General features: G+C 59.7%; 44 protein-coding genes (1 of these 44 running past the window's edge). 27 read left to right on the forward strand and 17 right to left on the reverse strand.

The window, feature by feature from the left end:
- Complete coding sequence (gene dnaA, locus J8C06_RS00005; RefSeq protein WP_343216858.1) at positions 1 to 1,392, forward strand: chromosomal replication initiator protein DnaA; 1,392 nt, start codon at positions 1 to 3, stop codon at positions 1,390 to 1,392.
- A 285-nt stretch (positions 1,393 to 1,677) separates the two neighbouring features.
- Here the strand turns inward: dnaA and J8C06_RS00010 are convergent, their stop codons facing one another.
- A complete protein-coding gene (locus J8C06_RS00010) occupies positions 1,678 to 3,339 on the reverse strand; it encodes a Ppx/GppA phosphatase family protein (RefSeq protein WP_211428766.1) in 1,662 nt (553 codons plus the stop codon).
- A gap of 234 nt (positions 3,340 to 3,573) precedes the next feature.
- On the opposite strand from J8C06_RS00010, the gene J8C06_RS00015 reads away from it, so the two are divergent.
- The 4 genes from J8C06_RS00015 (at position 3,574) to J8C06_RS15480 (ending at position 6,967) form a co-directional block, all read left to right on the forward strand.
- Positions 3,574 to 4,359 (forward strand): carbonic anhydrase, encoded by a 786-nt coding sequence (locus J8C06_RS00015; protein ID WP_246602041.1) that lies wholly within the window; start codon positions 3,574 to 3,576, stop codon positions 4,357 to 4,359.
- 84 nt (positions 4,360 to 4,443) lie between these two features.
- Positions 4,444 to 5,529, forward strand: coding sequence for a sodium-dependent bicarbonate transport family permease (locus J8C06_RS00020; protein ID WP_211428767.1), 1,086 nt, complete (start codon positions 4,444 to 4,446; stop codon positions 5,527 to 5,529).
- Positions 5,530 to 5,550: 21 nt separating this feature from the next.
- A complete protein-coding gene (locus tag J8C06_RS00025) occupies positions 5,551 to 5,853 on the forward strand; it encodes a P-II family nitrogen regulator (RefSeq protein ID WP_211428768.1) in 303 nt (100 codons plus the stop codon).
- 151 nt (positions 5,854 to 6,004) lie between these two features.
- Entirely contained in the window at positions 6,005 to 6,967 is a 963-nt protein-coding gene (locus tag J8C06_RS15480; RefSeq protein ID WP_455423702.1) for a LabA-like NYN domain-containing protein, read from the forward strand.
- Between the two features lie 47 nt (positions 6,968 to 7,014).
- Here J8C06_RS15480 and J8C06_RS00035 read toward each other — a convergent pair whose 3' ends face one another.
- Genes J8C06_RS00035 through folE form a run of 3 tightly spaced genes read right to left on the reverse strand, consistent with a single transcriptional unit; the run spans position 7,015 to position 9,728 of the window.
- Positions 7,015 to 8,631 (reverse strand): acyl-CoA carboxylase subunit beta, encoded by a 1,617-nt coding sequence (locus J8C06_RS00035; protein ID WP_211428769.1) that lies wholly within the window; start codon positions 8,629 to 8,631, stop codon positions 7,015 to 7,017.
- A gap of 6 nt (positions 8,632 to 8,637) precedes the next feature.
- Entirely contained in the window at positions 8,638 to 9,075 is a 438-nt protein-coding gene (locus tag J8C06_RS00040; protein ID WP_211428770.1) for a hypothetical protein, read from the reverse strand.
- A gap of 38 nt (positions 9,076 to 9,113) precedes the next feature.
- Complete coding sequence (folE, locus tag J8C06_RS00045) at positions 9,114 to 9,728, reverse strand: GTP cyclohydrolase I (RefSeq protein ID WP_211428771.1); 615 nt, start codon at positions 9,726 to 9,728, stop codon at positions 9,114 to 9,116.
- 77 nt (positions 9,729 to 9,805) lie between these two features.
- Here folE and asnS point away from each other — a divergent pair, with 77 nt between their 5' ends.
- Genes asnS through J8C06_RS00060 form a run of 3 tightly spaced genes read left to right on the forward strand, consistent with a single transcriptional unit; the run spans position 9,806 to position 13,248 of the window.
- Positions 9,806 to 11,119: an asparagine--tRNA ligase gene (asnS, locus tag J8C06_RS00050; RefSeq protein ID WP_211428772.1), complete on the forward strand. Its 1,314-nt coding sequence runs from the start codon at positions 9,806 to 9,808 to the stop codon at positions 11,117 to 11,119.
- A 26-nt stretch (positions 11,120 to 11,145) separates the two neighbouring features.
- On the forward strand, positions 11,146 to 12,009 hold the full coding sequence (locus tag J8C06_RS00055) for a hypothetical protein (RefSeq protein WP_211428773.1): 864 nt from the start codon (positions 11,146 to 11,148) through the stop codon (positions 12,007 to 12,009).
- A 36-nt stretch (positions 12,010 to 12,045) separates the two neighbouring features.
- Positions 12,046 to 13,248: a trans-sulfuration enzyme family protein gene (locus J8C06_RS00060; RefSeq protein WP_211428774.1), complete on the forward strand. Its 1,203-nt coding sequence runs from the start codon at positions 12,046 to 12,048 to the stop codon at positions 13,246 to 13,248.
- A gap of 33 nt (positions 13,249 to 13,281) precedes the next feature.
- On the opposite strand, the gene J8C06_RS00065 is transcribed toward J8C06_RS00060, so the two are convergent.
- The 5 genes from J8C06_RS00065 to trxA form a co-directional block, all read right to left on the reverse strand.
- Entirely contained in the window at positions 13,282 to 13,863 is a 582-nt protein-coding gene (locus J8C06_RS00065) for a hypothetical protein (protein WP_211428775.1), read from the reverse strand.
- 27 nt (positions 13,864 to 13,890) lie between these two features.
- Positions 13,891 to 15,285: a D-alanyl-D-alanine carboxypeptidase gene (locus J8C06_RS00070; RefSeq protein ID WP_211428776.1), complete on the reverse strand. Its 1,395-nt coding sequence runs from the start codon at positions 15,283 to 15,285 to the stop codon at positions 13,891 to 13,893.
- An 87-nt stretch (positions 15,286 to 15,372) separates the two neighbouring features.
- Entirely contained in the window at positions 15,373 to 16,815 is a 1,443-nt protein-coding gene (gene tldD / locus J8C06_RS00075; RefSeq protein WP_211428777.1) for a metalloprotease TldD, read from the reverse strand.
- A gap of 28 nt (positions 16,816 to 16,843) precedes the next feature.
- Positions 16,844 to 19,474 (reverse strand): alanine--tRNA ligase, encoded by a 2,631-nt coding sequence (gene alaS, locus J8C06_RS00080; protein ID WP_211428778.1) that lies wholly within the window; start codon positions 19,472 to 19,474, stop codon positions 16,844 to 16,846.
- Between the two features lie 160 nt (positions 19,475 to 19,634).
- The gene (trxA, locus tag J8C06_RS00085; protein WP_211428779.1) at positions 19,635 to 19,961 is read right to left on the reverse strand and encodes a thioredoxin; all 327 of its coding nucleotides are present in this window, start codon (positions 19,959 to 19,961) and stop codon (positions 19,635 to 19,637) included.
- Between the two features lie 201 nt (positions 19,962 to 20,162).
- Between trxA and J8C06_RS00090 the strand changes: the two genes are divergently transcribed.
- Positions 20,163 to 21,083 (forward strand): GntR family transcriptional regulator, encoded by a 921-nt coding sequence (locus tag J8C06_RS00090; RefSeq protein WP_211428780.1) that lies wholly within the window; start codon positions 20,163 to 20,165, stop codon positions 21,081 to 21,083.
- Here J8C06_RS00090 and J8C06_RS00095 read toward each other — a convergent pair.
- Both J8C06_RS00095 and J8C06_RS00100 read right to left on the reverse strand, forming a co-directional pair.
- On the reverse strand, positions 21,047 to 22,042 hold the full coding sequence (locus J8C06_RS00095) for a glycosyltransferase family 2 protein (RefSeq protein WP_246602042.1): 996 nt from the start codon (positions 22,040 to 22,042) through the stop codon (positions 21,047 to 21,049). The two genes, J8C06_RS00090 and J8C06_RS00095, sit on opposite strands and share 37 nt — an antisense overlap.
- On the reverse strand, positions 22,039 to 23,835 hold the full coding sequence (locus J8C06_RS00100; RefSeq protein ID WP_211428781.1) for a tetratricopeptide repeat protein: 1,797 nt from the start codon (positions 23,833 to 23,835) through the stop codon (positions 22,039 to 22,041). The genes J8C06_RS00095 and J8C06_RS00100 overlap by 4 nt, the downstream gene beginning before the upstream one ends.
- A 185-nt stretch (positions 23,836 to 24,020) precedes the next feature.
- On the opposite strand from J8C06_RS00100, the gene tig reads away from it, so the two are divergent.
- The 10 genes from tig to J8C06_RS00150 all read left to right on the forward strand — a co-directional run bounded on the left by tig (position 24,021) and on the right by J8C06_RS00150 (position 36,518).
- The gene (tig, locus tag J8C06_RS00105; protein WP_211428782.1) at positions 24,021 to 25,427 is read left to right on the forward strand and encodes a trigger factor; all 1,407 of its coding nucleotides are present in this window, start codon (positions 24,021 to 24,023) and stop codon (positions 25,425 to 25,427) included.
- A 71-nt stretch (positions 25,428 to 25,498) separates the two neighbouring features.
- Positions 25,499 to 26,098 carry an ATP-dependent Clp endopeptidase proteolytic subunit ClpP gene (clpP, locus tag J8C06_RS00110; protein ID WP_211428783.1) on the forward strand — a complete coding sequence of 200 codons (600 nt, stop codon included), beginning with the start codon at positions 25,499 to 25,501 and terminating at the stop codon, positions 26,096 to 26,098.
- A gap of 98 nt (positions 26,099 to 26,196) precedes the next feature.
- Positions 26,197 to 27,414 carry an ATP-dependent Clp protease ATP-binding subunit ClpX gene (gene clpX / locus J8C06_RS00115; protein ID WP_211428784.1) on the forward strand — a complete coding sequence of 406 codons (1,218 nt, stop codon included), beginning with the start codon at positions 26,197 to 26,199 and terminating at the stop codon, positions 27,412 to 27,414.
- A 72-nt stretch (positions 27,415 to 27,486) separates the two neighbouring features.
- Complete coding sequence (gene lon, locus J8C06_RS00120; protein WP_211428785.1) at positions 27,487 to 29,946, forward strand: endopeptidase La; 2,460 nt, start codon at positions 27,487 to 27,489, stop codon at positions 29,944 to 29,946.
- Positions 29,943 to 30,542, forward strand: a complete 600-nt coding sequence (yihA, locus tag J8C06_RS00125; protein WP_211428786.1) for a ribosome biogenesis GTP-binding protein YihA/YsxC — start codon at positions 29,943 to 29,945, stop codon at positions 30,540 to 30,542. Before lon ends, yihA begins: the two co-directional genes overlap by 4 nt.
- Before the next feature lie 86 nt (positions 30,543 to 30,628).
- Positions 30,629 to 31,948, forward strand: coding sequence for a transcription termination factor Rho (gene rho / locus J8C06_RS00130; RefSeq protein ID WP_211428787.1), 1,320 nt, complete (start codon positions 30,629 to 30,631; stop codon positions 31,946 to 31,948).
- Between the two features lie 35 nt (positions 31,949 to 31,983).
- Positions 31,984 to 33,408, forward strand: coding sequence for a glycogen synthase (locus J8C06_RS00135; RefSeq protein ID WP_211428788.1), 1,425 nt, complete (start codon positions 31,984 to 31,986; stop codon positions 33,406 to 33,408).
- Between the two features lie 59 nt (positions 33,409 to 33,467).
- Positions 33,468 to 34,157 carry an esterase/lipase family protein gene (locus J8C06_RS00140; protein ID WP_211428789.1) on the forward strand — a complete coding sequence of 230 codons (690 nt, stop codon included), beginning with the start codon at positions 33,468 to 33,470 and terminating at the stop codon, positions 34,155 to 34,157.
- Positions 34,158 to 34,200: 43 nt separating this feature from the next.
- Positions 34,201 to 35,661, forward strand: coding sequence for a 2-hydroxymuconic semialdehyde dehydrogenase (locus tag J8C06_RS00145; RefSeq protein ID WP_211428790.1), 1,461 nt, complete (start codon positions 34,201 to 34,203; stop codon positions 35,659 to 35,661).
- Between the two features lie 23 nt (positions 35,662 to 35,684).
- Entirely contained in the window at positions 35,685 to 36,518 is an 834-nt protein-coding gene (locus tag J8C06_RS00150) for a tetratricopeptide repeat protein (protein ID WP_211428791.1), read from the forward strand.
- Positions 36,519 to 36,531: 13 nt separating this feature from the next.
- On the opposite strand, the gene J8C06_RS00155 is transcribed toward J8C06_RS00150, so the two are convergent.
- The gene (locus J8C06_RS00155; protein WP_211428792.1) at positions 36,532 to 38,526 is read right to left on the reverse strand and encodes a sensor histidine kinase; all 1,995 of its coding nucleotides are present in this window, start codon (positions 38,524 to 38,526) and stop codon (positions 36,532 to 36,534) included.
- 331 nt (positions 38,527 to 38,857) lie between these two features.
- Here J8C06_RS00155 and J8C06_RS00160 point away from each other — a divergent pair, with 331 nt between their 5' ends.
- The 3 genes from J8C06_RS00160 to J8C06_RS00170 all read left to right on the forward strand — a co-directional run bounded on the left by J8C06_RS00160 (position 38,858) and on the right by J8C06_RS00170 (position 44,266).
- On the forward strand, positions 38,858 to 41,818 hold the full coding sequence (locus tag J8C06_RS00160) for a hybrid sensor histidine kinase/response regulator (protein ID WP_211428793.1): 2,961 nt from the start codon (positions 38,858 to 38,860) through the stop codon (positions 41,816 to 41,818).
- A gap of 6 nt (positions 41,819 to 41,824) precedes the next feature.
- Positions 41,825 to 43,219, forward strand: a complete 1,395-nt coding sequence (locus J8C06_RS00165; protein ID WP_211428794.1) for a sigma-54-dependent transcriptional regulator — start codon at positions 41,825 to 41,827, stop codon at positions 43,217 to 43,219.
- Positions 43,220 to 43,366: 147 nt separating this feature from the next.
- Positions 43,367 to 44,266: a TIGR01777 family oxidoreductase gene (locus J8C06_RS00170; RefSeq protein WP_211428795.1), complete on the forward strand. Its 900-nt coding sequence runs from the start codon at positions 43,367 to 43,369 to the stop codon at positions 44,264 to 44,266.
- Positions 44,267 to 44,275: 9 nt separating this feature from the next.
- Here J8C06_RS00170 and J8C06_RS00175 read toward each other — a convergent pair whose 3' ends face one another.
- Positions 44,276 to 46,828, reverse strand: coding sequence for a PP2C family protein-serine/threonine phosphatase (locus J8C06_RS00175; RefSeq protein ID WP_211428796.1), 2,553 nt, complete (start codon positions 46,826 to 46,828; stop codon positions 44,276 to 44,278).
- Positions 46,829 to 46,936: 108 nt separating this feature from the next.
- The gene (locus J8C06_RS00180; RefSeq protein WP_211428797.1) at positions 46,937 to 47,506 is read right to left on the reverse strand and encodes a hypothetical protein; all 570 of its coding nucleotides are present in this window, start codon (positions 47,504 to 47,506) and stop codon (positions 46,937 to 46,939) included.
- 281 nt (positions 47,507 to 47,787) lie between these two features.
- Between J8C06_RS00180 and J8C06_RS00185 the strand changes: the two genes are divergently transcribed.
- Both J8C06_RS00185 and J8C06_RS00190 read left to right on the forward strand, forming a co-directional pair.
- Positions 47,788 to 49,230: a sigma-54-dependent transcriptional regulator gene (locus J8C06_RS00185; protein ID WP_211428798.1), complete on the forward strand. Its 1,443-nt coding sequence runs from the start codon at positions 47,788 to 47,790 to the stop codon at positions 49,228 to 49,230.
- A gap of 196 nt (positions 49,231 to 49,426) precedes the next feature.
- Positions 49,427 to 50,812 carry an FAD-dependent oxidoreductase gene (locus J8C06_RS00190; protein WP_211428799.1) on the forward strand — a complete coding sequence of 462 codons (1,386 nt, stop codon included), beginning with the start codon at positions 49,427 to 49,429 and terminating at the stop codon, positions 50,810 to 50,812.
- 81 nt (positions 50,813 to 50,893) lie between these two features.
- Here the strand turns inward: J8C06_RS00190 and recA are convergent, their stop codons facing one another.
- Entirely contained in the window at positions 50,894 to 51,946 is a 1,053-nt protein-coding gene (gene recA / locus J8C06_RS00195) for a recombinase RecA (RefSeq protein ID WP_211428800.1), read from the reverse strand.
- Between the two features lie 225 nt (positions 51,947 to 52,171).
- Between recA and J8C06_RS00200 the strand changes: the two genes are divergently transcribed.
- Positions 52,172 to 53,320, forward strand: coding sequence for a HEAT repeat domain-containing protein (locus tag J8C06_RS00200; protein WP_211428801.1), 1,149 nt, complete (start codon positions 52,172 to 52,174; stop codon positions 53,318 to 53,320).
- Positions 53,321 to 53,331: 11 nt separating this feature from the next.
- Here J8C06_RS00200 and J8C06_RS00205 read toward each other — a convergent pair whose 3' ends face one another.
- Positions 53,332 to 54,297: a hypothetical protein gene (locus J8C06_RS00205; protein ID WP_211428802.1), complete on the reverse strand. Its 966-nt coding sequence runs from the start codon at positions 54,295 to 54,297 to the stop codon at positions 53,332 to 53,334.
- A 57-nt stretch (positions 54,298 to 54,354) separates the two neighbouring features.
- On the opposite strand from J8C06_RS00205, the gene J8C06_RS00210 reads away from it, so the two are divergent.
- Positions 54,355 to 55,386, forward strand: a complete 1,032-nt coding sequence (locus tag J8C06_RS00210; RefSeq protein WP_246602043.1) for an MDR/zinc-dependent alcohol dehydrogenase-like family protein — start codon at positions 54,355 to 54,357, stop codon at positions 55,384 to 55,386.
- 9 nt (positions 55,387 to 55,395) lie between these two features.
- Here J8C06_RS00210 and J8C06_RS15270 read toward each other — a convergent pair whose 3' ends face one another.
- Positions 55,396 to 56,988, reverse strand: a complete 1,593-nt coding sequence (locus tag J8C06_RS15270) for a hypothetical protein (RefSeq protein ID WP_281423828.1) — start codon at positions 56,986 to 56,988, stop codon at positions 55,396 to 55,398.
- A gap of 551 nt (positions 56,989 to 57,539) precedes the next feature.
- On the opposite strand from J8C06_RS15270, the gene J8C06_RS00220 reads away from it, so the two are divergent.
- A protein-coding gene (locus J8C06_RS00220; protein ID WP_211428803.1) for a hypothetical protein crosses the window boundary here: on the forward strand, positions 57,540 to 57,671 show its start. The gene runs 819 nt beyond the window's last position; 132 of the gene's 951 nt are visible here — the first part of the coding sequence; it begins with the start codon at positions 57,540 to 57,542; the stop codon falls past the right edge of the window.

Genomic DNA, 57,671 nt, shown 5'->3' on the forward strand with positions numbered 1-57,671 from the left:
ATGATGGATGACGATAAGTGGATCTCTTTCCTGGGGGAAATCGAAAAACGCATCAACCACGAGAGCTTTAGCACGTGGTTCAAGCCTGCCACACTGCAGGCTTGCCAAGGCGATACTATCTATCTCTGCGTTCCGAATCGAAGCTATGAAGACTGGATTACCGAAACTTACCACGATGTTGTCGAAGAAGCACTGAAAGCTGTTGGATGTGGTCACGCGCGCTTAGCGTTTGTTTACGCCGAGTCAAATGATACTAGGACATCAAATGGGCTGGTGGAAGGCGACACACTCAAAGCTCACGACACGACGACGTATGGGGCGCTTGACCCTGACTTACCAGATGGCCTAGCTGGGGCGCGCATCGTTGACCTCGAACCCCTCGAACTGCCCCTCAACCCCAAGTACACCTTCGAGACTTTCGTTGTTGGCTCCTGCAATCAATTTGCCCGCGCAGCGGCGATGGCGGTGGCCGACACGCCGACTCGCACATACAACCCGTTGTTCATCTATGGTGGCGTCGGACTCGGGAAAACTCACTTGATGCATGCGATTGGCCAATCAATCCGCAGCCGGGACCGACACATGCGGTTGGTTTACATCTCATCGGAAAAGTTCATGAACGAACTCATCAATGCCATTCGCTACGACAAGGCCCAGGCCTTCCGTGAGAAATACCGCAGCATCGACGTACTCCTGATTGACGACATTCAGTTCATTGCCGGCAAGGAGCGCACGCAGGAAGAGTTCTTCCACACGTTCAACGCGCTCTACGACGCTCAAAAGCAGATCGTTATCTCAAGTGACTGCCCACCGCGTGAAATTCCAACCCTGGAGGAGCGACTTCACTCACGCTTCGAGTGGGGACTCATTGCTGACCTCCAGCCACCTGACCTTGAGACCAAGGTCGCCATTTTGAAGCGGAAGGCCGATATTGAAAAAATAGACCTGAGCGACAATGTTGCGCTCTTTATTGCTGGGAAAATCAAGTCAAACATTCGTGAATTGGAAGGCTCCCTCATCCGGCTGGTGGCCTGTGCGTCGTTCCAGCGCCGCCCGATTGATATTGAGCTTTGCAAAGAAGTCCTCAATATCGAGGAAGAAGAACGCCCCATCACCATCGAGATGATTCAGCGAGTGGTCAGTGATCACTATGGACTACGGGTGGCTGACCTCAAGTCAAAGAACAACTCGCGCAATATCGCCGTCCCCCGCCAAGTTGCGATGTATCTCTGCAAGCAACTCACCAATCATAGCTTGCCTGAGATTGGACGGCACTTTGGCAACAAACACCATACGACCGTCTTGCATAGCTGCGAAAAAATCTCACGCCTTTACCAGAAGCAGAGCGATTTCCACAGGCTCATCAACAATCTAATTAGTTCATTTAAATAGATTTACACAAGTTTTCCACAGATCTGTGGAAAACTCCCTGTGGATGACCTGTGGAACCTGTGGAACCGTTTACCTCGCTGTCCCTTTTTTCCACAGGTTCCACAGATGAGGGCTTTTTTTCCACAGGTTCTTCCACAGCCTAATTAGATGATAAAAGCTTAGCCATCAATGGTTTATATTTTTTTTCCACATTTCCACAGGCCCTACTACTACTACTAGGAACCATGACTAAAGGTATTCATGAGTTGTAGTAAAACATAGCCGCGCGAGTTTCCCGTATGAGCCTTAGGCATGCTGAGCAGCTCTAGAAGCTGGCTCGACCTCGACTCGCGGTAGGATGCCAGGGAACGCGCTAGTCCAGATTGGTAAAACTTGCTGGGCGCACCAAAGCTCCAGGTCTATATCCGCCTGTGCGGCTGGGACAGGAATCATCCGCAGGTCGGTTCCTTGCAACTCAATTTTGATGTCCTGAACCTTGCCCGCATGGCGTCGGTCCAAGGCATCGGCAAGTCTGAGAATCGGAATGAGCTTGGTGATGGTTTCCTGGTGGGTGGGTGCCAAACGCATGAAGTCGTCGTGCTTTCGTTTTGGGAGGGAGCCACGGTGATAACGAGCCAAGTTCGCCAGGATGGCAATCTCGTGCCCGTGGAAACCAGGCATCTCAGCGTGACGGATGAGATACATGGCGTGTTTGTGGTGGCTTGTGTGGGCAATGTGGTAACCAATGTCGTGAAGGAGCGCGGCGTAACCCAGCCATTCCCGTTCTAGCTCACCAAGCCCATGAAGCGCGGTGGTTTGATCAAAGATACGTTCAGCGAGCCGGGCTGTGTGGTGGGCGTGGGCGGGTTCATAGGCGTAGCGGTGGGCCACGGCAAGAACACTGCGCTGGCGGATATCCTTGGCGCTCACTGGCGCGTCGCCCAAGTCCCAACCTTGCTCGCGCAGGTAGTTAATCACAACGCCTTCCCGTAATGACCATTCGCACGTCGTAAGCTGGGTAAAGTTGAGTTCTTGAAAGATGGTTTCGAGCAGAATGCCGCCGGCGATGATGATGTCCGCACGGCGACTATCAATGCCTGGCAGCTTCCGGCGTTCCTTGTGCGATAGCCGCTGTAAGCGGCGGTTGAGCGTCTGAAGCGCGGCGTAGGTGAGTTCTGAGGTGAAAGCATCGAAAGGTGGGTAGAATCTCCGTGCGGTGGTGACTTTTTTGGCTATGGGGTACGACGCATCAAATTTCGCGGCTGCAAGCGCCAGAATGGTTCCTGACGTGCCAACGACTCGTTGGAAGCCGCCGGCTTCCTGGATTTCCCGCACTGTGCGCGTTAGCCCACTTCGGATGTGCGTTGTGAGGGCGGTGACATCGGCACGGGTGGGTGGGTCCTGGCGACTCAAAAACTGCTCGTGAAGACGAACCGCGCCGAGTTTGACGGAGGCCAGATAGTGCGGCGCTTGTCCGGTTGTCAGAATAAATTCTGTGCTTCCCCCACCAATGTCCACGATAAGCGCGCGCTCACCTTGAAAATCTGTGACTTCAGCCACAGCCAGCGCAATGAGCCGCGCTTCTTCGATGCCCGAAAGAATCTCGACACGGAGACCAACGTCCTGCTCCACGCGCTGGAGAAAAACTTCCCGATTCCAGGCTTCGCGTATCGCGCTCGTCGCAACCGTGAGTATGGCGGTGACGCCATGCGCCTGCGCCAGATCGGTGAATCGGCGCAAGGTCGCTACTGCCGCTTTGATTTTTTCGTCTGTGAGGTGGTGCGTTTCAGTCAACCCTGCCGCTAGTCGAACGGTGTCTTTTTCGCGCTCGATAACACGCAGTCGCTCACCTGTCCGCGCTTCAGCGACAATGAGGTGAATTGAGTTAGAGCCAATGTCTATCGCGGCGACGCGGTGAATCGCTGGACCCGGCCTGGGTGAATGACTTTGACGGGCAGCCGCAGACAACGCTGAATTCCAAAAACACTAGATAAGGATAACTGTTGCTTCGGGAACGACGAAACCAAGCTACGACAAACGAGTGTGGCGAGGCTAGCAAAAAAAAAGCCGTGACTCAAGCAACTGACGCCGCCCAAAGACGGTGCGAAAGTGGGGCGATTCATCCTACTGACGCCGAACCAATCCGCTTGAACACCCAAGCCGTTTGGCAACCACTTTCGCCTTATGGAGGAATGCTAACCCATGTTTTCCCACCATTACCATTTTGGACAACGACTGGCCAGCGTTTTTTTTGCGCCAGCGCTGGCGCTGGCCTTCGTACAACCGGTCGCCGTTGCCCAGTCCCCAAAGCCGGCGCGTCCATCGCCGATGAAGCCCGCTGGCAACCAACCCGCAGTAAGCGTGCCTGAGCAAGCCACTGAGGAAAAAACCTGGACCAACGAAGAGCTTCAAGCCGATCCTGACATGGCACTCAAGGTTTTGATGGAAGGCAATGGCCGCTTTGCTGCGGGCAAAACTATCCACCCGCGCCAGGATATTGCGCGCATCCGTGAGACGGCCAAAGGGCAAAAGCCATTTGCCATTATTGTGGGCTGCTCTGATTCACGAGTTCCCAACGAGATCGTTTTTGACCAGGGCCTGGGTGACTTGTTTATTGTCCGAACGGCCGGTCAAGTCTCAACCTACTCTTCCTGGGGAAGCATCGAGTTTGCAGAGGAGGTCCTTGGGGCAAAGCTCATTTTCGTGCTGGGACACACCAAGTGCGGTGCCGTGCAGGCAGCCGTTCAGGTTCCCGAAGTCCCTGGGCACATCGTGACGCTCATCAATGACATCAAGCCAGCCGCCCAAAGGGTCAAGGGGCAGCCTGGGGATGAGGTTCAAAATGCCATTCGTGAAAATGTCCGCATGCAAGTCGAAAAGCTCAAAGGGCTTGAGCCGGTGCTGGCCAAGCGGGTTCGGGAAGGCAAGCTCAAGGTCGTCGGTGGCGTTTACGACATTGAGACCGGTCTTGTCACGCTCGTTGAATAGTTAGTCCAGTGGGTTGGCACGGCTGAAGACGATGCCAACCTTACCTCCACTCTTTACCTAGAAAACCAAGCATAGAGGAGTCACATGAACGCTACACAAGCCATGTTTCTGAGCTTGTTATCACCAATGGTGTTGGCTTTCATCCTTGGTGTCATTGCCACCCGTGTCAAAAGCGATCTGAAGTTCCCAGAGGAGTTATACACGGCACTGACAATCTACTTACTTGTCGCCATCGGGTTGAAAGGTGGTTACAAGCTCTCCATCAGCAACCTGGATGATTTTTGGCGGCCAGGGCTAGCTGCGATTGCGCTAGGCGTTGTGATACCAATCGTGGCTTACCACATCCTACGCCAGTTTGGAAAATTCGACATTTGGAATGCGGCTGCGATTGCCGCCCACTATGGTTCGGTTTCAGCCGTGACCTTTGGTGAAGCCATCGCTTTCCACGATACGCTCAAAGAAGAAGCGCTTCGGATGGCCATCGAAGCTGGTACGGTTGCGGCTGGAACTGCCGCGGATGCCCCGGCGGCGCTGGGACTCTACAAGGCTCAGGGGTTGAACTACGAAGGCTTCCTGCCCTCACTTCTGACCATCATGGAGGTTCCGGCCATCTTGGTCGCGATCATTATCGCCCGCTTGCAAGGGAAGGACGCGGCGCTGGCTTCGGATGACAACGCCACGATGGGCGACGTCCTGCGCGAGTTGCTGGCCGGAAAGAGTACCTTACTGCTCGTTGGCTTTCTGGTGATTGGTTACGCATCAGGCAAGCGTGGTTGGGATCAGGTCGCTCCGTGGTTTGATGCCCCATTTCGTGGGATACTGACCCTGTTTTTGCTTGAAGCCGGGCTGGTAACAGGACGCCGGTTAGGTGATTTGAAAAAGGTCGGAATGTTTTTGGTAGGGTTCGGCATCCTGATGCCGATTGCAAGCGCCCTGGCCGGTATCCTGACGGGCAAAGCGGCTGGGTTGACCATGGCTGGGGCGACAGTTCTAGGGGTTTTGGCTGCTAGCGCCTCTTACATTGCCGCACCTGCTGCCTGCCGAGTGGCACTGCCGAAAGCGAGTCCGACGTATTACCTGACCGCCTCGCTGGCGATTACGTTTCCGTTCAACATCATCATTGGGCTACCGCTCTATCACTTCCTTGCCGTCAAAATTTATGGACTCTAGGTCCTCAGGAGGAGCATCACGATGCAGAAGTCTGAGATGAAACTCGTGGTCATTATTGCTGAAGATGAGCTTGAGCCACGGCTGACAAAAGAAATTCTCAACTTGGGCGCGCGGGGGTATAGCGCCAGCCGAGTTCGTGGTGAGGGGTGGCATGGCGCGCGGAAGAGTGAGTGGGAAGGTGAGAACGTTCGGATTGAAACCATCGTCTCTGATCCCGTGGCCGACGCCATCCTGGCGCGGGTCGCCGAACGCTACATGCCTCACTTCGCCGTGGTGGTCTATGTGCAAAGCGTGAACATTCTGCGGGTGGAAAAGTTTACCTAGCGCAAAGCAATCAAGCCACTGTCAACCATCACAGCACGCTTTTCGGCGCACCTTTTGACTTGCTTTCCAACCGAAACTAGAATGATGAAAAGCTGGAAACTAACTAACTTTTCAATCCAATACTATTCTTTGGTTCAGAGAAAGCGATTGCATGGCGTCCAATGATCCCCGGAGTAGTTCCTCCGGGTCGCACATGATTCATGCGCCCTCAAATCGAGGTCGCATTGCCATCTTCATTGACGGCAACAACCTATTCCACGCCGCCCGCTCGGCCGGCGTCGAAATAGACTATGCCAAATTACTGACACACCTCCGGGGTGAGGATCCGCTTCTGAGGGCTTTTTTCTACACTGGTGTTGACCAGCAGGCCGAACGCCAGCAAGGCTTTTTGCTTTGGATGCGCCGGAATGGGTACCGGGTCGTGCAGAAAGAACTCAAGACCTTCCCCGACGGAACGAAGAAAGCTAACCTGGATGTTGAAATTGCTGTGGATATGCTGTCGCTGGCTGACAAGTACGACACGGCTATCCTCGTCAGTGGCGACGAAGATTTTACCTATGCCTTGAATGTCATTGCCTACAAGGGCGTAAGGGTTGAAGTCGCGGGTTTTCGGGCGAATACCTCACCACGGTTGATTGACGTTGCCGACCGCTTTCACGAGCTGGACGGCATCGTTGCCGATATTAGCAAGTCACCAAGCAAGCGCGACTCACAACAAACGGAAGCCCTGCGCCTCAGCGGAGAATGGTCGCTTACCCCAGACTTGCCCAGGGCTGAAACCGGACCTGAGCCCGGCAAGGAAGACGGTGGCTCGCACGATGGACAGGAACTGGACGCTCCGCTTGTCGAGCAACCAGACCAACCTTGTCCAGCGGTTGACGCGCCGGAGTTGCTGGCTAGTCTGCCTCAGTCACCAGCGGGCGACCCGGTGCCGAAACCTGAGTCACCCCTGATCACCGATGACAACGTCATTGTGGCCACGCTGCAATCAGGCGAGCATCCCATGATTCCAGATGAGACTTGGGAAGCTTCCGAGCTGGTAGAACAAGAAAGCGCGCCCGGTGGCAACGTGAGTCCTGACATAGGCGACCTACCCCCGTCGGAGCATCCCTAAAAGCACTCGCCACGGCTCGTTTCACTGTTGCCATCAAATTTCGGCTTTCAGTCTGGCAGTTGGGTTCCTGTAAGCACGAACGGGCCGAGGTGCGGACCGGGCTGGTTGAGGCAGGTTTCGAGCGCCAGTTTGAGCATTGGGCGAACATCTTCCGGCGCAAGAACTGCGTCACAGAAACCACGCGCGGCGGCAAACTTTGCATCGAGCTGGGCCTCATAGGTGGCCCGCACCTTGTCCATTTCGGATTGAAGGGCTGCATCGGGCGATTGTCCCGCTGCCTTGAGCTTTTCTAGTTGCGCTGAAAAAAGCGCCATGACGGCCGACTCACCTTCCATGACACCCATGCGTCCGGTGGGGAGCGAGAAAATAAAGTTTGGATCAAAACCCTGGCCAGCCATGGCGTAGTAGCCTGCGCCAGATGCGTGGTTGACTGTCAGCACCAGTTTCGGCACGGTAGCCGTTGCCATCGCCTCCACGAAGTGCGCACCGGCGCGAATGATCCCTGACTGCTCGGCCTCCACGCCGACCATAAAGCCCGATACGTCCTGCACAAACAGTAGTGGTCGGCGGTGGCGGTTGCACGTCTCGATGAAGTAAGCCGCTTTTTCGGCGCTTTCCCGGTAAACGATACCGCCAAAGCGCGGCGGCGCGGCGCCGGATGATTTGATGAGTCCGCGTCGGTTGGCAAGCAATCCGACTGGAATGCCTTCGATTCGCGCCTGAGCGCAAATCATCTCGCGGGCATGGTCGGGCTGAAACTCGTCAAAGGAATCAGCGTCGAGCAAGGTGTCAAGGAAGGCTTCGGCTTCGTAAGGTAAACGATGGTCAACCGGCAGAAGCTGATAGGCTTCGCGTGGGTCGCGCTGAGGTGGACGGGCTTCGCCAACAGCAACCACGCGCGGCGGGGGGGGTGGGAGTTCAGCCACCAGCCGCCGCAGCCGCGCCAGGCAGGCCCGATCATCCGGCTCACGATAATGGGCAACCCCTGAAACTTCGGTGTGCATCCGCGCTCCGCCCAAAGCCTCTGGATCGGAGCTTTGCCCGGTTGCTCCGCGCACAAGGTTGACGCCGCCCAGTCCCATAAAGCTCGTTCCCTCGACCATCACGATGACATCTGACAACGCCGGAAGATAAGCGCCACCGGCAATGCATTGACCCATGACCGCTGCCAGTTGGGGAATGCGCAAATGTCGTCGCATGAGCGAGTTGTAATAAAACAACCGCGCCGCGCCGTACTGTCCTGGAAAGACGCCACCCTGATAGGGCAAGTTTACCCCGGCAGAGTCCACGAGATAGACAATCGGCGTCCGGCAGCGCATGGCGATTTCCTGCGCCCGTAGCATTTTCGTGATGGTTTCAGGAAACCAGGCTCCGGCCTTGACGGTTGGATCATTGGCCACGACGACGATTTCCCGTCCATGGCAGCGGCCGATGCCGGTGACGACGCCGGCCGCCGGCGCTTGTCCATCGTACTGGTCGTAGGCGACGAGCAAACCGATTTCAAGGAACGGAGAATCGGGATCGAGCAAAGCGGCCACCCGCTCACGCGCTGTCAATCTGCCTTGCGCATGCAGGCGTTCGATTTTGGCTTCGCCGCCACCCAGCCGCAGCCGCGCCTCGAGTTCCCAAAGTTCCGCCGTCAGGGCTTCAAGCGTTTGAGACATGTTAGCTTAGCGGCACTCGCCGGCAATTTCGTGGTAGCGGTCATGGAGCTTGTTGAGCGCCTGCTTGATGGCTTCGTCATCGGCTTGTTGCGCCACGAGTTTTGCCACTTCGGCCGCCTCGCGTTCCAGCTTGGCCAGCAATGGACGCAGCTTGGCTGCTTCATAGCCTTTGGGCGGCTTTGAACGTGACCACAGCCGCGCTTTGCGCGCCATTTCGTCGGCGCGTTTGCGTACGGGGGCAAAGTCGCCATCTTCCATGGGGTGGAAGGTTCCAGCCAGGACGGAATGAAACTCTTCCTGAGCTTTCCAGGGGGCTTTGGGTTTTGGAGCCACGCCGGTTGTAGGTTCTTGCGCGTTGCCGCGCTCGGTCAGCGCCAATCCGGCGCCACCCAGCAGGAGCGTCAGTCCAACGAAGCCCGCCAGAGCGTTATGCATGCGAATCATGGTTCTATGACTCCTTGAGAAAAATATCCCTGACCGGCTTAGTCGGTTGTCTGCCGGGCCAGGTAGTTGAAAAACTGTTCGCGCCAGGCAACTTCCTGAAAGCAGCCACGCAGCACCGTGCTTTCCACGCGGCCGGTGGCGCGCGCGCCGCGCATTTCCATGCACATCTGCCGCGCAATCAGGCAAACCGCGATGCCACGTGGGTGACAGGCTCGCTCCAGCGCCGTGGCAACGTCAGCCGCGAGGCGTTCCTGGAGCTGCGGGCGGCGCGCCGCATAGTCGAGCAGCTTGGCCGGCGCGCCAATGCCAATGCCCAACGCATCAGGGACGTAGGCAATGTGCGCCACGCCAAAAAACGGCGTCAAATGGTGGGCGCACATCGAATGAAAAGATAGCTTACCGACTGCGACGAACTGTCCGGCGAGTTCCTGGGCCGGGAACGTTGAAATTTCCGGACAAGGCTGGTCCGCAATGAAGGGGGCGAAAAACTCCGCCCAGAAGTCCGTAACGTTTTCCGCTGTGTGTTCAAGATGCACGTCACGGTCAGGCGTCAGCCGAAGCGAGTTCAGGAGCTGCCGCATGGCGCGGGCCGCTGTCAGCAAGTCAGGTTCACGGATGATTTCAGGCTTGGTTTGCTCGTCGTCGTTCGGCATGCTATGTCCCACCCAGCGCGGATGGCAACGAACACGCTATCACAACTCTACTTCGTTGCGCTTGAATGATAACCATCATGAATCACGTTCGCATTGCTGATTTGGCAGCTTGTCTTGGACAAGAAATCACGATCAAAGGTTGGCTCTACAACGCACGGTCGAGTGGCAAGCTCTTGTTTCTCGAAGTTCGGGATGGCTCTGGCATCGTCCAGGCGGTGGTGGCTAAAAACGCCGTTTCTGAAGAAGTTTGGAATCAGGCGGCCGCGCTCACTCAGGAGTCTTCCGTGATGGTCACCGGGACGCCGCGTGAACATCCCAAGCGCCCCGGCGTGTATGAACTTGATGTAAGGGAGCTTGACATTGTTCAACTTGCGCACGATTACCCAATCACACCCAAAGAGCATGGCATTGAGTTCCTCATGGATCACCGTCACTTGTGGCTTCGCTCGAAACGGCAACATGCCATTTTGCGCGTTCGGCACGAAGTGATTCGGGCAGTGCGGGATTTCCTCGACAACGACGGGTTCATCTTGGCCGACACACCGGTTTTGACACCTGCGGCTTGTGAGGGGACAACGACGCTTTTTGAGTTGGATTACTTTGACGATGGCAAAGCGTACCTCACGCAATCGGGGCAGCTTTACAACGAAGCTACGGCTGCGGCATTTGGCAAGGTGTATTGCTTCGGGCCGACGTTTCGGGCCGAGAAATCCAAGACGCGCCGCCATCTGACCGAGTTCTGGATGGTTGAGCCAGAGGTTGCCTACGCCACGCTCGACGACATGATGACGCTGGCCGAGCGGTTTCTCAGCTTTATCGTGGCGCGCGTTTTGGAGCGCCGAAAAGAAGAACTCAAGTTGCTGGAGCGCGACGTGACGAAGCTGGAAGCCGTCACCCCGCCATTTCCCCGGCTGGCTTACGACGAAGCCGTAAAGATGCTGCGCGCGGCCCATGCGGAAGGCGCGCTCGATCACGACTTTGAATGGGGCGGCGATTTCGGCGCTCCCGATGAAACCTATTTGGCGCAGCAGTTTGACCGCCCGGTGATCGTCCATCGCTATCCGGCGCAGGTCAAGGCGTTCTACATGGAAGAAGACCCGGAGCGTCCAGAGGTTGCGCTGTGCCTGGATGTCCTTGCGCCTGAAGGTTATGGGGAAATCATCGGCGGCGGGCAGCGCATGCAGTCTTATGACAAGCTCGTGCAACGTATCGCCGACCATAACCTGCCGCGCGAAGCGTTTGAGTGGTATCTCGATTTACGCAAATACGGCTCGGTTCCGCACGCCGGTTTCGGCATGGGGATCGAGCGGTGTGTGGCGTGGTTGTGCGGGCTGGAACACGTCCGCGAGACCATCCCTTTTCCGCGCATGCTGTACCGGCTACGGCCCTAGTCCAACCATCGTCCCGAAACACGACCATGATGAGGCATACGATCACCCTGTGCTGGCTCACGCTTGTCTTCACCGGCTGGTTTACCGGCGCGGCCGTGGCGCAAGCGCCGACCAAAGCAGCAGACGCACCACCGCGGACGCCAACCGAAACCGTCCAGGCTTTTTACAGCTTGCTTCGGGAGCGCCGATTTGCCGAAGCTTTTGAGCTTCACGTATGCGGGCCGGCCGTCGCGAAGTTGACAGCGCAGCAGATGGCCGACCTCGAGCCGGAGTTTCTCAAGCTGAGTGGCGGCATTCCAGAGAAGTTGATGACGAGTGGCGAGACCGTCACCGGCGAGGATGCGACCGTGTTTGTCGTCATTCCTTCGGGTATCGTCGCCAACGGCAAGCCACAGACGACGACGGCTCCAATCGGACTGATTCTGAGCGAAGGGCGCTGGCTGATCGGAGACCGTGAAACCCAGGCGCTGGCCGTGGCGCATGGCGGCAACTTCTTCAAGCTCAGTGAGGAAGGCGTCTTTCTCACCATGGCCCAGAACGAAGACGCAATAGCGCGGTTGGTGACGCAGTTGATCGAAATCGAGCAAGTGTTTGCGCGCAACAACCGCGGGCAATATGGCACGCTGCCAGAACTCATCGCGCAGCGCGGACAGTTTCGAGAAGGCATTGCCAAAATACTGGAACTGTTACAAACCGGGGAAATCGTCGGGCACACGATTGAAATCGTCGTCACGCCAGATCGTCGGGACTATGCCATTTACGTCATTCCGAAACGGCACAACTATGACGGCCGCTATTCGTTCTATGCGGATCGAAACGGCGTGCGTTACCGCAACTACGGCGGCGCGCGCATCGAGAAAGACACGCCCGGCAACAAAACCCTCAACTAACCGACCCCGCGACGAACCCGCGCCAGGAGTCCTCACATGAGCCAGGATGCCCATCACATTGAAACATTGGCCGTTCACGCCGGTCGAACGCCTGATCCGACCACCGGGGCCGTGATGCCACCCATTCACTTGGCAACCAACTACGAGCGCGACGCGACCGGCGCCTGCCCACGCGGATTTGAATACACCCGCGAGGGCAACCCAAACCGGCGCGCGCTGGAAACCAGCCTGGCGCTGCTCGAAGGTGGTGCGGCGGCCGCCTGCTTTGCTTCGGGCAACGCGGCGGCGGCGGCGGTGTTTCAGGCGCTGACGCCCGCGCAGCACGTCGTGATTGCGCAGGATACCTACTACGGCACGGCTGTCCTGCTGAAAGACATCTTTGCGGACTGGTCACTGGAGGCAACCTTTGTGGACGCCACCCAGCCCGAAGCCATAGCCGCCGCCATGCGAACCAACACGGCACTGGTCTGGGTCGAGACGCCCTCGAATCCGCTACTGTCGGTCGTGGATCTTCCGCGCGCAGCCGAGATAGCCCATGCGCAGCAGGCACATCTGTTGGTCGAAAATACGCTGGGGACGCCGATTTTGCAGCGTCCGTTCGACTTCGGGGCCGACCTAGTCGTGCATTCAACGACGAAGTTTCTCGGCGGACACAGCGACCTTCTTGGGGGCGTCGTCATCACGAAGCGCCAAGATGCGTTTTTTGAACGAATTCGGCGGGTGCAAGTTGTGGGCGGAGCTGTTCCATCCCCATTTGACTGCTGGCTGTTGCAGCGCAGTTTGAAAACCCTGCCCTGTCGTGTCCGAACCCAATCGGAAACGGCGCTCAAGGTGGCGCGCTTTCTGGCAACGCATAAGCGCGTCGAGCGGGTGCTGTATCCCGGCTTGCCGGAACATCCGGGTTACTTGACGGCCAAACGGCAGATGAGTGGCTTTGGCGGCGTGCTGTCCTTCACGCTCAAGGAAGGGGATGCCGCCGCGAAGGCGCTACCGGCGCGGACGCGCATCTTTACCCACGCCACGAGCATTGGCGGCGTTGAAAGTCTGATTGAGCATCGGGCATCGGCCGAAGGCCCCGGCACGCGCGCGCCGCAAAACCTGGTTCGGTTGTCCATTGGCTTGGAACACCCGGATGATCTCATCGCCGACCTTGCGCAAGCCTTGGGAGACGTTCCCCACGCCGAGCCGAAGCCGGTATTTCCCGGCGGACGGCTGCTCCGTTCCCCAAAGGAACTGTGAAACCCAGGTGAGGTTGCAGGGGCAGACCACCGGTTACTTGTCCAGCAGCGCGACTTGAAGGCCTAGCTTGAGTTGGTGGGCAATGGCTTCCAGAAGTGTTTTCTTGTCTTTGGTACTACAGTGGGTCATCACGTAGTATCCCCCGCGCGCTCGCTGCGATGATCCATACTTTTTGTCTTTTTCCGTAGCGACAAGGGGAACCTTGCACACCTGAAGCCCAAGCTCTTTCACCTTGTCAGCGCCTATTTTCTCGATTGCTCTGACAAATGACTCGGCTGCTTCGGGGCCGTCAAAGCAGGTTCCATCGGGAAACGTGATGGAGAGTCGGCGATGAGGGGCTTTGGATGGCTTGCCTTGGGCGTGATTTTGACGGGCACGCTGGCGCAGCGCTTGGTCGAAATCTCGAAGCCATTCTTTCTTGAGTTGTTCGACCTTCTTCTGAAACGCTACAAGGGATTTGCAAAGACGGCTAAGTTTTTCGACCTGCTCGAAATTCTTCTGATCCGAGGCCAGCTTGATTTCGCCAGTGAGATCGCCGATGGCGCTATCCACTTCCTCGGACATCAATTCAAAAGCCGCCAAGATGCCTCTTGGCACGTCTGGTTTTTCTGTCATCTTGGATCAGGCAGGTCATGAGAACCATTACCGAGCGGTGCTGGCCGTCCGTGCGGCGGCGCTTTCCGTCACCACGGCGTCTTCGCACAGCGACGGTGACATTTCCGAACCCAGCGCCAACGGCAAAGCCCCGCCGCTATCAGCGGCGACCATCGAGATGATTTCTTCCTGGAGCGTTCGTAGGCTATGCGGCGAACCCCGCTCCAGAATGGCGAAGAACAACAGTCCGCGCTTCTGCGTGTAGAGAATTCCGGCCAGGGCGCTCGTGGATGAAAGCGTTCCGGTTTTGCCGATGACCGTGCCCACCAAGTCAGGACTGGTGAAGCGCCGGTGCAGCGTGCCGGTGTCTATTCCGGCAATGGGCAGCAGTTCGCCCAGTGAAAGCTTTCGCTTTTCGAGCCAGTTCACCGCGTAGCGCATGACTTTGACCGTGGCACGTGGCGTGACGGCGTTTTGGCCAAGCCCGGAGGTGGTTTGCAGATAGACTTCCTGCGGAGCAAGACCGACTTTCTCGATGAGGTACTGCCGCACGCCCGCCGGGCCGCCGACGCGCGCGCCGACAACGTGCGTCATTTCATTGTTGCTGTAGGCATTGATGGACTTGAGAATCTTCAGCAACGGCGAGGAACGATACTCTATCAACGGATAACGTGGCGTCGTGTAGTCATCCACGATGGCGTTGCCGGGCGAGATGGTGATGCCCTGATAGGTCGGCAGGTGGCTGAAGGCCTTGACGCCGCGCACGGCGTTCCAGACGGCCTCGGTTTTGGGTGTCCAGCGTGTCCGGTCGAGCGTGGAAAGAATTTCACGTCCGATCACCACCGGCTGCGACCGCATGTTGAGCAGGACACCGGCGCCAATCCGAATGTTGCCCTGGATGTTGCGGACACCCATTTCACGCAGCCGCTCCCCGATGAGGAACAAGCTTTCCGTGGCAAATGACGGATCGTATTCACCACTGATGACCAGATCGCCCATCAGCGTCCCGGTGTTCCAGTCCATCGTGCCGGTGTAGCCAACTCGGGTTGGATAGCGATAGTTCACGCCCAGGGCTTCGAGCGCCGCCAGTGAGGTCATGACCTTGGTGACCGACGCCGGGTTGTACATCATTCCGTCATTGAGGCTCAGCACCGGCGAGCCATCGAGTGCCTCGAAATAGATGCCGTGCGACTGCACCGAGCGGGAAAAGCTCAGTAACCGTGCCGTCACCATGTCCGGCAACGTCAACGGACCCGGCAATGGTTGAACCTCCTCGACCGGCGCCGCCGGGCCGCTCACCTGACCACGCGCCGCGTGCATGGCTGGGGCTGGCCGCAAGTCATCATTGGAGATGACACGCGGGCGCTGTTGCGCCACCAGGGGGGCGGTGAGTAAGCAGCAGGCGCTCCATACGGCGAGCGTCATCCGAATCGGGTACTTCATGGTGAAGCGCTCCTCTCGAGGCATGAGTTTGAGAGTGATGTGAAGACGGTTGTTCCCTGGGTTGCCGCTTGGCAAGCGCGTTTTATGTTAGCGCTGTGTGCCGCCGACTGTCATCTCCGAAATTTTGATGGTTGGCATCCCAACGCCGACCGGTACGCTTTGGCCGTCTTTGCCACAGGTGCCAACCCCTAAATCAAGTTCCAGGTCGCACCCAACGGCCGTAACCTTGGTCAAGGCTTCCGGTCCGTGACCGATGAGCGTCGCATCCTTGACCGGTGCTGTGATGCGGCCGTCTTCAATCAGGTAGGCTTCGCTGGCCGAGAAAACAAACTTGCCACTGGTGATGTCCACCTGACCACCGCCAAACTGCACCGCGTAAAGCCCACGCTTCACACTGCGCACGATGTCTTCCGGCGCTTCCGTCCCGGCCAGCATGTAGGTGTTCGTCATGCGGGGCATCGGAATATGGCGATAGCTTTCGCGCCGTCCGTTGCCGGTGCGCGGCACGCCCAGGAGCCGGGCGTTGAGGTAATCGTTGATATAGCCGCGCAGGATGCCCTTTTCAATCAGCACGGTGCGGGAAGTCGGATGACCTTCGTCGTCCACGTTGAGCGAGCCACGCCTGCCGGGCAGTGTCCCGTCGTCCACAATCGTACATGCCTCGCTGGCGACACGCTGCCCGATGAGGTCTGAGAAAGCCGACGTTTTCTTGCGGTTGAAGTCGGCTTCCAGCCCGTGGCCGATGGCTTCGTGCAGCAGGATGCCGGGCCAGCCGTGGCCAAGCACGACTTCCATCGGGCCGGCCGGCGCGTCCACGGCGTCGAACTGCAAGATGGCCAGCCGGACGGCTTCGCGTGCCAGAGCCTCCGGCCCTAGCTCTCCTTCGGTGAACATCCCGAAGCCCCGTCTTCCGCCGCCCCCGGCGCGACCGGCGCGCAGGTCGCCGTCCTGGTCGGCAATGCACATCACGCCAATGCGCGCCAGCGGCTGCATATCACCGGTCAGGACGCCGTCGCTGGTGGCGACCATGACGGCTTTCCACTCGTCGGCCAGGCTGACCTGAACTTTTTGAATTCGGCGGTCGGCCGCGTAGCAGCGTTCATCAATGTCTCTCAGCAGCTCGATTTTGCGTTCGATGGAAACCTCGCCGACAGGTTCCACGGGCGGATACAGGTCATGCGCCGCAGCGCGCGCCGTCACGGCAACCGGACTGGCCGACTTCGCCGCGTCACGGGCAATGCACGCTGCCGTCCGCGCCGCCTGGCGGATGCTCTCCCGCGAAATGTCATCCGTGTAAGCGTAGCCGGTCTTTTCACCGACGATGACGCGCACGCCAACCCCCTGCGCGACCGACCGGTTCGCTGCCTTGATCAGGTGTTCTTCAAGATTGAGTGAGTTGGTGCGGCAGTATTCAAAGTACAGATCGGCGTAATCGCCGCCGTCCGCCAGCGCCTCGCCCAGGAGTGTGTTGAGGTCATCAGTCGTCAGTCCATAGCGGTTGAGAAAAAAAGCGATGGCATCCGTGGTCATGCGAAATTTCTCCAGGTTGAGGAAAGCATCAGCCGAGAAACCGTTCGACGATGGTCGGCGCGGCTTGCAGGGCATCGGTTAGCTTGGCGGGGTCTTTCCCCCCGGCCTCGGCAAAGTCAGCGCGTCCGCCACCACCACCGCCGACAATGGTTGCCAACTCCCGGACGATATGCCCAGCCTTGAGCTGGTTGGTGAGCGCATCGGCCACGCGCACGGCGAGAGAAACCTTCTCTCCGCCACGTAACCCAATGACCACCACGCCACGACCAAGCTTGCCCACGAGGTGCTCCGCCAACTGCCGGACGCCAGATTTGTCGAGGTCGGTGGCTTCGAGCGCGAGCACCCGCAGATCGCCGATCGGGCGCGCTTCGGCAAGGGCGCTTTCGGCGCGTTCCTGGGCCAGTTTGAGCTTGAGCGTCTCAATCTCGCGCTCGGCTTGCCGAAGCGTCGTCTGAAGCTTTCCAATCTGCGCCGGAAGCTCACCCACGTCGCCAAGCCGGAAGGTTTCCGCCAGCTCGCCCAAAATGGCTTCATCGGTTTGAAAACGCTCGAACGCCGCTTCTCCGGTCACGGCCACGATGCGCCGGACGCCAGACGCAATCGAACTTTCACTGACAATCTTGAACAAGCCAATGTCGCCGGTTGCCGTGACGTGCGTGCCGCCGCAGAGTTCCATTGAAAAGCCCGGCACTTCAACCACGCGCACCACGTCGCCATACTTTTCACCAAACAATGCCATCGCGCCGGCGGCAACTGCGGCATCGAGCGGCATTTCACGTTTGGCGAGACTGGCATTGCGCCGAATTTGGGCGTTGACCAACCGCTCGATTTCGGCAAGTTCATCGGCCGACAGGGCGGCATAGTGCGTGAAATCAAAGCGCAGCTTATCCGGGGCCACTTCGCTGCCGGCCTGCTTGACGTGCGCCCCAAGCACTTCGCGCAGGGCCGCATGCAGCAGGTGCGTCGCCGAGTGGTTGAGCATCGTCCGGCGGCGGCGCTCGGCATCAACGGTCGCCGTCACGCGGTCGGCCGGACGCACCTCTCCGCGCAAGACCTCGACCCGGTGCGCCGTCAGCCCAGTAACCGGCGTGACGGTATCCGTAACCCGCAGCGTTGTGGCCTCATTTTCGAGCAGCCCGGTGTCGCCCACTTGTCCCCCAGACGCGGCGTAGAACGGCGTTTCATCCAGCACAACCTCACCGACTTCGCCGGCACGCAGGGCGTCAACTATCTCCCCCTGTCGGATGACGGCGCGGACCCGGAGATCGGCCAGGGTCAGGTGGTCATAGCCGCGAAACACGGTCGGCTTGCCATCAAGCGCGGCCTGGTAGGCCGGCGCGACGGCCTTCGCCGCGCCGCCTTTCCAGCTTTCACGGGCGCGGGCGCGCTCTTCGTCCAGCGCCGCTTCAAAGCCAGCCTCATCTACCCGCAGCCCACGCTGCTCGGCAATGTAGGCAATGAGATCCACCGGCAGGCCGTAGGTTTGGTACAGGTCAAAGACATCCGCGCCGGCCACGACCCCATCGGCCGCGTGCTGGAAGGCTTCATCCAGGCGCTTGCGTCCGGCCGCCAGCGTCGAGGAGAACAGTTTTTCCTCGGTCGCCACGACGCGGGCAATGACGTCGGCCTGGGTTTGCAGTTCGGGGAACGCTACCGCCATGTGGTCAATCACGAAGGCGGTAATATCGTGCAGGAAGGGCGTTTCAATCCCCAGCCGCCGGCCGTGCCAGATGGCGCGGCGCATGATTTTGCGCAGCACATAGTTGCGCCCGGTGTTGCCGGGGTAAATCCCATCGGCGATTGAAAACGCCGTGGCGCGGGCGTGGTCGGCAATCACGCGCATCGAAATGCCATCCGGGCTGTCGTAGGTGTACTCACGCCCGGCGCGGGCGGCAATCTGCGCGATGATTGGAAAAATAAGGTCGGTGTCGTAGTTGGTCTTTTTGCCCTGCAAGACCGAGGCCAGACGCTCCAGGCCGGCGCCGGTGTCCACTGATGGCTTGGGGAGCGGCTTGAGCGTTCCATCGGCGCTGCGCTCGAACTGCATGAAGACCAAATTCCAGATTTCAACGGTGGTATCGCCCGGGCCGTTGACGTGCTGGGGAAGGTTGTCCGCTGGGTCGTCGCCTAAAAAGTAGTGAATCTCCGAGCACGGCCCGCAGGGACCCGTATCGCCCATCTGCCAGAAGTTTTCCTTTTTGCCAAAGCGCAGAATGCGGTCTTCGGGCGCGCCAACGCGCTTCCACAACGCAAAGGCCTCGTCATCGTCTTCATAGACGGTGAACCAAAGTCGCTCCAGTGGCAGCTCAAACTCGCGCAGGAGCAGTTCCCAGGCAAAGGCGATGGCTTCTTCCTTGAAGTAGTCGCCAAAGGAAAAATTGCCCAGCATCTCGAAGAACGTATGATGCCGGGCCGTTTTGCCGACTTCGTCCAAGTCATTGTGCTTGCCCCCGGCGCGAATGCATTTCTGGGATGAGGTCGCGCGCGTGTATTCACGGGTTTCCAGGCCCGTGAACACATCCTTGAACTGATTCATCCCGGCATTGGCAAACAGCAGGGTGTCGTCTGGCGGCAGGACCGGCGAGCTTTTCACGATGCGGTGGCCGTGGCGAGCGAAGTATTCAAGAAAGTGGTGGCGGATGTCGTGTCCGGTAAGCATGGTCAGTCCCCTCACTGGGTGGGCGGGAGAGCGATTGGGATGGCGATGTTGAGAAAACGAGAACGCCGCCAAGCCGTTTTCAGCGCACCAACGCGCCTGAAAACCTGGAGACGGCGTTTCGCTGAAACGGGCTGAAACCGGCTTTGGGTTCGCCCGGCAGTCACATGTGCTTGTCGAGCATGCGGGCAATGACATCCTTTGGATGCGCGCCCGTTAGCCGCTCTTGTTCCTCGCCGTTCTTGAACACAATCAGCGTTGGGATGCCGCGAATGCCAAAACGCGCGGACGTCTGGTTATTTTCGTCCACATTGAGCTTCCCGACCCGCGCGCGTCCGGCATAATCATTGGCCAGCGCTTCGACCGTCGGGGCCAGCATCCGGCAGGGAGCGCACCACGCTGCCCAGAAATCTACGAGTACCGGACGCTCGGACTGCAACACCTCACGCTCGAAGTTGCCGTCCGTAATTTCAATGACGTTGCCGCCCATGATAGTTCCTCCACAAGAAATGAGATTCGTCGTCCCTGGCGTTCGTGCCGACACCGGCTGGGAGCGAAGCGGCCACGAACGAACTGGTCGGTGATTACTAGCACACGCCTTTCATCTTGCGCCAATCACCAATGCTCCTGGTAGCGGTGGCGCGTTCTCGAGCCGTAACTTGGATGTTGCCGCGACATACTGGAAAAATATATGCGCCTGTGGGTTGCCAAGCAAAGTGAGGTTTCACCGCGTGAACAGCTTGTGACGCAGTTCGTCTTTGCCATTGCCAGTCAGGAACTCAAGCCTGGCGAGAAGCTTCCCAGCACCCGTGAGTTAGCCCGCCGCCTCGGCCTGCACCCCAACACCATCAGCGCCGTTTTTCAGGAGTTAGCCCGGCGTGGTTGGGTCGAGCAACGTCACGGCAGTGGCGTCTATGTGCGCTCATTGTCTGGTTCCTCGCCCGGCCAGACCGCCGCCAACTTGGATCAGTTGTTTTTGGCATTTTTGGAGCAGGCGTGGCGGTCCGGTCACTCGCTGGCCGCCATTCGGTCGCGCTTGGCGGACTGGCTGGCGACGGAGCCGCCCGATCACTTGCTTGTGCTAGAGCCGGACGAAGAACTGCGGCGGATTCTGGTGCACGAGATTCAACAGGTGGTGCGCTGTCCGGTGCGTGGGATGAGCTTTGACGCGGGCCAATCGCCGGATGCCTATCGCCGGGCAGTTCCCGTTGCGCTTTACACCTGGGCGAATGTACTGACGGAGCAGTTGCCACCGGGGACGGCGTGCCTGTGGCTGCGCACGCGGGCCGTTTGGCGGGAAGTGCCGCTTGATATGCTGCGTGCGCCGGATTGCCTCGTCACGGTGGCGTCGAGTTGGCCGGATTTCCTGCGCCTGGCGCGCGCCATGTGCGCGGCCGCCGGCGGCGATTTGCTGGCTTGTCACTTTCAGGACGCCCGCGCGCCAGACTGGCAAACGCGGCTGGCCGGCAGCGACCTCGTCATCACCGATACCCTGACGGCACGCCAGGCACAAGTCCCGGTAAACCTGCGAACGCTGACCATCCTGGCCGATGAAACCCTGGAAGAGTTGCGGCTTCACACCGAGCGCTTTCTTGCCCCTGAAGCACGCTGATGGTCGTTTCCAAAACCGTGGCGCTCGCGGACGACATAGAGCGGCCGCCGCTTGACTTCCTCGTAAATCTTTCCGACGTACTCGCCGACCAGGCCCACGCTCAAGAGTTGAACGCCACCAATCAGCAGCACGGTGACAAGCGTCGAGGTCCAGCCGGGCACCGTCCAGCGCAGAACGAAAAAGACATAGAGCGCATAGACGATGTAGAGCGCCGCGAAGGCCGCCATCCCAAAACCCAGCAGCATGGCGGCGCGCAGCGGCCAGACGGAGAAGGAAACCAACCCGTCAACGGCAAAGCGGAGCATGCGTGTGAAGGAATACTTGCTTTCGCCAGCAAACCGCGCCGGGGCGTCAAACTCAATCGCCGTGGCGCGGAATCCCAGCCAGCTCACGAGTCCACGGTTGAAGCGGTGTGTTTCGCGCAAGGCGCAGAAGCTGTCCACGGCGACGCGATCCATGAGCCGGAAATCGGCCGCGCCCGGCACGATGGGTGTCACCGATGCCCGATTCATCAACCAGTAGAACAGGCGGCTCGTCAGCCGCTTGCTCAGGGGAACTCCATCCGTCTCCCGGCGAACGGTATAAACGATGTCCGCGCCCTGTTCCCAGGCGCGAATGAGTTCCGGGATGCGTTCCGGTGGGTGCTGCAAGTCGCTGTCGAGCGTGATGACGGCGTCGCCACGGGCGGCGTCCAGGCCGGCCAGCAAAGCGGCCTGGTGCCCAAAGTTGCGTGAGAAGACAAGCGTCTTGACGCGCCGATCCTGCTTCCGAAGGGCGTCCAGCACCTGGGGCGTCGCGTCGGTGGAACCGTCGTCCACGTAGATGATTTCCACGTCATAGGGCAGGTCGGCGATGGCAGCCGACAGCGCGGCATGGAAGGCCATCAACCCGTCGGCTTCGTTGAAGCAGGGGGCGACAATCGAGATTGGGCGGTATTCAGCCATCGGCGTTGGCGTCATGGACACTCCTGGGCGAGTTCGTCCCGCCGCTGGGCAATGTCGGCGCGGTCTGGCGCGTGTCGGGAAGCTTCATCGTAAGCCGCGGCCGCTTCCATACACAGACCCAACGCGCGCCGCGCCTCTGCCAGAATCAACCAAACTTGGGCATCGTCCGGGGCCAAGCGGGCGGCGCGCTCCAGATAAGGACGGGCTTCTGGCGCGCGCCCAACCGCCAGCAAGGCATAGCCGTAGTCGTAGCAAGCGCCGGGGCGGTTGAGGCTTTCCTCGTCGCCGGTCATCCAGGGGGCCAGCGTCTGAATGGCGCGGTCAAAGCGACCGGCCTGACAGTAGGCATTGCTCAGCGCATGGGCTAACCGTCGCTCGTTGGGCGCGCGGGCATAGGCCCGTTCCAGCGCGGCAATGGCTTCATCCAACCGGCCCTGCGCCCGCAAGGTGTCAGACAGGTTGCCCAGGGCAAAGACGTTGTCCGGGTGGAACTGAAGAATGCGGGCGTAGAGGGCCAAATCATTGCGCCAGTATGGAACCTGCCGCGCCGTCAGCCAGCCGTACCCGGCCAAGACGACCGCAATGACGGCCAGTCGGGCCGTTGCCTGCGTTTCAGGCGACACCAAGCAGCTTGTCAGCCGCGCCAGTCCCCAGCCAAACAGCAGCGCGAAGCCGAGCGAGGGGAGAAACAGGTAACGATCATGAAGAAATTCCTGGGGGCGGAAATGGCGCAGGTTGAGCGTCGGAAGCAGCGGCAACCCAATCCAGACGAACCACGTCAGCGCCAGCGGGTGGCGGCGTAGGGCCCAGAGCGCCAGGCTGCCCACGGCTGCCAGGCCCAGCAGCGGCAGCCAAAAGGCCGGCATCATCGGACTGGTCACGTAAGCCAGCTCGTATTCTAGCCGCAAGCCGACCGGCCAGACGAGCAGCCGCAAGTAGTTCCACAGCACAAGTGGCGCGGTGAGCGCCACGGTTGTCCAGGTGAGGTACGGGGTGCCCTCAAAAACGCCCGGCAGGGCCAGCCGCCGCGCTACGATATAGCCGGCCATCACGACCGCATGCAGCCAGAGCGACTGAAGCGCAGCTCGGCCGCGTTGCCCCCAGTTCCCGCTCCGCCCGGCCAGGTGGAGCAAAAAAACCATGGGCCACCAGAAGACAGCGAATTCCTTCGTCAGCAAAGCGCCAGCCAGCGCGGCGGCTGAAAACCAGTTGTGCCGATTGGCGATTGCCCACTGCCAGCCAGACGGAACAGATGCTTCGGCAAATCCCTGACTCGGCATCCAGCCGGCCGCCTGCCCATGCCATCCCACGGCAAGCGTGAACAACACCATCAGGAGAGCGTCGGGGAACGACGCAATCCAGGCGACGGACTCCACATGGACGGGGTGCACGGCAAACACGGCCGTGGCCGCAATGCGCTCAAAGCCGGTGCCGAGGAGCTTCCCAGCTAGCCACCAAACGCCACCGACGGCGGCGAGATACAGCAGTACCGAAGTGGTGTGCCAGCCGCGTGGGTCTTCGCCAAAGAGCGCATAGTTGGCCGTCATCCAAACAAGGTAGAGCGGGCGATAGGAATTAGTCAGCGCGTAACCGGGCTGCCCACTCCAGACGTGGTCGGTGAAAGCGCGCCCAAGAAATCTCCACGAGCGGATGTGAAGATTTTCTTCAATCTGCAAGTGATCATCAAAGACTCGCTCGTAGCTCAGGGTTGGCGCGTAGAGCAGCGCCACCGTGAGCAAGATGATGACCAGCCACCACCACTGACGACGCCCATCCCTTGTGTTGAGCCAAGATTCACGCAGCGGCATAATGACGGCAACCATCACGGCAAACGATCACGACCGAGGAATGGGTTCTGATGGAGTCAAGGTGGATTGCGTAGGGTGGACTGGCAAGACTATACTACGCGCTTATCACTTGTTGCCCTGACTTTCGGTAGTCAAGCGCGACTCCGCCAGCGTGGCGGCAACCTCCCGATCTCTGAGGCATTCTCTTGAAATTCGAAGTCAATCATCTGTCCTCCGTTAAGAAGGAGCTGGTCATCGAGCTTCCGGTGGAGCGCGTGACGCGCAGTTTCAATCGTTTTTCCAACCAGTTTGCTCGCCAGGCGCGGATTCCGGGTTTTCGTCCCGGCAAAGCGCCCGTGTCGCTGGTACGCCAGCGTTTCCAAAAAGACATCTATGAGCGAGTGTTGGCCCAGCTTGGCACGGAGGCGATGGAGGAAGCTGTCCAGGCGTCAAATCTGCAAGTGCTCGGCGAGCCACGGATTCAGGACATCCGCCTCACCGATCAGCTCCCCTTCGTAATCAAGGTCGAAGTGGATGTCTTCCCGGAGTTCAAGGTTGGGTCACTGGAAGGCCTGGAAGGCGTCAAGCGCGTCGTTCCGGTAACGGATGCCGACGTTGACCGCCTGTTGGAGAAATTCCGGGCGTCACTGGCGACGACGGCCCCCATCGAGGATGGTCGTCCAGCCCAGCCGGGCGACATTGTCACCGTGTCGTTGGTGGGCTACCTCCTTGAGGAGGGCGCGACGATGCCTGCCGATGGACAGGCTCCGAGTCTTACCCAGCGCGAGGAGGTGCTGGAACTTGGCAGCAAGCTGATCCGTGAGGAGTTTGACCAAGCGCTCCGGGGGAAAACCGTTGGCGAGCACGTCGTGGTGGATGTCGAGTATCCATCGGGAGCGGCCGGAACGACGCCTGCCTCGGCCCCGATGTCGGCGGGTGGACCTGACCTCGCCGGTAAGCGCGTTCAGTTTCATCTCAAGGTGGAACGGCTTGCCCAGCGGACGTTGCCAGCGCTCGACGACACCTTTGCCCAGCAGTTCGGAGGCTTGACGAGCCTGGAAGAGCTGCGCGCCAGACTGCGCGCGGAAATGGAAGCCGATATGGAGCGGCGCGCCATGGAAGCCTTGGACACGCAACTGCTGGATCAGTTAGTCCAGCGGACTGGCGTCGAAGCGCCGCCATACTTGGTCACAGAACAGGTGAATCGTCGCCTTGGGGACTTCGTCGAGCAGCTTGAGCAACAGGGGATTGACCCCCGCAAAGCCAACTATGACTTCCAAAAAATGGGAGAAGCCCTGCGCCCTGGCGCCGAAGCTGAAATCAAGCGCGTGGTCGTCCTGGAACAAGTCGCCCGCGAAGCCGACCTGCACGTGTCAGAGGAAGAGGTAGCAGACTATCTTGCCAGCCTAGCGGCGCAAGCCAACCTGGCCCCGGAAGTTTTACGCGCCCGCTTGACAAGGGAGAACCGACTCGATAGTGTCCGGGCTACGCTGCGAAACAGAAAAGCCATGGTCATCGTGCGCAGTGCCGCGCGGATTGAGACCCAGACCGTTTTACCGGAAGATGTCCCAGCGCCGGAAGAAACGGTTTCTTTCCCGTCTGAAAACCAATAGATATGCCTGGCTTCCACGCGGCTGGTCCGTGTGGCGCACATCTCGATAGTCCAAGGTATGGTGGCATTGCCATGATTCATCCGACAGCGGCTCTTGTACCAATGGTCGTCGAGCAGACCAGTCGCGGCGAACGCGCCTACGACATCTACTCGCGCCTCCTCAAAGACAACATCATTTTTATTGGCACGCCCATTGACGACACCATTGCCAGCCTCGTCGTGGCGCAACTGCTCTTCCTCGAATCTGAAGACCCGGAGCGGGATATTTCGATTTATATCAACAGTCCGGGTGGTTCGGTGACAGCCGGGATGGCAATTTACGACACCATGCAGTTCGTCAAGCCAGACATCGTGACCTTCTGCATCGGTCAGTGCGCTTCGATGGGGGCGCTGCTCCTGGCAGCCGGCACGAAGGGAAAACGCTATGCCTTGCCGCACTCGCGGATTCTGATTCACCAGCCGTCCGGCGGTGCGCAGGGACAAGCCACGGACATCCTTATCCAGGCCGAAGAAATCAAACGTATTCGAGAGTTGACATCCAACATTTTGGCCAAGCACACCGGGAAGCCATTTGATGTCATTGAAGCTGATGTCGAACGTGACCGGATCATGTCGGCGACACAGGCCATGGAATACGGTATCGTGGACCAGGTGCTAACCAACCGCGTATAGTGACAGTGCCACCTGGTGATAATGGGCCTTCTGTTCACTGACTTCTGATAAATCACTCTGATGTGCCTGTGGAGCCACCCGTGAGAGGACGAGACGACATGCTACGCTGCTCTTTCTGTGGAAAGAGCCAAAACGAAGTCAAAAAACTCATTGCTGGACCGACGGTTTATATTTGCAACGAGTGCATTGACATCTGCAACGAAATCATCAACGACGACGCGCGGCAAGAGGCGGTAACGCAGCGGCCTTATCTGCCGCGCCCCGTCGAAGTCAAAGCTTTTCTCGATGACTATGTCATTGGACAGGATGAGACGAAAAAGAAGCTCGCCGTGGCGGTGTATCAGCACTACAAGCGCATGGACATGCTCCGCAATCGCACCGCTGGCGACGTGGAAATTTCAAAAAGCAACATTTTGCTGATCGGCCCAACCGGCACGGGAAAAACGCTGTTGGCGCAAACGTTGGCGCGTATTCTCAACGTCCCATTCGCTATTGTGGATGCGACAACGCTCACCGAAGCTGGGTACGTCGGAGAGGATGTAGAAAACATCATTCTCAAGTTGCTCCAGGCCGCGAATGGCGAGATTGAGCGCGCCCAGCAAGGCATCATCTATATTGATGAAATTGACAAAATCTGCCGCAAAGACGATAACCCCTCCATCACCCGCGATGTGTCTGGCGAAGGCGTCCAGCAGGCGCTCCTCAAGATTCTGGAAGGCACGGTTGCCAGCGTGCCTCCGCAGGGCGGACGTAAGCACCCACACCAGGAGTTTTACCCGGTGGACACGACCAATGTTTTGTTCATTTGCGGTGGGGCTTTTGGTGGCTTGGAGCGGATCATTGAACGGCGCATCGGTAAGAAGTCACTTGGTTTCAATGCCAAAATTGATCGCCGGCCGGCTGCGAAAGTGGATGGGGTTTTCAGCCAAGTTCAACCAGAAGACCTCATCAAATATGGTCTTATTCCAGAGTTTGTCGGCCGGTTACCCGTTGTGGGAACGCTCCATGAACTGGACGAAGATGCCCTCATTGATATTTTGACCAAGCCCAAGAACGCCATCATCAAGCAGTATCAGCGGCAGTTTGAATGGGATAACGTGCGCTTGCGGTTCACTGACGATGCGCTCCGCGCGATTGCTCACATGGCTCATCAGCGCAAGGTTGGCGCACGTGGGTTGCGGATGATTCTGGAAGAACTGATGCTTGATGCGATGTATTTCCTGCCAAGCCAGAAGCGTATCCGTGAATTCACCGTGACACGCGAAATGGTCGAAGACCGGCGCGTTCACTTACCACTTCCAGAAAAAGCGGCGTGAAGCCTCTTCCCGCTGCGTGGTTGACAGTCCCTGGTTGAGGGGACTGCCTGCTCGATAGCCAACAAACCGCCCATGGACGAGTTCCACGACAGTCTGCCCAGTCATATCGCCTGCTTTCCGACCGTTCCCGTCCGCGACGTGGTGGTGTTTCCGCACACCGCGATTCGTTTCAAGATAGGCCGCAAGCCATCCGTCGTCGCGCTCACCACGGCCCTCCAGCGTGATCGGTTGATTTTTCTCGTCACGCAACATGACCCCACATTGGAGGAACCGACCCCAGAGCAGGTACATCGGGTTGGGACGCTGGCACGCATTACCCACCACCTCCAGTTGGCCGATGGGACGATCAAGGTTCAGTTCGAGGGGCTTGAGCGGGCGCAGGCGATCCGCTTTGAGGATTCTGGCAACTGCTGGATGGCCGTTGTCAAGCGCCTGCCTACCGACCGCGAGCAGAGTCCACGTATTTCGGCCCTGGTTGGAAAACTGACGGGACTGGTTGAGCAGTACGTCCGGCAAAACCCTGACAACCCGGAGAATCTGCACGCTGACCTGCGGATCGAGGAACCGGCCCGCCTGGCTGACAGCGTGGCCAGTCACTTGAAAATTTCGGTTGAGGAAAAGCAAAAAGTTCTCGAAACCGTCTCGCTGGCCGACCGCTTGCTCCGGCTGGTGGATATTTTTGACATCGAGCTTGAAAAGCTCCAGATGGATCGCACCATCCAGGGGCGCGTCAAAAAGCAAATGGAGCGGTCGCATCGGGAGTTTTACCTGAGCGAAAAAATCAAGGCCATTCACAAAGAGCTTGGGCGCAAGGATGAACGGTCAGAGTTTGAGGAACTCAAGCGACGGGTCGAGTCGGCGCGGTTGCCGGCCGAGGCGCACGACAAAGCGATGAGCGAGTTGCGGCGGCTTGAGCAGATGCCGATGATGTCGGCGGAAGCGGCCGTATCGCGCAATTACCTTGAGTGGCTCATCACGGTGCCGTGGCATGAGCGCTCAGAGGAAAACGGCGACTTGCAAGCGGCGCAGCAGATTCTGGATGCCGATCACTACGGCTTGGAAAAGATCAAAGACCGCATCCTGGAGTTTCTTGCCGTTCGCCAGCTTGTCAGGCAGTCACCGAGTTCGATTCTATGCTTTGTCGGCCCGCCAGGCGTTGGGAAGACGAGTTTGGGGAAATCCATTGCCCAGGCAACGGGGCGGAAGTTTGTGCGCCTCAGCTTGGGCGGCGTTCGGGATGATGCCGAAATTCGAGGCCACCGGCGCACCTACATTGGCTCGCTGCCGGGGCAAATCATTCAGATGATGAAGAAGGCCGGCACCATCAACCCCCTTATTCTGCTCGACGAGGTTGACAAGCTCACGTCTGACTACCGGGGCGATCCGGCCGCTGCCCTGTTGGAGGTGCTTGACCCGGAGCAAAATAGCACGTTTCGGGACCACTACCTCGACGTTGAGTATGACCTGTCGCAGGTTATGTTCATCGCTACGGCCAACGTCTTGCACACGATTCCGCCGGCGCTGCGTGACCGGCTGGAAATCATCCGTCTGTCGGGTTACACCGAGCGGGAAAAACTTGAAATCGCGCGGCGGCACTTGATTCCGAAGCAACGGGAAAAGCACGGGCTGTCTGAAACCCAGGTGACGTTCACCGAAGAGGCTTTGGTGGCCATCATTCAGAACTACACACGAGAAGCCGGGATGCGCAACATGGAGCGCGACCTGGCAGCGATTTGTCGCAAAGTCGCGCGGCGACTCTTGCTGACGCCAGAGCCTGACCGCGCGGAATATCGGGAAATCATCACGGCAGAGGTCCTTTCCGAATATCTGGGGCCGGCCCGCTACCAGCCGGCCCGACTCAAGGAACGCAGTGAGGTGGGGATTGCCACGGGCTTGGCCTGGACGGAAGTCGGGGGTGAAACCCTTTTTGTGGAAACCACGTTGATGCCAGGGCGCGGCCAAGTCATCCTGACTGGAAAGCTGGGCGATGTCATGCAGGAGTCGGCCCGGGCCGCGATGACCTATGTGCGCGCGTGCGCGACGGCGCTCGGCATTGCGCCCGATTTTTACCGGCGACAGGACGTGCATATCCACGTGCCGGAAGGCGCGATTCCCAAGGATGGACCTTCGGCGGGGATCACCATGGCGACCGCTCTGGTGTCGGCGCTGACCGGCATCCCCGTCCGGCAAGACGTAGCCATGACGGGCGAGATTACATTGCGTGGTCGAGTTTTGCCGATTGGCGGACTCAAGGAAAAGCTTCTGGCCGCGCTCCGCCTGGGCATCCGAACCGTTCTCGTGCCGCAGGACAACGAAAAAGACATGGCAGACATCCCAGCCGAGATTCGGGAAGCATTGGATATACACTTTGTGGAACAGATGGAGCAGGTTTTTCCCCTGGCCTTGGTTGAGTCGCCAAGTTCCCGACTGGTTGATGACAAAACCCTGCCAAACAAAACCCTGACAGATGACCTGTCTCCGATCTGGAACACAGATGTGACAGATCACCTATCATCGGTGCCGGTTGAATGAAGGTCGTTGCGGCGACATTTGTGAAGAGCGCGACGGAGGCGGCACATTACCCGCCTCCGTCGTTACCGGAAGTAGCTTTTCTGGGACGCTCGAATGTCGGCAAATCGAGCCTCATCAACTCGCTCCTTGGCGTGCATGGGCTGGCCCGGACAAGCAACACACCCGGTCGGACGCAGCTCATCAACTTTTTTGAAATCAACGGCGAGCTTCGCTTCGTGGACTTACCGGGTTATGGTTATGCGCGTGTGCCACAGGCCGTACGCGAGCAGTGGCGACCAATGATCGAGGGTTATCTGCGCCATCGCGCGGCGCTTGCGCTGTGCGTTCTCATCGTGGATGCTCGGCTTGAACCACAATCGCTTGACCTTGTGATGCAGGACTGGCTCACCGCCACGGCGCGCCGGTTTTGTGTCGTGGCCACCAAGTCGGACAAGCTTTCGCGGTCACGCCTGGCGGCTCGCCTGACGGCCTTGCGCCGGGTTTATGGCGACCGCGTTTTACCCTATTCCTCCCTGACCCGTGCTGGCGCGGAGCTGGTCTGGGAAACGATTCGGTCGGCCCTGGTGGACTGGGCCGCGCCCCGCGCCCGCGCCTGACGCTTCACGCTGGATTGCGCAGCCTCGTACCCGACACTTTGGATAAACCTTGACGCTTGGATAAACACTTGGTCACAGAACTTGCCATGGAAGAAACGCTAGACCCGATCGAGCCTGTTGCTGTTGAAAGTGCGGACCCCCCGCCAGCCAATGGCTTTCACGACATTACCGCACTCAAGGACCTCCCGCTGTCGGACCTCATGCGCATTGCGCAGGAGTTGGATGTTCCCGGCGCCGGCAGCCTGCGCAAGCAGGAACTGGTTTTCAAGATTTTGCAAGCGCAAACCGAGCGCTCCGGCCTCATCTTTTCTGAGGGCGTGCTGGAGTGCCTGCCGGATGGGTTTGGCTTCTTGCGCGCCCCGGACTACAACTACCTGCCGGGCCCGGACGACATCTATGTGTCGCCGTCCCAGATTCGCAAGTTTGACCTCCGCACCGGCGACACCATTTCCGGGCAGATTCGGCCACCCAAGGAAGGTGAGCGTTACTTCGCGCTCATCAAGGTCGAAGCCATCAACTTCGAGCCGCCCGACCTGCGCCGGGAGCGTGTGCAGTTCGACAACCTGACGCCGCTTTACCCAAACAAGCGGTTGCGCATGGAAAGCACGCCGGAAAATCTATCTGGGCGCGTCCTCGACTTGGTGACACCCATCGGACGCGGGCAACGCGGGTTGATCGTCGCGCCGCCGCGCACGGGCAAGACGATGCTGCTTCAGTCCATTGCCAACTCGATCACCCGCAATCACCCAGAGGTCATGCTCATTGTTTTGTTGATTGACGAGCGGCCCGAAGAAGTGACCGACATGCAGCGCAGCGTCCAGGGCGAAGTCGTCAGTTCGACCTTTGACGAGCCGCCGACGCGGCACGTTCAAGTGGCCGACATGGTCATCGAAAAGGCCAAGCGGCTGGTCGAACACGGCCGCGATGTGGTGATTTTGCTCGACTCCATCACTCGTCTGGCGCGCGCCCACAACGCCACCGTGCCGCCATCCGGCAAGATTCTCTCCGGCGGGGTAGATGCCAACGCGCTCCAGAAGCCCAAACGTTTCTTCGGGGCCGCGCGCAATCTCGAAGAAGGTGGCAGCCTGACCATCATTGCGACGGCCTTGATCGACACCGGCTCGCGCATGGATGACGTGATCTTCGAGGAGTTCAAAGGCACGGGCAACATGGAAATTCACCTCGACCGCAAGCTCATCGAGAAACGCATCTTCCCGGCGGTGGACATCAACAAGTCCGGCACACGCAAGGAGGAGCTGCTGATTCCGAAGGACGACCTCAATCGAATCTTCGTGCTGCGGCGGGTGCTGAGTCCCCTATCGAGCGTCGAATCCATGGAACTCATGGTCAGCCACTTGGAGCGCTCCAAGACCAATGCCGAGTTTCTGGCTTCCATGAATGCCTAACCAGTTCGAGCTATCCTTTCTGCGCCCGGCGTGCCATGAACATCCTGTTTGCCGTTTCTGAACTTGCGCCACACTCGAAAACCGGAGGCTTGGCCGATGTGGGGGCGGCGCTTCCCAAAGCACTGGCGGCGACGGGGTTGACCGTGCGCGTCGTCACGCCACGGTATGGCTTCATCACGGCCGGCGAGTACGTTGGCCAACTGCGCGTTCCGTTTGGTTTCGGCCTCCAGACGGCCCAGGTGTTTCGAGAAGAACGCCAGGGGGTCGAAATCTTTCTGATTGATGCGCCGGCTTATTTCCATCGCGGCCGCAAGCTCTATGGTGAGCCGGACGATCCAGCCCGCTTTGCTTTCTTCAGCCGGGCCGTGATTGAACTGGCGCGGTGGTTTGGTGAACCACCGGACGTCATTCATGGCAATGACTGGATGACCGGATTGATTCCGGTGTACCTGCGGACGGCGCTGCGCGGCGATCCCTTCTTTGCCCGAACGGCGACGCTTACCAGCATTCACAACCTTGCCTTTCAAGGTTTTTTCAATCTCGACGATCTGGCCTACTTTGGATTGCCGGGCGACTTACGCGCAGGCGCTGATGGCTTGGAGTTCAGTGGTGCCGGCAGCATGCTCAAGGGCGCATTGCTCGCTTCGGACGCCCTGACGACGGTTAGCGAGCGTTATGCCCAGGAAATCCAGACGCCGGAGTACGGTTTCCGCATGGACGGCCTGCTGCGACTGCGACGCAACGATTTGGTTGGCATTCTCAACGGCGTGGACTACGACGAATGGAATCCGGCGACCGATCCGCACCTGGCGGCCCACTACACCCCGGACGACCTGAGCGGCAAGCGCGTTTGCAAAGCCGATCTACTCAAGCGATTTGGTCTGCCGGTGGAGCTTAACCGACCGGCTATTGTCATCGTGTCCCGCCTGAGCGACCAGAAAGGTCTGGACCTAGTGCGCGAGGTTGCTTGGCGGATTTTGCATTCCGGCGCCTATTTCATTTTGCTCGGTTCGGGCGACCCGCGCTACGAAGTCTTTTTTCAGCACTTGCGCGATACCGCTCCCCGGCGCATCGCGGTGTACTTTGGGCTGAACGAACCGCTTGCCCACCAGATGGAAGCCGGAGGCGACCTGTTCCTCATGCCGTCGGCTTATGAGCCATGCGGACTGAACCAGATTTACAGCCTGAAGTACGGGACGGTGCCCATCGTCCGGGCGACCGGCGGCTTGGACGACACCATTCAGGATTTTGACCGCGTGACCGGCAGCGGCAATGGGCTGAAGTTTCGGGCCTATGACGCCAACCGGTTGATGGAAAAAATCTATGAGGGGTTACTGCTGTACCGCCAGCCGCAGGTCTGGCAAACGATTCAGCGCAATGGCATGCGCGCCGATTTTTCGTGGGCGCGGGCCGCGTGGAAATATCGCGCCGTGTATGAGCGGGTGCGCAGCGCCCAGTGACCGGCCTCGGCCGTCGTAGGTGGCCGAGGGCGAAGGTAAGCTCAGCAACGTTGACTGCCGTGGCACTTCGTTATCCGATTGTCATCATTGGCGGTTTCCTCGTGGATTGGACGGCGTACCGGCCGCTGGCGCAGCAGCTCGAAACGATTTGCCGCGCGCCGGTTGCCATTGTGCCGCTGACCCAGGCCAGTTGGCTCTACGCCTCGGGTGTTGGGAGCTACCGCAACTTGCTGGATATGGCGCAGGCGACGGTCGAGAAAACGCGCCAGGCCCATGCCGCGAAACGGGTCAACTTGGTCACCCACAGCGCCGGGGGAATCGTGGCGCGGCTGTACCTGGGAGACGATGCCTATGATGGTGTGGCCTACCGCGGCCATCGCCAGACGGCAACCCTGGTCACGCTCGGTTGCCCACACGCCAGCTTGCTGTCGTGGACGCGCCGGACGATGGACTTCGTCAACAGCCACTACCCCGGCGCATTTTATGCTTCGGTGCGCTATGTCGCCGTCATCGGTTGCGCGATTCGTGGGGCGTTTCCCGGCACGCTAGCCGAGATGGCGGCCTACCAGAGCTACCGCCTGGTGTGTGGCGATGGAACCGTTTGGGGTGATGGCGTCGTGCCGGTTGCCAGCGGACAACTGGAAGGCGCGGTAAACTATGTGTGCGACGGCATCCAGCACGTGCCCAACCGGCCTGGCGCTGACTGGTATGACCGCGCGGTGGAGCAATGGCGTCCGCACCTGCAATAACGCCCGGCCGGGTCCTCGCTGCCATCCGTGCCCTGGAGAGACGATGCTCATTCAGCGGAAATTATTCATTGCCGGAAGATTTCAGAACGCGAGCAACCGCGCGACGTTTCCCGCCTACAATCCGGCCACCGGCGAAGTGAATGCAGCGGTGGCACTGGCCACGCCGGACGACTGCGACGCGGCCGTTGCCGCCGCCAAGGCGGCGTGGCGTGGGTGGAACAAGCTGCCCGTTGCCGAGCGGGCCCAGCGCCTGCGGCAGGTGGCCGATGGCATCGAAGCGCGCTTTGACGACTTTCTCGCCGCCGAAGTCGCCGACACCGGCAAGCCTTACGGCTTGGCGCGCGCCCTGGATATTCCGCGTGCCGCGGCCAACTTTCGTATCTTCGCCGACCTGGCAATTGGACTGGGCACCGAGTGCTTCGAGACCGTGACCGACGATGGCGCCGGAGCGCTCAACTACGGTCTGCGCCGACCGCTGGGCGTCGTCGGCGTGATTTGTCCGTGGAACTTGCCGCTGTTGTTGCTGACCTGGAAAGTCGCTCCAGCGCTGGTGATGGGGAATGCCGTCGTGGTCAAACCGTCCGAGGAAACACCCTCTACGGCAACCCTGCTAGGCGAGGTCATGACAGACGCGGGGATTCTGCCGGGCGTGTACAACGTCGTCCATGGATTTGGCCCAAACAGCACGGGGGAATGGTTGGTGGCGCATCCCGATGTCACCGCCATTACCTTCACCGGTGAAACTCGGACGGGACAGTCTATTATGCGAACGGCGGCCGCGCGGACGAAACGTCTATCATTTGAGCTGGGCGGGAAGAATGCCGCGATTGTGTTCGCCGACGCTGACTTCGACCGCGCCGTGTCGGGGGTGGCCCGCTCCAGTTTTCTCAATGGCGGCCAAGTTTGTTTGTGTTCGGAGCGGGTCTATGTCGAGCGTCCGATCTTTGAACGTTTCGTCACGGCCCTGGCCGACGAGGCGCGCCAGTGGCGTCCGGGTCCGCCGGAAGACGAAACGACCAGGCTGGGTCCACTGATTTCGGCCGCGCACCGGGAGAAAGTTCTGGGCTATTACGCGGCCGCGCGGGCGGCCGGGGCGGAAGTCCACGCCGGTGGCGGATGTCCGGCGCTGGCCGCGCCGTATGACCAGGGGTACTTTGTCGAGCCGACGGTCTGGACCGGTCTGCCTGAGCAGTCTCCCTGTCTGGTGGAAGAAATTTTTGGTCCCGTCTGCCACGTCACGCCCTTTGATGACGAAGAAGAAGTTCTTGCCTTGGCCAACGCCGGGGACTACGGGCTGTGCGCCGCTGTCTGGACGCGCGATGGCGCGCGCGCGCATCGCCTGGCGCACGCCTTGGAAGTCGGCGTGGTCTGGATCAACAGTTGGTTTGTGCGCGATCTGCGGACGCCCTTCGGCGGCATGAAGCTGAGCGGAATCGGGCGCGAAGGCGGCCGCCACTCGCTTGATTTTTACGCTGAGATAAAAAACGTCTGCGTCAAACTCTAAATCGGACGGGAGGCAGTGACACCGTGAGCCAGACTTCAACCGGGGCGGTTTGTCCAGGAGAACTCAAGACGGAAGCCCAACGTGAAGCGTTTGCCCGCACCCAAACAAGCCGCCGCAATACGTGGAGGCGTTTCTGGCAAGCCGGGGTCAAGGCATTTGAAGCCGGCGATTACGAAAAAGCGCAGTTTTGCTTTGCCGACGCCGTGCGTGAAGCTCGGCGATTTGGCGAAACGGACCCGCGTTTTGCCTGCTGCCTCAACAACCTAGCGATGACCTTCGACATGCTGGGTGAAACTGCCCAGGCTGAAGCGGTTTATCGGCGCGCGATTGAGGCTGACGCCAAGGCCCTCGAAATTCAACACGGCGGCTTTGTCACGAGCCTGACGAACCTGGCCCAGATGTTGGCCGATGACGGCCGGATTGCCGAGGCGGTCAAGCTCTACGACCGGGCGGTGGCTTTTCTTGAAGCACTCCACGGTCACGATACGCTGCACATTGCTCCCCTACTGAGTGAAATGGCGCGGATGTGCGACGAGGACGGCGACTACGCCCAGGCCGAGGCAGCGCTGCGGCGGGCGCTGGCGATTCGGGAACAGGCCCATGGACCCGACGACCTCTCGGTTGCAGTGACACTCAACAACCTGGCCGTATCCTGCGACCTGCGCGGCAAGTATGACGAGTCCCAGGCGTTGTTGGAGCGCGCCCTGGATATTTTCGAGCGCCGGTTAGGTGAACACCATCCAAAGGTGGCCGAGACGCTCAAAAACCTTGGGGTTCTCCACGACCGGCAGGGCCGCCGCTTGCAGGCGGAAGCCTGTTTTGCCCGTGCCCGCGCCATTCTCGAAGCGCAGGCGTGACGGGCCGTCCCGGCTAGGCTGACAGCGTGGCATCCATCGGATTGGCGACGCTTTCCGTGTTGTCGGGGATGGGCAAACTCACGGTGAAGCTGGTGCCAACGCCAAGCTGACTATCAACCCGCACATCGCCGCCATGCGCGGCAACAATGCTTTTGACAATCGAAAGCCCCAACCCAACGCCAACGCCCATGCGGTGATTGCGGGATTGGCGATAGAGATCGAAGACATAGGGCAAGTCTTCGGGCGGGATGCCAATGCCGGTGTCGGTCACGCTCACTTCAATGAAGTCGCGTCCGATGTTGACGCCCGCACCATTGGTGACGGTCGCCGTGAGCATGACCGCTCCGTCCTTCGGCGTGAATTTGACCGCGTTTGTCAGCAGGTTGGTGAAGACCCGTAACAGCTTGCCGCGGTCAGCCGACAACCTGACTTGAGGAAGCGTCTCGGATGGCTGATAGCGAAGGATGACTCCTTTTCGCTCGGCTTCCGGGCGGACGCCATCCACGGCTTCCTGCAAGACTTCGGTGACGTCAAGCGGCGCGCGCTCAAGCACGATACCGGTTTCCTCGCTGCGATAGACCTCCTGGACTTCGCTGAGCAAGTTCAGGGCGCGTTCAAGGCTATTGCGCGCCACGCCGACCAAGTGGCGGGTCTCCTCATCGGGCTTCCCGATGGCTTCAAAGAGTTCCAGCGCGCTGTAAACGCATCCCAGGGGCGAGCGTAGATCATGAACGAGCATGGCCGCGAAGCGTGCCTTGAGGCGGTCTATCTCACGCAACTTGGCGTTGGCCTCGGAAATGTCGGCATTGAGCTTTTTGAGCTGGAGCGCAGCGGCCTTGCGTTCTTCGATGTCGCGTAGGCGAAACACGAGTTCGGTGACGGTATCTTCGCCCCAAATCGGCGCGACCCGTCCGGCACACCACCGTTGGTGCCCATCCGCGAACTGAAACTGCGCTTCAAAGGAAACGACCTGACCGGTGCTAACGACCTGCCGCATGGCTTCGCGCAAGCTGTTGGCGTCCACAACACGATCCAGCAGATTGTGGCCCAGGAGGTCTTGTTCCTGATAGCCTAAATCAGGATGGTTGAGGTAGGTCACATCCCCATCCAGGGTCGTGCAGATGAGGATGTCGGGCGCGTTTTCCACCAGCGTCCGAAAACGGGCTTCGCTTTCCGTGAGTTGCCGCCGCAAGCGATTCATGTCGGTCATATCTGTCGCTATGGTGGCAATGCATTGGCGCCCGCCAATCGTCAGCAGATTGGCCGACACCATCAGGTCACAGACACCACCAGCCCGGGTTTTGATTGTCAGGTCAAAACGCTGGGAGCCGGCGCCTTGTCGGAGCGACGCCATCACCAGCCGCGGCAAGGTTTGATCCAACCACAAATCAAGTTTCGCCAGCGAGCGTCCGACTGCCTCGGCTTGTGCGTAGCCGGTCAACTGCTCAAAAGCCACATTGACGGCGATGATCTTTCCCGTGCGTGCCTCAAAGATACACCCTGGCGATGGGGTGAGGTTGAAGAAGCACCGAAACTGTTCTTCGCTCTCGCGCAGCGCTTCCCCGGCGCGTTTATAGGCCGTGATGTCTTTTGCCAACCCAACCAACAGCACCGGCTGCTCCAACCGATCCCGAACCGGAAAGACGCTTTCCCGAACCCAGCGGATTTGCCCATCGGGTCGGCAAATGCGGTATTCAATATCCGAGCCAGCCGGGTTGAGGGCGGCCGCTTCCCAGCGTTCGCGGTCATCTGGATGAATGGCCGCCCGAAGCCGATGCGGTTCGTGGATCGCCACCAGCGGAGAAAATCCCCAGATGGACTCAAACTCCTGGTTGACGAACAATAACCGCTTCTCAGGCAACGTGGCTGCCCAGAAGGCATGGCGGACGTGGTTGACAATTTGTCGCAACAGTGCCGCTTCGCTGATGGAAGGCAGCGCCAGGCGTCCTGTTTCCACCTGATGATCGTCCGTGACCTGTGCTGGCTGTGATTCGGGAACGTGTAACATCGCCGAGTATCCCTTCCTTCCCACACCGGGAAGCCAGTGACCTAGGGGCAACCCCGGACGCTACCGCCGAAACCTGGATGGTTGCGGCCGGCCGGTGAACCTCCCACCTACCTAAGCGAAAAATTCAAGGCAGATGTGCCACGTTTTTGGCGAGAATCAACGTTGTGAGTGGTGACGCACGTCTTCGGCATCTGTTTTCAGCGTCTTGGGGGCGAGTCAACCCAAACCTTCAGCCAGGGCTTTCACCACCCACGGCACTTGGACTAACGTTTCGTCCCACGACAACTGATCGCTTCTCCCCCCGGCACACTGCGCTTGGGACATTCTGGCTATGGAAACACAGGGTCCACTGGTTCATCTTGTGGATGACGATGCCGTAATTCGCCAGCTTCTGGGTATGCTGCTGCGGGAGCAAGGCTTGGAGGTGGTTACCCACAGTGACGGTTTGACGGCGCTTGGCGCGGCGGCGCACCTTGAACCGGATATCGTCTTGCTGGACATCTCGATGCCCGGTATGGACGGCATCACGCTCTGCGGACGCCTGCGGCAGCTAGACGCTTACCGGCTCGTGCCCATCCTGATGCTGACTGGCATCAGCGATGAATCGGCGGTGGAGGCAGCGTTTGCGGCCGGCGCCACGGATTACATCCTCAAGCCGCCTAAACCGGTGGTTTTGAAGCATCGGGTGAGCTATCTGCTCCAGGCCTACCAAGCTGAACGGCAGCTTCAGGAAGCGGCGCGGCACATGCACGCCATCGTGCAGTATGCCAGTGATGCTATCCTGACGCTGGACAATGATTTGCGCATCCTCACGGCAAATCCGATGGCCAGACAGCTCATGGGTTCAGAGTGTATCGGACAGCGCATAACCACGTTGGTTGACAGCCAGTTGCCGCTCTCCGACCTGATCCCACGCCTGGTGAAAACCGGTGAGTCCATGACCGCAGACCTAGTTGGCGGAGACGGCCGCCGCCACCCGGTCGAACTGACTTGTAGTGAGTTCTACAGCCATCGAAAGCGACACCACACCCTGATTGTGCGGAACCTGGCCAATCGCGGACAGGTTGAGCAGGAGCTTGAGGGTGCCAAGCGGTTGCTCAATTCGGTTATCAATACGGTCGGTGAGCCGGTAGCCATCCTGTCCCCGGATGGGACGGTGGTGACGGTCAATACCGCCTGGCGGCGAACCGCCGACACGCAGGGCATGGCGGCCGGCGCCAACTACGGTATCGGAATGAACTATCTAGACCTGTGTGACCAGGCCGACCCTGAACGTTATCCAGAGGCGCATGCGCTGGCGCTGGGGATTCGCCAGGTCGCGCAGGGAGAGAAACGGGAGTTCAGTCTTGATTATCCCTGTCAAAGTCCAGACGCGCAGCGGTGGTTTCGGGCACACGTCCTGGCCGGTCCGTTGTCATCGGTCATGGTCATCCACGAGGACATCACGCCTCGCCACACCTCGGCTGGATTGCCGTTTATCACACCCCAGCGGTGGATGCGTTTTTTGAGTGGGCTGCCGCATGGTCTGGCCATGGTGGACGGTCGCGGTCGGATTATCTTTGCCAACAACTATTTGACGACACTTTTGGGAGAACCGATGCGCAAGCTCTACGGTCAGCGCGGTCGGCGCTACCTGAGTCACCAGGGCTGGTCTCAGTTTAAGACCGCCTGGCGCCAGCTTGGCCTCGGTAAACTGCCGGAGCCGGATACTGACCGCGTCGCGGTGTCAGACAAACAGGAGGTCTGGCTGCGGAAGCCGGACGGTTGTTTAGTGCTGACGCAGATGACCCTGGCCGTGTTCCAGGATGAGCCAGGGTTGGTTCTGCTGATTGAGGACTTGACCCCCCGGCAGACGCTTGACGAGGTGCGTCGCCGCCACAACGAAGAATGGTTGGCGACGGTGGATGCGCTACCCAATCTCATTTTGCTTGAGAGTACGGAAGGCAACATTCGCCGCTGCAACCACGCCGTGGCTGCCTTCCTCGGCCTGCCTTATCCGGCTATCATTCATCAGTCATCGGCAAAACTCTTCTTTGGTCAAGCAAGTGGGTCGCTGCTGAACTGTATTCAGGACGCATCGGCGTTTCAATTTCCGGGTGATAACCGGTGGTTTCAAATCAGTAGCTACTGGATCACACAGGAGCGCGGGATTGGAACGGGCTGGGTTCACGTCATTGACGACATTACTGCACGGCGATTGGTCGAGCAGGATACGGCCCGCTTGATCGCGGCGATTGAGCGGGTTGGGGAAGGCGTCGTAACGTTCAACCGGCGTGGGCGCATTATTTTCTGTAATCCGGCTTTTGAACACCTGACTGGGATTCAGAACTGGGAAGCCATCGGGCGCCGGCTCAGTCGGTTGGGGTTGGGTCCGGTGGAGCGGACGACGCGCCGGGAAATCCTCCGCTGTTTGGCGCGGGGACAGGATTGGCGTGGCCAATACCTCGCGCGGCGCCGGGATGGCAGCACCTACTACGAGGAAGCGACGGTGTCGCCGGTTCACGACGCCTCTGGCGCCATGGGCGATGTCGTCATGGTTTGTCGTGACGTAACCGAACAGCGGCGTTACGAAGCCATTGCCGAGGCGGTCAATGTGACCGAAAACGCCGGTTACATCTTTTCGGCCATTCGCCATGAAATGGGGAATCCGATCAACTCCATCAAAACAGCGCTGACTGTGCTGCGGCGAACTGAGCAGCCTTCCCCAAGCGCGGTGACAACCTGTGTTGACCGCTGTTTATCCGAGATCGGGCGGGTGGAATACCTGCTGCGCACGCTGCGTTCATTTAGTTTGCATGAGACGCCAGAACTCAAGGCGCAGCCGCTCGTTCCATTTTTGGAGCGATTTTGCGCGCTGATTGCCGACGGACTGGCGGCGCGCCAAATTGCTTTGGAGCGGGCTTTCGAGGCCAACCTTGGGCTGGCCTGGTTTGACGAACGGGCACTTCATCAAGCACTGATGAATCTCATTTCAAACGCAATTGACGCTTTGGCTACTACCGCCAGCCCGCGTATCGTCATCACGGCGAAACAGCAGCGGCAACTCGTTGTCCTCACGGTGTATGACAACGGCGTGGGGATTGACACGGAAAAGCAGAAGCACCTGTTCCGTCCCTTCTACACGTCCAAACCACAGGGCACCGGACTCGGCCTGGTGATTACGCAGAGGTTGATCTCAAAGATGAAGGGCACGGTTGAACTTCAGCCACATCCCGCCGGTGGGTGTGAAGCGATTGTCACCCTCGAAGCCGCCGCCGGGAGCAAGCACCCATTTGGATATGTTATCGAGTGAGTCACGATGACGTTAGACCCTCAGATGAGATTGCTCATCGTGGACGATGAGCCGTTGTTTCGTGAGTCTTTGGGGGAGGATTTGGCGCGGGATGGCGCGTCCGTTGTCACGGTCGGCACGGTGGCGGACGCCTGTGCCGCTATCCAGCGCGCTCCGTTTGACATCATCCTGCTCGATCAGCGACTTCCCGACGGGGATGGCCTTGCCATTGTGCCGGTGGCGCTGGACGCCAACGATGCCGTCAAGGTGTTGTTGATGACGGCCTTTCCGAGCTATGACCATGCCGTTCAAGCCCTGCGCGTCGGTGTCCACGATTACTTGTCGAAGCCCGTGGACGTGGCGGAAGTGCGCCATGCGGTCAACCAGCTCTATCACACGGCCAAGCTGGAACGAATTGCGGAAGTGCATCGCCTCACCGTCAGTCATGACGAGGCCACCGCGCTGTTTATCGGTCAGAGTGGGCGCGCCCAGGCAATTCAGGGATTGATCCGCCGCGCCCAGGGAACGATGGCGAACGTCCTGATTACCGGCGAGACCGGATCGGGCAAAACGCTGGTCGCAAAAGCCATCCACTATGGTTCGCCTCTGTCCCAACGGCCCTTCATAAGCGTCAACTGCGCGGCGCTGCCTGAGACGCTGGTCGAAGCAGAACTGTTTGGCGTGGAGAAAGGGGCCTACACGGGCGCGGTGCCGCGCCGTGGGTTGCTGGAGCTGGCGGAAGGCGGAACCCTCTTTCTGGACGAAATCGCCGAAATGCCCGTGGCCATGCAAGCCAAGCTGCTGGCCGTCATCGAGGAGCGAAAAGTCCGGCGCTTGGGCGGTGAGCAGGACCGATTCGTAAACGTGCGGTTTCTGGCCGCAACGAACCTCTTGCTCCAGGATGCTTTGGCGAACGGGAAGTTTCGTCGCGATCTATTTTACCGGCTCAATGTGCTGACAATTGACCTTCCGCCACTGCGCGAGCGGCGGGATGACATTCCACGCCTGTGCGAGCACTTCATCCGGGAACTCGCGCCCGGCCGCCGTGTCCAGGTGGCCGCGGCGGATTTGCCGGCATTGATGCAGTATGATTTTCCGGGGAATGTCCGGGAGCTGCGCAATATCCTGGAGCGGGCGCTCATTCTCGAAGACGGCCCGTGGCTGCATCCCTCTCGGCTGCTTGAAGCCAGCGCTGCGGCAGCTCCGGCCGCCGAGCCGATCCGGGACGCAACCGCTACCCATCTGAACCCACTGGAAACGGTCATGCGCGAGCATATCTTGGCAGCTTACACGCAATGTGGTGAGAATTTGACCCGAACGGCGCAGGCGTTGGGGCTATCGCTTTCTACCTTGCGGCGGAAACTGGTTGCGTATGGGCGGCTCTCACGCAATGCCTCGCTGGGCGCTCCCGGCGGCGACTGAAAACCAAGACTGAAAACCAAGACTGAAAACCAACGCCGAACCTCGCTGTGCCAGCAGGGGAGCCGGTGCTGCGTGGCCAAGGCAACTTTCGGTTTGGGATGCCATATGCTTTGCTGGCGCTACATCCTGCTATGAACTTGTAAGGCCATGAAAAAGATTTTCATTACGGGCGCGAGTGGTTTCGTTGGGCAGCACCTGTTACCCGCGCTCAAGCTCGAAGGTTATGAGATCGTCGCGTTGTCACGGAAAGTCCGTGATACCTCAAGTGGCGTACGCTGGGTGTTGGGTGATCCGTTAGAGGCGGACGACTGGCAACGGGAAGTGGACGGGGCCTACGGAATCGTCCACTTGGCAGGCGAACCAATCGTGGGCAAGCGTTGGACCCCTGAGCAGAAGAAACTCCTTCGCGACAGTCGCGTGGTCACGACCCAAAATCTGGTCAACGCCATTGCTCAGGCCAAGCAAAAACCGGCTGTGCTCGTCTCCGCTTCGGCGATTGGATTGTATCCAAAAAACCAGGAAACCGAGTTGGATGAAACGACCCGCCCGGCAGATGACTTTCTAGGAAAGCTCTGCCAGGAATGGGAAGATGCCGCCAAGGTGGCCGAGGTGCATGGCGTACGGACGGTGCTGCTGCGGATCGGCGTCGTGCTCGGTCGGGATGGCGGCGCGCTGGCGCGCATGCTTCCGATCTTCAAGCTTGGCCTGGGGGGACCGCTCGGCAGCGGTAACCAGTGGTTTTCCTGGATTCATGTGGCGGACGTGGTTGGGTTGATCCGCTGGGCATTGGCGTCGGAGAGCGCGCAGGGGCCGGTCAATGCAGTTGCGCCCAACCCGGTGCGAATGCGCGACTTCGCGGCCACGCTGGGAAAAGTTCTCAACCGCCCGGCGTTTCTTCCGGCGCCATCTTTTGCGCTCAACCTCATGCTTGGCGAGTCAGCCCAGGTCGTGCTGGACGGGCAGCGCGCTCTGCCGCGCGCAGCTCTCCGTCAGGGCTACAGTTTTCGTTTTCCCAACGTGGAAGACGCTTTGCGCGACGTGACCTGACCTGGTGGTTTAGCCGGGAGGTTTAGTGGCGTATGACGCTCGCTCAACTTCCCACTGGGGTTCCGCTTGAGCGGGGCAGCGCTGAAGAATGACAACGGTGATGTCATCGGACTGCTCGGTGTCGCCCATGTGTCGTTTGACATCCGAGATGATGGCTTCGCACAGGGGGTGCGCACCGCGCTTGGCATGGTTGTCAATGACCGAAGCCAGCGCGTCGTAGCCATAGGCATCGCCATGTTCATTCAGGGCTTCAACGACACCGTCGCTGGTGATGACGAGGCACGCCTGGCCTTCAAGGCACAGATTGGCCTGGGACTCATCATAGGTAGTGCGCTGCATGCTACCGAGCGGCAGTCCGCCGATCTCGATAAACGCCACCGAGGACTCGCCGGTGGGGGGCCTGGCTTGCCAGTGAGCCAAGACTGGAAGGCCGGCATTGGCCACGGTGAGGCGGCCGGTCCGTGGATCAAGTTGAGCGTAGGTTGCTGCCACAAACATTCGGACGCGCTTCATGTCTGGATAGAGCAGTTCGTTGAGCCGGTTGAGCATGGCCGCGCAACCAAGCTCATCCTCTTCCGCCTCGCTGCGGAAGGTCGTGGTTGCCACGGCGGTAAAGAGCGCACCGGGCACACTCTTGCCGGAGACATCTCCTACGAAGATGCCCAACTTGCCATCGGGCGCGGTAAAGAAATCGTAGAAATCACCCCCAACTTCACGCGCTGGCAAGCTCTGAACGGCGATGTCCCAACCTTCCAGGTGGGGAATCCTGGTTGGAAGGAACGCGGCCTGAATGCGAGCCGCCAAAACGAGCTGCTGGGCATGCCGCTGTTCTTCCACGACCCGGTCGAGCAGCGTCGGCTGGTTGTCTTGTTTGTTTTCGGGTGGTCGCCGTGTGAAAACGACCGCACCGAAGGGGAGCAGAACCAGTAGCGTTGGAAGCCAGGGGGATAGTCCGAGCGCCGGAAGGGTGGCTGCCGTAACGGCCCAGCTTGTCGTTTGATAGGTCCAGATTGCGCAGAGCGTGGTCCACAGGCCAAAGCGCTCAAACGTCGCAACCAGCACGGCGGTCAGCAACGCATGCCGCCCCAGCAGCCAAGGCGTACTGAGTGAGAGCGGCATAACTTGCGAAAATACATCGCTCCAGCCAATGGTTCCCAGCAGTGCGACTGTCACCAACGCCAACCGCGGGGGGAACCGCAGCCAATCCACGAGCACAACCCACGAGAAACCCACCAGCACCAGGCCCAGGTCAAAGGTATTGCGCACCAGCGTACCAACCAACAGGGTGCTGGGAGACCAAGTGTCAAGCAGCAAATAAAAGCTGTCAGCGGCCTGCTCCATCGCCGCGTTTGGTCTGACCGTGAGCCAGTGAAACAAGCCGGTCAACCCCAGTAACGCCCACCCAATGCCGCCACCCACCAGCCCTCGCTCCAGCGCCGTGGTGTAGGCAACCCGCCGGAAGAGCAGGATTGACCGGAAGACCTCTGCATATGGACGCTTGGTTTCATATTCAATATGGAGAAGCGCCGCGCAGACGGTCCAGGTGACAGCCATCGTGGCGAACAGGGTCAGCACGCTGGATACGGCATAGCCCCCTAGCGCAATCACGAAAAAACCTGGTTCTTGCATCATGGCTAGCCGGAGCGGGTTGCTATCGGCAGCGGGGTTCTCAAACATTGTTTTGCTGACGGCATACGGCAGTGCCGGAATGAGCATCAGCACAGAACCAAGCCCAACGAGCAGGGCGCATACGGCTGGCGCGCGCCAGAGGATGACGTGGCGGCGCGAAACTTTCAGCAAGTACAGGGCCGCCGCCGCCAGGAGCGCCAGCCAAAGTGGCAGTCCGAGAAAGGGTAAGATGACGGACGAAAGGGTAAACGGGCGTGTCCAGCTATCATTGGTTGGCTGGACGCGGTGCTGAAAGTACCAAACCGTTTCCCCGCGCAAGCGAACAGTAACGACGCGCGTTAGTTCTGGCAGTTCTGGCACGGGCTGCTGCCAGCGCACTTCCGTTTCGGGCTGGTTGGGGAGTCGTTCCACCTGGGGTGCTCCCAGCCCGGCTAAGCTAGTCCCACTACTGCTATCGAGAAACGCCCGCGCCACCTGAATTGCTATATCAGGCGGGAGGGCGTTGTCGTCCGCAGGTGGAACCTCCCCATTGAGGTAGCTAATCAGTTCACCCTGGCGCGACAATCCAATTCGCGCTGCCAAGCTACCGTTCGAGCGAAACCAAGCTACATATTCCACCACAACTGGAAGGTGTAACTGGCGGGCCAGCCGCTCAAGATGCACACTGTCGTGATTCTGGCGGATGAGAGCAAATGCCGGTTGATCAAACTGGATAAAGCTGAGCGTCAGCCCGTCGGGTGGCGGCTGTCCGGCTTGACGGGTGAGCACATCCGCGGCCAGGCGTGCGTTTGTTGAACGATCAAGCCCATCCAGGAGTGCCAATGCTGGCAGGGATTGGCTGTTGAGGACAAGACCCAGGACCAGTCCGGTGAGCGCGGCAATCGCAATGGCAACAGCGGACGGAAATGGTAGCCGGCTGGTTGGAACAAGCATCCGCGAGCTACTTTCAACTGTCTGTCAGTAGGAATGCAGCGCGCAGAAGCGACAAGCGATGTGAAGACCTGCCGCTTCCGCAGTGGCTGGTGAGCTGTTCGTGGCTGTTCAGGATGACTTTTTCTTGGTTGACTTCGTGGGTTTCGGCTTCGTCACGGCGACACTGGAGGCCGCGCGTGGCGGCACGGTTTCAGCGGCTGGCTTAGCCGTCACCGATTTCTTGCGAGGCTGCTTCGGCTGAATGGGAGCGCCCGTGGTTGCCGCCTCTGGCAAGGGAGCCACCGCCGTGACCGGCTCTGGCGCGCTATCTTCAGCCACCAGCACGTTGGTATCCAGTTTGGCTTCTGATTTTTTACGCCTGGTAGCCGATTTTTTGGATGAACTTTTTGCCGCGCCCGCCGCCGGTTGTTCGGCAACCGCCGGCAGGGTCACGGCTGGGATAGCCTCCTCCGCCATCGCGCTCTCGCTGATGGCCGCGTTCATTTTCTGGCGGCGTTTGATTTCTTCCTGGATAAGCTTTTCGAGAACCTCATTCTCCGCCCGAAACCAGTCATCTGCCATGTGCTGCGGCGTGCTGTAGCCACGCTCCAGTGAAATCTGGTGCGCCCGGCGGCGAATGGCATCCATAACCGCCCGATCTTGCATCAATGACTGACGGACTTGCTTTGTATCAATCATTTCCGTGCTAGGTTCCTCCGTACGCTTCCTAAATTTGCGCGCCCGGCAGTGAAATCTGAAAACCTGGGCAATAACCGACGCACAGGCGTGGCAAGGAGCGTGAAAGTGAAGGTCGTCCGGGTTCCCAAACGCACAGTCTGGAGATTTGCTTGGACGACGGATGGGAAAGACACTAGCATGCGGTGTGCCTTTTTGAAAACCCTGCACTAGCTTGGCTATGCTCGGCGCAAGCCTTGTTTGGTGAGCACTTTCCATTTGGAACGATTGTGGTTCACAACGTTATGGCTGACCATGTGCCATCCATCCTCATCGTGGACGATGAGTTGAGCATGCGTGAGTTGCTCGACCATGTGTTTCGCCGCGCCGGCTACCGGACGTTTGTTGCCGAAAATGGCGCGCAGGCCCTGGAGGCGTTGCGGGGAGCGGTCTTCGATATCGTGCTTTCGGATGTCAAGATGCCACGCCTTTCGGGCACCGAACTCTTGCACGAATGCCGTCAACTATCGCCGGACACGGTGGTGATTTTGATGACGGCCCACGGGACGGTGGAACAGGCCCGCGAAGCCTTCAAGTTGGGGGCGGACGATTTCATCCAAAAGCCGTTCGATATTGATGAACTCAAGCTCATCGTCAAAAACGCTTTTGAGAAGAGTCTCTTGCGCCGGGAGGTGGCGCTGCTCAAGCGCGAGCTGGGTGACCGGACGCGCTTGGAGAACATCATTGGGCGGAGCCGTCCAATGCAGGAAGTCTTTCAACTCATTCAAACCATTGCCGGCACCAACAGCACGGTGCTGATTACCGGCGAGTCTGGCACCGGAAAAGAACTGGTTGCGCGTGGCATCCATGCCTGTAGCCCGCGCGCCGACCGTCCGTTTGTCTCCATCAATTGCGGCGCGTTCACCGAAACGCTGCTTGAGTCAGAACTGTTTGGTTACATGAAGGGCGCGTTCACCGGGGCGGCGACCAACAAGAAAGGGCTGTTCGAGGCGGCTAGCGGTGGGACGCTCTTTTTGGATGAAATTGGGGAAATGAGCCTCGGCATGCAGGTCAAGCTGTTGCGCGCGCTCCAGGAACGCTCGATTCGCCGTGTCGGCGGCACGGAAGAAATCCCGGTGGATGTCCGGGTCGTGGCGGCAACCAATCGTGATTTGTCCCAAATGGTTGAAGACGGCACATTTCGCAAGGACTTGTACTTTCGGGTCAACGTCATTCCGATTACGGTTCCGCCGCTCCGTGAGCGGCGGGAGGACATCCGCGACCTGGCCTTGTATTTTCTCAAGAAGTACGGGCAGAACCGAGTCCCCCCGATTACAGGCATTGCGGAAGCTGCGCTGAAGCACCTGGAAAACTACTCGTTTCCAGGCAATGTCCGCGAACTGGAAAACCTGATTGAACGGGCCGTTGCACTTGAGCCAACCCATGAAGTCCAACCTGAACGCCTGCCCGAGAGTGTGCTGCGCTACGATCCGGCGCGGGCGGCTTCAGCCTTCGATCTGCCGGAGCAGGGTATTCATCTCGAAAACTTCCTCATGGAGGTTGAGAAGTCCTATATTTTGCAATCGCTGCGCCGAACCCGTGGCAATCAGACCAAGGCGGCGGAACTGCTCAATATGTCGGTCCGAAGCCTGCGCCACCTGCTGGATAAGCACAAGATTCGCCAAACGGCGAGCATGTTTCGTGAGAGCAGCCCGGCCCGTACTGGCGACAGCTCAGAAGCGCCCTAGTCGCCTTTCCGACTGAAGTCCTGAACTACGCCCTACTCCGTCCCGAAGGTGCAAGATGGACTTCGGGAACGGTTGGTCAATCCCGCCCCACGGAGGGCGTGCCGGCGACGTTTCCGGTGGCTTGGCTTTACAGCCCGCTGGCCGGTTTGGGTAGGCTCTAAACAACCATCACCTTACCCCCCAACTTGGCACAAGCATGAAAAAAGTCATCATTGCGGGCGGCGGTCTGGCCGGACTGGCGGCAGCCTATGACTTGACCCAGGCTGGGTGCGCGGTCGAACTCTTTGAAGCGCGCCCGGTTCTCGGCGGGAAGGTATCGGCCTGGAAAGACGCGGACGGAGATTGGATCGAATCCGGGCTGCACGTGTTTTTTGGCTGCTACGAAGAGCTGTTCAAACTGATGCGCGCCGTCGGAGCCGACGCTCACCTGCGCTGGAAAGCTCCGGTTTGTCACTTTACGCTACCGGGTGGTGTGACCTACGACATCGTTTCCTGGCGCGGGTTGCCTTTTCCGCTGCATTTGTTGCCCAACCTAGTGACGGCTAGCCAGTTTTCCTTCAGTGAAAAATTGGCCTATGGAAAAGCCCTGCTGCCGGTGCTGTTCGGAGACAGCCGCTATGCCGATGCGCAGGACGAAATGAGCTACGCCGACTGGCACCGTCAACGGGGCGTTGGCGACAATCTGCTGGGCGGCATGCTCTTGCCGCAAACCTTGGCGCTGAAGTTTCTTCCGCCGGAAGAGCTGTCGGCCCAGGTGGTGCTCAATGTGTTTCGCCTTTTTCTCCGCCGGGACGATGGCTTTCAGGTGGCTTTCCTGGAAGGTTCGCCCGAAGAATGCCTCACGCAACCACTTGTGCGGGCGATTGTGGCGGCTGGCGGGCGCGTTCACACCGGATGCAAGGTCACGCGGATCGAGCTTGACCAAGCCGGACACGTGCGCGGCTTCGTCGTCGGTGAGTCGCTGCGCACGGCGGATGCTTACTTGTGTGCGCTGCCGGTTCACCAGATGAACCGGCTCATCCCTGAAGCGTGGCGGGCGCAGTACCCATACTTCGAGCACTTGCGAGCCTTTGCGGGGGTTCCAGTGATGAACGTCCAGCTTTGGCTCGATGGTCGCCTGACAGAGCGTGACAACCTGTTGTTTGGTGGGGCTGGGATCACGCCCGTGTACGCCGACATGCGCGTGACCACCCCGCGCTATGCGCCAGCCAGCGGCAACACCATGCTCGAAGCCGTGGTTGCGCCGGCGCGCAATCTAATGGGGTTGAGCGACCAGGCCGTGGTGGATACGGTCTGGGAGCGCATGACTTCGTATTACCCAACCATCGCACCCCGGCTCAAGGTTGTGAAGTCTTCGGTGGTACGGATTCCGCAGTCGGTGTATCACCCTAAGCCTGGCCTAGAGCGTTACCGTCCGACACAAGCTTCGCCGGTGCGGAACTTTTTTCTCGCCGGTGGCTTCACCCGTGGCCACCGTTTCTTCGACAGCATGGAGGGCGCGACCGCCAGCGGAAGGCTGGCGGCCAAGGCGATTTTGGAGCGATTCAACCAAACGACATCCCCACCCCCCGGCGCTAACTGAAGCGGAGTGCGCGCCGGGCATCCGCCGGCGATGGGGAGTGCCGGCCTGCACGCCGAGCGACGGGAGGCACGGCCGGGGAACCTATTCCGACGCGCCCTTGGCCTTGGCGCCGGTGTCCGCTGACGGCGTGACACGGTGTGGCATCAAAATCGCGCGCAGTTCCTGCTCGAGCCGCTCGCAGAGGGCCTGGTTCGTCGCCAGGGCTTGCTTGGCGTTTTCGCGGCCTTGTCCCAGGCGCTCGCCCCCTTTGATTGAGAACCAGGCGCCGCTCTTCTCGATGAGCTTGTGCTCCACGCCAAGGTCGAGCAGGTCGCCAATCCGGGAAATCCCCTTCCCATAAATGATGTCAAACTCAACTTCCTTGAAGGGGGGAGCGAGTTTGTTTTTCGCAATCTTGGCTTTGGTTCGACTGCCGATGACCTCTTCGCCATCCTTGATGGAAGCCGTGCGGCGGATGTCGATGCGGACGGAGGCGTAAAATTTGAGCGCCCGCCCGCCAGTCGTCGTTTCGGGCGATCCCCACATGACGCCAATTTTTTCGCGGATTTGATTGATGAAAATCAGGCAGGTGTTGGTGCGGTTGGCCACCGCCGTCAACTTGCGCAGGGCCTGCGACATCAGGCGGGCCTGGAGTCCGGGGAGGGAGTCGCCCATATCGCCGTCAAGCTCTGCCTTGGGGACGAGGGCAGCAACCGAGTCCACCACCACCAAATCGAAAGCCGTCGAACGAACCAAGGCTTCGGCAATTTCAAGCGCCTGCTCGCCGCTATCCGGCTGGGAGACGAAAAGGTTTTCAATATCCACGCCCAGCTTGGCGGCATAGCTGGGGTCAAGCGCATGTTCGGCGTCAATGAAGGCCACCTGTCCGCCGGTGCGCTGCGCTTCGGCAACGACGTGCAGCGCGAGCGTCGTTTTGCCGCCCGACTCCGGCCCGTAAATCTCGACGATGCGACCCCGCGGCATGCCGCCAATGCCAATGGCCGCGTCAAGGCTGAGGCAGGTTGTTGAAATTGCCGGGACTTCAAGGGCCTGGCGCTCCCCAAGGCGCATGATGACGCCCTTGCCAAATTGTTTTTCGAGTCCGGCAATAGCGGCATCAATGGCTTTGTTGCGTTCCTGTCGTTCGTCAGTCATAGGTGATGTTCAGCTCGCGGGAAAACGGACGTGGGGAAGGTAAAGTTTGCCAAATGGCACTGAAAATGGACTTTGAACCTTACCTGCTTGGAACTAGATTGAAAAGAGCGACCCGATACGCGCCGGTGCGAACGTGGTTGGCGTCGGGATCAGGTTCGTTCGGACCTGGTCATTGGACATAAGTTGGACATAAAACGAAGGCTTTTCGGCTTCCCAGGAGGTCACATGGCGGCTCCCACCAACCCGCTTTTATCCGCAATGGTTCGTCCTGAAGCGCAGTCCCGTGGGCTGTGCCCCGCGCTGGCAATGTATTTGTCTTGTGTCAACTGTCCCTTTGTCGCCGCTTGTCCGTACAAAACCCGGCTGGGCGATTTTGGGCAAGAAGCCGCAGCGCACGAGCAGCACGAGCGTGACCGGGCGCGCCAGCTCATGGCGGTCTTGCTTGATGAACAGGCAGGGGATGCCCAGCGTCAAGCCGTTGCAGATGAAGTCGTGGGTTGGCTTGAGTCGGATGTGGGGCTGGCGGCTCAGGTGCGTGGGGAGTTGGCCATCGCCCTCGGCGACTATGGCGACGCGCGCGCCTTTGAGCCACTCGTGGCGACGTTGGGCGACTTACGACTGAGCGAAAATCAATCCACGCTGCGTGAGGACGCCGCCCTCGCGCTGGGCGAGTTGAATGACACACGCGCGCGCCTACCGCTGATTCAGTCGCTTTCAGATTGGCGTCCTGGCGTGCGCTTTGCCTGTGCCGCCGCCCTCGGCAAGCTAGGCGACCCAGAAGCCATCCCGGCTTTGCAGTCCGCGCGTCAGGTGCGCATCGGCGACGACTTTGGACAGCTCAATGAACAAGTTCACGAGATGTGTCTCTATGCCCTGGCGTTGCTGGGTGATGCGGACGCGCGTGAGCCGCTGGAGCGCTTGCTAACGGCCGAGCGGCGGGTGGCGCTGTCTCGCGCCGAGATCGTTTTTGCTTTGGGCGAGCTAGGGAACTGCGCCAGCTTGCCGACCTTGGAGGCCTTATACGCCGACGACATTGGCGAGGGTCTGCGAAGCTATACGGCGGTCGCGCTGGGGCGGCTTGGTCGAGATGTACGGGACACCCTGTTTGCGCTCCTGACGGCGGTTGATGAAGGGCTGGCCTTTGAAGCCGCGCGGGCTTTGGCTGCGCTGGGCGACGAGGCGGCCATTGAGCCACTTGTCTTGCGGGGGCTAACCTCGCGGCAGGGGTATGTGCGTCGCCTATCCGTTGCGGCGCTGCTTCCCTTCGCACACCGGCCGACGGTGCGGGCAGCACTCGAAGCCTACATAGACCATGAACCAGTCGCCACACTGCGTGAGCGAACGGCCCGGATGGCCGCCAAAGCCCTACACTAAAGAGCCCTAAACTAATCGGCTGCGGCTTGCCCCCGGATTGGCGGTTTTTCCCAGTTAGCGAGGACGCCGTTCCACGGCGGAATGGTCAGTGACACGCGACCTTCGCAGACTGCCTTACACCCGAGGCGAATGAGCGGGTGTTGTGTTCCATCATACGGGTAGCCGATTTTTTCCAGGCGAGAGACTTCAAACGGGGTAATCGCGTTCAGGTTTTCGGCGCCACTGAGAATACCGATCCAGCATGTACCGCAAGCCCCCGTCTGGCACTCAACCGGAATGGGTCCGGTAACGCAGCGCGCGTCTTTTTCCTTGAACGATGCAGCATTCGGCATCTGCGCCGCCGCCATCGTGAGCGGTTGACCGTGGAGCGCCCGGAACGCCGCTGCCGGGTCATTTTCGTCGAAGCGAATCGTATAGATTTGGTTGATGTCGCTGCGGAGCAGCATGTCCCACAGCGAACGCGGCTCTGGGCGACGGCGTTCGGCGACGACGGCATCGGGTTCGACCGGAGAGGCCGCCGTGCGTGGCGCGGGCTGGCGAAAGACTTCAAGCCCAACCTGCTGGAGCGTCGCGTAGGCAACGGCCGTAATGGCCAGCGTCAGGCTGGAATCGGCCCCTGTCCGGCGCGCCGCCTGGCGAATGTGATTTTCCAGCGTGGTGCGCGGTGGAGTTTTCAAGTCTGTCCAGACGGCTTTCTGCGCCTGCGGCCAAAACCGGTGGCCGTAGAAAAACCGATGTGAGGTGTGCAGGTGCTCGCTGAGCCGATACCGGCCGTTGAGGAGACAGTCCCGGCGCGCGCGTGCTTCATCTTCGGCCAGCATGTGAAACAGCTTGACGGGGTAAAAAGCAAACCACACCCGCAGGGCGTTGCGATCAACTTCGTGAACATCTGGCGTCAGGTTGGCGACAATGGCGGCCCAGTCCTGGTCGTTGTGTGAGCGTAAAAATTCGATAAACTGCTGCGCAGGGTCTGACATGATGGCGTCATCCAAGAAAAACTAAGCGGCGCTCGGCAAAAGGTGTTGCCAGCCAAATTGGCTATCTTAGCCAGTTTGGTGTGGATGTGTCCACTGGGTGAGGTGTTTGGTGTGCGGGCGTTACGATTGACCGACGGCGTTCTCCAGGTTGCCGACGTGCCTTGCCCGAGCGCGGCGGATGAGGCGCTTGTGCGCGTTGAGTATGCCGGTATCTGCGCCACCGATGCCGCCATCCTGAATGGCTACGCGAACTTTTCCGGCACGCTGGGCCATGAGTTCGTTGGGGTTGTGGAAACTGCGCCGGACGCCGGCTGGGTCGGCCGCCGGGTCGTCGCCGACATCAACGTGGGATGCGGCGCTTGTTGCGCGTGCGCTGCGGGCAACGCGCGCCACTGCCCCAGGCGAACGGTCCTGGGTATTCGCGACCGCGATGGCGCGTTTGCCGAGTTTGTGACCGTGCCGGCCGCCAATCTCTACGCCGTACCGGAAAGCATTTCTCCCCTCGCCGCGGTCTTTACCGAACCACTGGCCGCGGCCTGCCGGATTCTGGAGCAGGTTGCCATACCGCCTGGGTCGCTCATCGGGGTTCTTGGGGATGGAAAGCTTGGGCAACTCATCGCGCAGGTGCTCCGGGCGCATGGCTTGTCGGTCAGGCTGGTCGGACGCCATGCCGGCAAGCTTCGCATTGCTGAAAAGCTTGGTCTTCAGGTGCAAACTGCCGATGCCCTGAAGACTGCAACGCACCGCTTTGACGTGGTCGTTGAGGCAACCGGTCGCGCGGACGGCTTTGCCGATGCGTTGCGGCTGGTGCGTCCGCAGGGGACGGTTGTTTTGAAGACCACGGGCCGCGAGGCTTGGCCGCTGCCCTCGGCGGCTGTGGTTGTGCCCGAAGTCACGCTGATTGGGTCGCGGTGCGGCAATATGGCGGCGGCGCTCCAGTTGCTTGCCGAGCAGAAGGTCAACCCCTTGGTGCTGATTGAGGCGGTCTATGACCTTGCCGACGGGTTGCGCGCGGTTGAGCACGCCAGGCGGCCGGGCGCGCTCAAGGTTCTCCTGCGCATGGCTTCGGCCGCCGTGTCTGAAGACTGACCGGCAAGGCTACCAGCAGCCGGCGTATTGGTAAGAGACAAGTATCCAGGTCAGCCCGCCGTCATAGGACACGTAAATGGCCCAATCGTAGTCCGTGCAACCGCCGCCGCCACCCCCAACGAGTTCTTCGTGGCATAAGTAGGTGGAACGTTCCACCTCCGCGCCTTGTCCGTCGTAACCATCCTGTCCGTGCTCACCGGGATGACCATGACTTGGTGATGTCGGGCACCCTGGGCCGCCGCCCCCGTCACCATTGGGGCACGAAGGGGAATCGCTGCCCACCCCGCCGTTGCCTGGCTGCCCAGACTGGCCGGCCTGTCCAGGTTGACCGCCAACCCCGCCTCTTCCACCTCGCCCCCCATTGGCTTGGAGGGTGACTTCGACCAGCCGATTTGATGGGTAAGTAACATAGATTGGCTTGGCATCGCCGCCATGACCGCCATCACCCCCATTGCCGCCGTTACCACCGTTACCGCCGCACCCGCCTCGCCCACCGTTTCCACCATGCCCACCATACCCGAAGAGGCAGTGGCAGGCCAGCCCGCGTCCACCTTGTCCTCCGTTACCGCCTCTGCCACCCGAACCACCAGTCCCACCAAACCCACCTGGTCCCCCGTCGCCACCATTGGCGCGGATTTCAAAAAGCCCACGCTGGTCACAGGCAATGTTGTAGAAAAAAACTCCATCATTCGTTTCACATAAGGCGTCCCCACCGTGTTGCCCAGGTTGCCCATTCCCACCGTGAGAACCATCGGCGCCATTCGTGCCGTCCTGGCCATCCTGGCCATGGGGATTTTTTGTGCAGTCGCCATCTTTTCCCGGTCGTCCATCGGTTCCAGGCTGACCTGGAATTCCAGGCGTACCAGCCGCTCCGGGTGCGCCAGCCTGTCCGCTACAGTCAATCACCTGCCCCAATTGAGTATCCCCTTGCGTGTGTTGGATTTGCTCCTCTTGCCAATCTTTGTAACCGCGCCCGCTTGCATCAAACACCACACGCCCTGTCTGAGCTTCTGTGAAACGAATGGCTTCCGCGTTGAACAGGTAAAACGGGCGGTATATGCGAACGGTCCATTCCTTTCCTTCCACCACGATACTGCGCGCAATGAGGACGGTTTCATCGTTGACCCTGACACGCGCTGGCACAATGATGGTATCGGCAACGTAAATCCCGCTGACTTGATGGCCCAGCCGTACCGTCGCCCTGAAGTGCGGAGTTGCTTCTAGTTCCGGCTTGAGGATTCGATACCAAAGGTCTGGCTGCAGGAGTAGGTAAGGTTTTGATGTGATGCCCTGTTGTTGCAGTTGGGCGGCTATCTTTTGAAAGGAAACAGCTTGATGGGCGCGCACGAGTTGCGGATTCGCAATTGGATATTTGGGTTTTTCAAACTGAGCAACCTCGACCGGACTGGGCGCTATCGCTTGCTCACCGTGACGACGTAGGACGGCCATCTGTTTGAGGTTGCGGGGAAGGTGGGCAATTGGTGGCGTGGTCGGTGCATGTGCTGCTTGCCCGATAGCCAGACCGGGTGTGAGGCACAACATGAGCGCAAGGCTTGAGAGCAAGGTCTGGCGCACACAGGATGGCGTGACGGATGACGGCATAACATGTCTCCTGTGAGAATGTTGTTGATATACAGTAAATTAGCCAAAAAAAACTTTTGTCAAGCCTGAGCTTGGTGAGATGAAAACGGCCATGCGCTCAAGATGCGTCTCAGCGTGCGTCCACTGGCTAGCAGCAACCTCCCGGCACACAGCCGCCGGCCATACCTACTCCAAACCGCGCTGTCCAGGCGCGAAACGCCGTCGGCTTTAGGCTCTGGATTGAAACTATCGGCACGTCGTGCTTTGGCGTGTTCAGTGGTGGGGGCAACCCAGGGTGGGCAGGTTGGGAGTTTCCAGACCCGCCCGCGGATGACGACCCGGTCGCGCAAGGTTGCTACAGAACACGAGGTTGATTCTCCAGTTTTGCGCGGCAAGCCTGTGATGAAGTGCGTCATCGGCCGCATCCGTAGTTGACGCCAGGGGTTGATTTCTGGTAACTCGTAGCCACGTTTCAATTTGTATGTTCACTTGTTCCAGGTCGAGTTCCATCGGTTCGTGCCGCGACCGGCTGCGCCACAGCGGTCGAGCTGAGTTTCCTGAAAGGTGCTGACATGTCGCGTACTTCCCTTCGCTTGGCGTCTGTTCTTTCCATGACAGGTCTGGCGCTGACAGCTCTGGTTACGGTTGGCGGTTTTGCTGAGGCGCAGAATCCAGCCGAAACGACGGTTCCGCGCTCGGTGATG

The sequence above is a fragment of the Chloracidobacterium validum genome (assembly GCF_018304825.1).
Lineage (GTDB): Bacteria > Acidobacteriota > Blastocatellia > Chloracidobacteriales > Chloracidobacteriaceae > Chloracidobacterium > Chloracidobacterium validum.

Excerpts from the sequence above, each read along its gene's own strand:
- J8C06_RS00200 (WP_211428801.1), top strand. The coding sequence starts at position 52,172 with ATGGCGGCTCCCACCAACCCGCTTTTATCCGCAATGGTTCGTCCTGAA.
- folE (WP_211428771.1), bottom strand. The coding sequence starts at position 9,728 with ATGCCGAACGACGACGAGCAAACCAAGCCTGAAATCATCCGTGAACCT.
- J8C06_RS00015 (WP_246602041.1), top strand. The coding sequence starts at position 3,574 with ATGTTTTCCCACCATTACCATTTTGGACAACGACTGGCCAGCGTTTTT.
- dnaA (WP_343216858.1), top strand. The coding sequence starts at position 1 with ATGATGGATGACGATAAGTGGATCTCTTTCCTGGGGGAAATCGAAAAA.
- J8C06_RS00100 (WP_211428781.1), bottom strand. The coding sequence starts at position 23,835 with ATGCCGCTGCGTGAATCTTGGCTCAACACAAGGGATGGGCGTCGTCAG.
- J8C06_RS00020 (WP_211428767.1), top strand. The coding sequence starts at position 4,444 with ATGAACGCTACACAAGCCATGTTTCTGAGCTTGTTATCACCAATGGTG.
- J8C06_RS00090 (WP_211428780.1), top strand. The coding sequence starts at position 20,163 with ATGCGCCTGTGGGTTGCCAAGCAAAGTGAGGTTTCACCGCGTGAACAG.
- J8C06_RS00190 (WP_211428799.1), top strand. The coding sequence starts at position 49,427 with ATGAAAAAAGTCATCATTGCGGGCGGCGGTCTGGCCGGACTGGCGGCA.
- J8C06_RS00095 (WP_246602042.1), bottom strand. The coding sequence starts at position 22,042 with ATGACGCCAACGCCGATGGCTGAATACCGCCCAATCTCGATTGTCGCC.
- J8C06_RS00175 (WP_211428796.1), bottom strand. The coding sequence starts at position 46,828 with ATGCTTGTTCCAACCAGCCGGCTACCATTTCCGTCCGCTGTTGCCATT.
- J8C06_RS00135 (WP_211428788.1), top strand. The coding sequence starts at position 31,984 with ATGAACATCCTGTTTGCCGTTTCTGAACTTGCGCCACACTCGAAAACC.
- clpX (WP_211428784.1), top strand. The coding sequence starts at position 26,197 with ATGCTACGCTGCTCTTTCTGTGGAAAGAGCCAAAACGAAGTCAAAAAA.
- J8C06_RS00160 (WP_211428793.1), top strand. The coding sequence starts at position 38,858 with ATGGAAACACAGGGTCCACTGGTTCATCTTGTGGATGACGATGCCGTA.
- J8C06_RS00155 (WP_211428792.1), bottom strand. The coding sequence starts at position 38,526 with ATGTTACACGTTCCCGAATCACAGCCAGCACAGGTCACGGACGATCAT.
- J8C06_RS00065 (WP_211428775.1), bottom strand. The coding sequence starts at position 13,863 with ATGACAGAAAAACCAGACGTGCCAAGAGGCATCTTGGCGGCTTTTGAA.
- lon (WP_211428785.1), top strand. The coding sequence starts at position 27,487 with ATGGACGAGTTCCACGACAGTCTGCCCAGTCATATCGCCTGCTTTCCG.
- J8C06_RS00060 (WP_211428774.1), top strand. The coding sequence starts at position 12,046 with ATGAGCCAGGATGCCCATCACATTGAAACATTGGCCGTTCACGCCGGT.
- J8C06_RS00035 (WP_211428769.1), bottom strand. The coding sequence starts at position 8,631 with ATGTCTCAAACGCTTGAAGCCCTGACGGCGGAACTTTGGGAACTCGAG.
- J8C06_RS15270 (WP_281423828.1), bottom strand. The coding sequence starts at position 56,988 with ATGCCGTCATCCGTCACGCCATCCTGTGTGCGCCAGACCTTGCTCTCA.
- J8C06_RS00170 (WP_211428795.1), top strand. The coding sequence starts at position 43,367 with ATGAAAAAGATTTTCATTACGGGCGCGAGTGGTTTCGTTGGGCAGCAC.
- alaS (WP_211428778.1), bottom strand. The coding sequence starts at position 19,474 with ATGCTTACCGGACACGACATCCGCCACCACTTTCTTGAATACTTCGCT.
- J8C06_RS00185 (WP_211428798.1), top strand. The coding sequence starts at position 47,788 with ATGGCTGACCATGTGCCATCCATCCTCATCGTGGACGATGAGTTGAGC.
- J8C06_RS15480 (WP_455423702.1), top strand. The coding sequence starts at position 6,005 with ATGGCGTCCAATGATCCCCGGAGTAGTTCCTCCGGGTCGCACATGATT.
- asnS (WP_211428772.1), top strand. The coding sequence starts at position 9,806 with ATGAATCACGTTCGCATTGCTGATTTGGCAGCTTGTCTTGGACAAGAA.
- J8C06_RS00180 (WP_211428797.1), bottom strand. The coding sequence starts at position 47,506 with ATGATTGATACAAAGCAAGTCCGTCAGTCATTGATGCAAGATCGGGCG.
- clpP (WP_211428783.1), top strand. The coding sequence starts at position 25,499 with ATGATTCATCCGACAGCGGCTCTTGTACCAATGGTCGTCGAGCAGACC.
- recA (WP_211428800.1), bottom strand. The coding sequence starts at position 51,946 with ATGACTGACGAACGACAGGAACGCAACAAAGCCATTGATGCCGCTATT.
- J8C06_RS00205 (WP_211428802.1), bottom strand. The coding sequence starts at position 54,297 with ATGTCAGACCCTGCGCAGCAGTTTATCGAATTTTTACGCTCACACAAC.
- yihA (WP_211428786.1), top strand. The coding sequence starts at position 29,943 with ATGAAGGTCGTTGCGGCGACATTTGTGAAGAGCGCGACGGAGGCGGCA.
- tldD (WP_211428777.1), bottom strand. The coding sequence starts at position 16,815 with ATGACCACGGATGCCATCGCTTTTTTTCTCAACCGCTATGGACTGACG.
- J8C06_RS00165 (WP_211428794.1), top strand. The coding sequence starts at position 41,825 with ATGACGTTAGACCCTCAGATGAGATTGCTCATCGTGGACGATGAGCCG.
- J8C06_RS00025 (WP_211428768.1), top strand. The coding sequence starts at position 5,551 with ATGCAGAAGTCTGAGATGAAACTCGTGGTCATTATTGCTGAAGATGAG.
- rho (WP_211428787.1), top strand. The coding sequence starts at position 30,629 with ATGGAAGAAACGCTAGACCCGATCGAGCCTGTTGCTGTTGAAAGTGCG.
- J8C06_RS00040 (WP_211428770.1), bottom strand. The coding sequence starts at position 9,075 with ATGATTCGCATGCATAACGCTCTGGCGGGCTTCGTTGGACTGACGCTC.
- trxA (WP_211428779.1), bottom strand. The coding sequence starts at position 19,961 with ATGGGCGGCAACGTCATTGAAATTACGGACGGCAACTTCGAGCGTGAG.
- J8C06_RS00055 (WP_211428773.1), top strand. The coding sequence starts at position 11,146 with ATGATGAGGCATACGATCACCCTGTGCTGGCTCACGCTTGTCTTCACC.
- J8C06_RS00070 (WP_211428776.1), bottom strand. The coding sequence starts at position 15,285 with ATGAAGTACCCGATTCGGATGACGCTCGCCGTATGGAGCGCCTGCTGC.
- J8C06_RS00145 (WP_211428790.1), top strand. The coding sequence starts at position 34,201 with ATGCTCATTCAGCGGAAATTATTCATTGCCGGAAGATTTCAGAACGCG.